Source organism: Arcticibacter pallidicorallinus (assembly GCF_003002875.1).
Taxonomy (GTDB): Bacteria; Bacteroidota; Bacteroidia; order Sphingobacteriales; family Sphingobacteriaceae; genus Arcticibacter; species Arcticibacter pallidicorallinus.
Genome location: NZ_PVTH01000005.1, coordinates 1 through 57671, shown reverse-complemented (window position 1 = coordinate 57671; position 57671 = coordinate 1). Strand labels below are relative to the sequence as shown.

The following is a 57671-nucleotide window of genomic DNA, read 5'->3' as shown; positions in this document are numbered from 1 at the left end:
TTAGCAGCCGGCAGCATCAATGCACAACAAGTTTCAAATAACCAGACCTCGGCCACATCGTCGAACGGAAAGGAATTTCTTCTTAATTATTACCAAGAAACCTTTGAGGCGCTAAAGAAAAGTACGGAAGGCCTAAGTTCGGCTCAGCTTCATTTCAAGCCCGCGGCCGACAGATGGTCTGTGGCGCAGTGCATGGAGCACATTCTTGCGACTGAAAAAACGCTATTTGATTATGCTAAGCAGACAATGGAGAAGCCCGCTACGCCAGAGCGCCGGTCTGAAGTCAAATCGAAAGATGAGGAAATCGTGAGGGGAATCACTGACAGGTCCTTCAAAGCCAAAGCCACTGATGACATAACCGGAAAAAACCAGCTCAATAATGTCTCAGACGCACTGACTGATTTGCAAAATAATAGGAAAGTGATTCTAGGGTATCTGGATGCTGTGAAAGAGAGTGACCTTCGTGATCACATCACTGACTCGCCATTTGGACCGATCGACGCTTATCAATCATTCCTGTTTATCGCCGGACATACCTCCCGGCATACACTTCAAATAGAAGAGGTCAAAGCAGACAAGAACTTTCCCAAGAAATAGATGAAAAAGCCCGTTTATCCCTGCCTTTGGTTTGATGGAAGGGCAGAAGAAGCCGCAAGACTTTACTGTTCAGCTTTCAACGGTAGCAAACTTGAAGAGTGTACGCCTTTCGTGTGCAGTTTTTCCATCAAGAATAAACCCTTTATGGGTCTTAACGGAGGACCGCACTTCAAACCCAATCCTTCAATATCTTTCTTTACCATCTGCGAATCGGGAGAGGAAGTCGATCGGGCCTGGAACTTACTAAGTGATGCCGGCAAGGTTCTAATGCCCTTAGACAGCTATCCCTGGAGCGATAGATACGGGTGGGTAGAAGACCGGTACGGGGTTTCATGGCAGCTGTCGCTTGCTAAGAAGGGGCTTGAGGATCCTGACATCTTCCCTGCATTGATGTTTGTCGGTAAGCAGAACGGAAATGCGGAGAAAGCCATTAATTTTTACACCTCCCTATTTAAAAACTCTAACGTAGAACTGATTGCCCGATATGAAGCGGGTGATCACGACACAGCGGGAAACGTCAAATATTCCCAGTTCTATATTGACGGATGCCGTTTCGGCGCAATGGACAGTTCAATGTCGCATGCCTTTGCTTTTAATGAGGGTATAAGTTTAGTATTGACCTGTGATACGCAGGAAGAAATCGACTTTTACTGGCTAAACCTCACTGAAGGAGGTAAGGAAAGCCAATGCGGTTGGTGTCAGGATTCCTTTGGCGTCTGGTGGCAGATTATCCCTTCCACGTTAAGCACCCTCATGACGGATCCCGACACAGCTCCTCAAGTAACGCCGCCTTAATGAAAATGCGTAAAATTAATATTGACGAACTAAAGGAAGCCTCAGGACAGATTGGCTCCTAAAGCAACTTAAAGATAGTTTTCTAAGGCAAGCTGTCGAATCCTTTTACCAGTTCTTCTACATGAACGCTGATCTCTTCGCCTGTTTGACCCCAATCAACCGATGTTACCTTCCTGGTAGCATTGGTTACTTTTCTGAGAAGCGCGATGTGTTTAGCTTGCCACTCCGGACTTTCAAATTTCCTTTGTAGTTTCTCGATTTGCTGATGTAGCTTTCCTTGTTCTTTAGGAAGTTCAGGCGGAGGAGGGGGAAGACGAAGCTCTTCAAGATGCTGTAAATCCAGCGCGGCCTCCGCTATAGCTGCGCTGTGTTTAGCCAGTTCCTGTTGCATATCTTTCAAATCCTGACCTTCAATATGCTTCTTCAACTCTTCGGCATGCTGACGGATACTCGCATGATGTTTGGCCCGAAGCAACGCATGTTCCCTGACTGCTTCAGCGTGCTTCCTTAGTTCATCCTGATGCAAACCAATAGTTGCGTCCTCCAGGCATATTGTATTCGCTTTTGTGGCAGCTCTTACCAGAAATTTATTAAGAACAGGCCGCCCTTCGTCATTATCTGCCGAAGATATACTTTCTTCTATGCTATGAACTGTCGTTTGTTGCTGCTTACCGGATAACTTTTCGTTCTTTACAATAACAATATCTTTCTCTTCCTGTGGTAATGCGACGGCAAGAGACAATCCCACACACAGAATAGTGGCCAGAACAATCAATCCTGTTTTTGGTGATGGATCCGGGTTAGTCATTCCTGAAACTCTCTTGATTCTATCCAGAAGCGGATATTTCTCATTACCATTGGCACACATGGCCAGTTCATTGCACTTTACTTCAACTTCCAGTTGAAGTAAAGCCTTTGCGTAGGTCAAGGGATCGGATGTCTTGCTGACGACGATTTCATCACAGCAATACTCACGTTCCTTATTTATTTCTTTCACGATCAGCCAGACAAAAGGATTAAAGAAAAGGATGCTTTCAATGACTTTCTGGATCATATTCCAAAGGTAGTCAAGCCTCTTGATGTGAGCTAACTCATGTAAAAGTATAGATTCAACCTGCTCAGGACTCAACCTGGAAACCATGGCCACCGGCAAAAGTATAACCGGCTTTATAAAGCCTGCTGTTAAAGGAACCTTAATCCTTTCTGATACATGCAGCGTGACATGTTTCACAACGCCGAGCTTCTTACTCAATGCGTTTAACTTCGCTAGCCAGACAGGATCCTGCAAAAGGGGATCGCCCTTACCCAAAGAGCGGGTTCTGAACCATGCAAGAGCCAAAGAAAGTAATTGTATAACTACACCCGTAAAATACAGCAATGCAATAGGCTTGGCGTATTCCCGCTTCCAGGCCTCCACCTTTTCCAGCCATGAGATCTGCTGTGTATCTGCCTGAGTTGCCTGAATCGCACTAATCACAGTGTCCATCTCCAGCTTTCGGTGATAAAGCGAGAACAAGGTATATATGAAAAGTCCGAAGATCAGAACGAGCGACGAATACCATAGTCTGTATTTAATTGCAGACGGAATATCGGGCACTGCGCCAAACATTACTCTGAAAAAAAGCACAATCGCAAAAGCCTGCGCCGTAGATATAAGCAGCGTTTCGGTCAGGGCTTCAATGAATGCAGAGGTTCCCATAATTTTATCGTTTTTGGATCTGTTCTAAGTATTCGCGTATAAGCTCTATTTCTTTGGGAGACGATTTTTTGCTGTCCAGCGCCTGCATGACCAGCTGAGCGGGTGAGCCGTTAAACACTGTGTCGATAATCTTACTCAGGAGGTTCACCTGAGTGTCTTTCTGACTGATCAGCGGCCTGTATATATGCGTGCGGGAGCTAACGTCCCGAGCAACCAATTCCTTCTCATGCATGATTTGCATCAGCTTAAGGGTTGTAGTATAACCAACTTCCTTGTCTTTGTTTTTCGACAACACTTCATTCACTTCCCTCACTGTGGCGCTTTTAAGCTCCCAAAGTATCTGCAGGATTTCTAGTTCACTATCTGTTAGTTTGCTGGTCATTATGATGTACGAATGATTTCGTATGTAATTATACGAATGATTTCGTAAATAAAAAAGCGATCCTTACAATTATTTATTTTTTGTGTACATTGCTGTAACATCTGTACACTATTCACTAATCAATTTTATTCCATGGCATCTTTGAAAAAATCTTTTCCGGAGTTGGTGTATCTCAACGGTGATTGGCTGGCCCACGACAAAGCGTTTGTTTCTGTTTTCGACCGCGGATACATGCTCGGTGACGGAATTTATGAAGTGATCCCTGTTTATAACGGACAGCCGTTTGCCGTCGAGGGGCATATGCTCCGCTTTCAGGCAGGACTGGACGCTGTCGGGATTGGATTTGACGTAGACGACTTGCGCCCGCTGTTGCGCCAGTGCCTGGAACGCTCCTCTCTGCATGGCTCTGATGCTGCAATTTATATACAGGTGACAAGGGGGGTGGCACCTCGTACACATTTTTTTCCTGAGGATGTAAAGCCCAGTGTTCTGCTTTATGCGTACCCAATCACATTGAGGGGGTTCGAGAATAAGCTCGCCAGTGTGATGATTTCCGAAGATATACGTTGGCACAGGTGTGATATCAAATCCATTTCTTTGATGGCGAACGTCAGAGCAAACAACGAAGCGCACAGGCAGAGCCTGGCAGAGAATCTTTTATCAAGGGAAGGCTATATCACCGAGGGATCACACACATCCGTCTTCTTCGTTAAAAACAATACGGTGTACACGCATCCTGAAGGCCATCATATATTGCCGGGTATCACCAGGAGAGTGGTCATTGACCTTTGTGGAGATTTGGGTTTAAAGCTTAAAGAAGAGGCTGTCCAAAGTGATGAAGTTAGAAACGTGGATGAAATTTTTCTTACCGGGACCACCGTTCAGATCACCGCTGTTACCTCTGTCCACTTAGACGGGAATGAAGTGTTCCGGACCCAGGATGCAGGTCCCATCACTAAAATGCTTCAAACTGCATTTATCGGGAAAGTTGCGGCTGAGACTTAGGCAACGCATTAAGGACTCTTATCGCTACCACCCATCTTTACCACTAAAGGATTACTGTAATCACGCCACATGCGTTCTATAAAGCTCGTATCCGCTTCACCGTCGTAAACGATAAACCGATATCGGGCGATGTATGGTTTTCCCGGTTCTATGCTAAATTCTCCGGCTTGAGAAGGTGCGAAACTGATATAAGGTTCTTTCGGGTGTATCCTTAGCGGTTGCGGAGCCCTGAAATTATCAGGGTGAGACAGAATGGTGATCCCCGTCTCCTGACCGCCTGCATGTCCGCTGACGCGTATCCAGTCCGCAGCCGTGGCATTCCCTGCTTCCCGGTTTTTTCCTGCTGACGTAAGGAAGTTTGCATTACCGGGTCCGTTCCATTCCCCATTACCTCGGAAGGCAATACCACCATATATATGATAAAGTAGCTTGAGCGGATCCGCCGTCGCACATTGTTGCCTCAACTCTACGTCAAACAGATAATAGGGCTTTTCCGTACCAACGAGATTAAAGACGCGGACAACGAAGTCTTCATCCAAGACCTTCGTATTGGGTATTGCAGTCTTATCTATATAGCTGTTCTTCGCTGAAATCAACGCTAATACGGAGCCCGATTGAATTCCGGTAATTCCCTCGAAAAGTACCGCACCAGTATTATCGTCTACATTCCAGAAATCTGGCTTGTTTCCGCGGAACGAAGTTTTCGTCCAGGCTGCCCATATTCCATGATGATGCTTGTGATCTGAGGGATAATCATCCGTAATTTGCAGGCCGCCGGGCGAAAGTACAGGATGCACATATCCGCCTCTTCTGTAGATCGGGGCAACGCCATCTGGCAAAGGTGCCTGGCCAGTCTGAAAGCCGAGAACTTGTTTCCCCGCAAGCATCACTTTATGATCCGTTGCCGACTTAACCACTGTTATATCGGACTGTCTTTTTTTTACTTTCGTCAGTGTAAGATCCTTCTTCTCGCCTGCATTAATGTCAATGATACTGATGGCTTCGCCGCCAGGCAGGATCTGAACAGGGTATCTGGTATTACTCTCGCGGTCAACCAGCTCGAACTGTGCCTTATCGGTTGAGTGCTTGTATGGGAAGCTTACTATACTGTTTTTCCTGGCGTCTCCGTTGTTGGATACAGTGATACGGAAGGCCTTTTGTGCGAAGCTCTGCGCCGATGAAAACAGGAAAAATAGTGTAACAAATCTTTTAAACATCTTAGGAATCGGTCTTAATAAAGGAACTTTCTTAATTTATCCCTTAATTTGTTAAATATAAATAACATTATGAACAATCTAAGAAGAGTTATCGTGATGGCCGTCGCGGGCGTAATGCTGTCTGCTAACCTGCAAGCCCAGGATGTGAAGCTACCTGCTCCGAGCCCTGCTCAAACAGTTACCCAGGAGTTTGCACTTTCGAATATTTCGTTAAGTTATTCCAGACCGGCAGTGAAAGGAAGGACGATCTTTGGAGATCTGGTTCCTTACGGACAAGTTTGGCGTACAGGGGCTAATTCACCTACAAAGATTAAATTCGCTGAGCCAGTATCCATCAATGGTCAGGCTGTACCTGCAGGAGAATACGCACTATACACGATACCGTCAGAAAACCAGTGGACATTTATCTTAAGCAAAAAGCTTTCTCTATGGGGAGCTTCAGGTTATCAGCAGTCTGACGATCTGATGAGGTTTACCGCTACGCCACAGCGACTGCCTATGAACGTGGAGAATTTTACCATTCTTTTCTCCAATCAGACGGCAAACACAGTAGAGATCCAGCTACTATGGGCAAATGTTGCAGTAGGTTTTACGGTAAAGGCTGATATAGATGACCGGATCCTTGCATCCATTGATCAGGCCATGAAGGGTGAGAAGAAACCATATTTTCAGGCGGCAAGCTACTACTTTGAGAAGGGGCTTGATATCAACAAGGCCGCGACCTGGGCTACTGAAGCTGTAAAGGCACAGCCAGACGCGTTTTGGGTGGAGCATCTTCAAGCCAGGATCTTACTCAAAAAAGGAGATAAGAAGGGTGCGATAGCTGCTGCTCAGCGCTCTATGAAGAAGGCCGAGGCTCAGCAGAACCCTGACTATGTCGCTTTAAATAAGAAACTGATTACCGAAGCAGGCAAATAAAAAACTTCAGCTGCGTCAGACTAGTGCTGGCGCAGTTGATCTTAATATTCCCCTTTTGTCCGGCAATCGACGTATTCCGGGTGATTAATTTAATTTTTGTTACCTGCTTCTGAAACCGGCACTCTGGTCATTTGCTTGGGAAGCAGTATTTCGGCGAGAATACCCAATACGACCACCAGCACACAGCCTAGTACGTTCAGCCAGAGATAAGCCATTATTTCGTAGTAATAGGCCAAACATACCAACACCTCAGCGAATACCGCTGCCACGAAAACGGCATTCCCTTTGACCCGTTTCACATAGAAGGCTACAACAAAGATTCCCAGAATGGTCCCATAGAAGAGTGAACCCAGTATGTTCACTGCCTCAATCAGATTTCCCATTTTTCCGGCATATAGCGCCATGCCGATACTGACCAGTCCCCAGCCAACTGTACTGGCTCTGGAGAACCGGAGATAGTTCTCTTCACTGGCGTTAGGGTTGATCAAACGCTTATAAATATCTACCGAAGTGGTAGAGGCCAGGGAATTAAATGCGCTGGCTATAGAACCCATAGAGGCCAGGAAGATGATCGCAATTAGCAGTCCGACCAGCCCCTTCGGAAGATGCTGTGTAACGAAAGTCAGAAAAACATAATTCGAATCGTTGGTATCGGCTTCCTTATTGTTCTTCTTCATCAAAGCAGTGGCCTCCTCCTTGGTTTTTTCCATCGCCTGGTTCGACTCTTTGATCTGTTCCCTCAGTTGCGGATTCCCGCTATTTTCAGCGAGAAGCGTAGCATATTTCCGCCGTTCCTGAAACTGCGCCTGATATCGCTCATCCAGTTGACTGTATTCTTCACCGAGCGGAGATTCAGCAATGCGCTTTACCTCATAACTATTAAAGAACAGGGGAGGCTGATTGTACTGATAGAAAGCAAACACCAGCACACCGATCAGGAGGATAGAAAACTGCATAGGGATCTTCACCACGGCATTCATGATGAGTCCCAGCCTGCTCTGGTTGACAGATTTCCCGGTAAGGTACCGGCCTACCTGGGACTGGTCAGTACCAAAGTAGGAAAGCTGCAGAAAGAAGCCTCCAAGAATACCGGTCCACACCGTGTATCGGTTGTCCCAGTCAAAATTCCAGTCGATAACGTTCATCCGGTCCATGCTCCCAGCGATATGCAAGGCTTTGTTCATGCCTACATTCTCTGGTAAGAGCATAACGACGACGATCCCCGCTAAAAAGAGTCCCGAAAAGATGATGCTCATCTGCAGAAGTTGGGTATAAGATACCGCCTTAGTGCCGCCGTAAACGGTGTATATGATCACCAGGCCTCCGGTAAACAGGGTTGTATAGAGTGTATCAATCTGCAGTATGGTCGACAGAATAATAGCGGGAGCATAGATAGAGATGCCCGTAGATAATCCCCTTTGTATCAGGAATAAAAAAGCAGTAAAGGCCCTTGTCTTAAGGTCGAAGCGCTGTTCTAAATATTCGTAGGCGGTATATACCTTCAGCCTGTGAAATATCGGCACAAACGTAATACAGAGAACAATCATCGCAAGGGGTAACCCGAAATAGAACTGCACAAATCTCATCCCGTCGGAGAAGGCCTGTCCTGGTGCAGACAAAAACGTAATAGCGCTTGCCTGAGTCGCCATCACCGACAGCCCTACGTGATACCATGGCAACGACTGATCTCCCAGAAAGTAATGGTCCATATTCTTGCTGCCACTGCTCTTCCATACCCCATAGATAACGATGGAAGCCAATGTTATTCCAAGAACAACCCAATCAATTAAGCTCATGAGTAAATGTTAGTTATCACTGAAAATGCGGCTATAAGAAAAATGAGCCAAAAAACTATGATCAGGTAGAACTGCTTCCACGATCGTATGAAAGGTGGAAGGCCTTCATTATTCTCTTTCATTTCAGTGGGAAATAAGGTTTACAAACAAACGGTAGGCACCAGGTACCCCTGCAGGCAGCTGTCTGAAGAAAGACAGACCGGTATAAACAAACCTCCCTTTCCCATAATCTGCCACAAATAGAGCTCCCGTATTTTCAGCTTCGCCCGTATCACGCATCGAAAGCAGCGATTGGTATCTCGGGTCTATTGATCCACCAAAGTATAAGCCTCGTTCCTGCACCCAACCGTCGAAGTCCCGAGCGGTGATCTTATTGGGATAATTGAAGATACGGTGTGCCGGATTAAGGATGTTAACAGTTGCATCTTCCTCGGTTACCCGGTTACGTGTAATGGAAAAAGGGTAGGGACCGATATCATTCAGCATCAATGGCTGACTCACGTTATATTGAACAAGCAGTACGCCACCGTTCTCTACATATTTTAACAGCTTGTCATTGATATATTTGATAGCAGGCGAAACATTGTAAAGGCGAATACCTGCAACAATGGCATCAAAAGAGCTTAAGTCGACGTTATCCAGCGATCCTGCGTTCAACATCACCACCTCATATCCCAATTGCTTGAGCGACTCAGGGATGAGATCCCCGGCTCCGGGGATATATCCGATTTTATTGCCTGCTTTCTTAGCTTGTAGCCGTACCAGATTCATTGCCGCTTCAGGGAACCAGGTTGTGGTCGGAATATGATCATACTGGATGCTGCTCATCGCCTTACTCCATGTGCTTCCTCCGGCGTTTAGTTCGGCAGTTAGCTGTCCCGACAAGGCCGACTGACCGGGTTTTACCGTAAATCTGAACATTCGCTCTTCACCTTTGCTCGTCATCTCATAGGGAAGGGATTTCGGACTTGAGGTCCAGCCAGAGGGCAATTTGAGTCGTAAATCCCCTTTGGCGGCTCTGCTGAATGACTTCAGCTTAACTTCCAGGGGCCGGGCCTCATCACCGGTATAAAGTAAACGGGAGCTTTGAAGCGCGACAACCACGGGTGGAGTAACCTCCAGCTTGCGGTAAACCTCGCCCCGTACAGGATCCGTGAATTTATAAACGGCAGGCCTGCTGTATGAAATCTTCTGTCCTTGAATGTGAAGGTCAATTCTGATCACAAGCGGCGCGGCGCTTTCCGCCATGCCAATATCTTTTCTGTTACTGATTTTATATTCGCCTATCGGATGTGCATGCTCCAGCCAATAAGGCTGACTCAAGCGCGATGCTTTCACACTCCCTTCCAGAGACTCCATCCGGTTATACGACAGGGAAAGCTTTTGTTCTGATTTCCCGCTAATGAACGGAACGACCGCTGCGCCATCTTGATATCTGGAGATTGCCTGAACTCTTAGCGGGATGCTGTCTGTGATCGAATAGGCCGGTTCAGATGCATACACTTCGAACCATGTACCGCTCGTCGCCAGTATAAGATCGGCTACTTCGGCCATTTTTAGCTTCTTTAGCATCTCATCCTGAACGCCCGATATCAGTTCGTAGAGCCTGAGCAGTGCAGGTACCGATTTTTCCGGTGCCTCGATCCGGTATTCACGGTTGATCTCCGTAACGAGCTTAGCTATTGCAGCACCGTTGGGCCCAGCGACCCAATTGGCCTCCCTGCCATCCAGCAGGTCCTTCTTTGCAGGCTGCCCAGCTAACAATTCGAAGTATTCAAACGATTCACCTCGTTGTTTGGCCACACCAAATCCCTGTGATTTATGCTGTGATCGGCTCTCTGAAGCAATTTCGCCATAAGACTGCCCCAGGAGGGTATTGTATTGTCCCACATTGATCTTCAGCTGATCTTCGCTTGTCGTATTATTTCCACCAAAATTGAAGGTGTTCCATAAGATTCGGTGTGACTTCCAGGGCTTCACATAAGAAAGCTGCTCTGGGAAAGCTGCAGGATCCGCTGCTGCTTTAAATGCTTCAATCGCCAAAATTGCCGAGGCGGAATGATGCCCGTGTCCAGCTCTGGCATCCGGTGGAAAGCGTGTTATAATAACGTCAGGCCTGAAATTGCGAATAACCCATACCACGTCTGACAGGATGCTGTCTCTATTCCAGATCTTGAACGTCTCTTCCGACGTCTTCGAGAAGCCAAAATCATTAGCACGGGTGAAAAACTGCTCGGCTCCATCTATGCTTCTTGCCGCCAGGAGTTCCTGCGTGCGAATCAGTCCGAGCTCTTCCGCTTGTTCTGTACCGATCAGATTTTGCCCTCCGTCTCCTCTAGTCAGGGAGAGATAACCAGTTCGCACCTTGCGCTCCGTTGCCAGATAAGACAACAGGCGTGTGTTTTCGTCATCCGGATGAGCGGCGATATAAAGCACGCTGCCGGTAACAGCGAGCTTCTCGATGCCCAGTTTAATTTCTGATGAAGAGAGCTGCACGGAGGTCTGACCTAGGGCGAGGGACGAACAAAGCAGAAAATTGCAGACAAGAAAAATAAGTTTCATTTTATGGTGTAGTAGGGGGGTAAATTTAATGCCTTCGATTATACCTAACCATGCAATGTCTGTAAAAAAGATGATTGATATACCCATATTTCATTAAATATCTCTTTTTTGAAGAATTACGTTAGATAAATTTTTAGTTTTATGGAAACGATTAACTAATATAACCTAAAATACCAACGTTGGCGTAAGCCCAAAAACTAAATTCTTTCATGAAAAATCCATTAAACCTACTGATCGTATTGATTCTGGTGGCAACCGCGTCCTGTAAGTCCCCGAAAAAAACTGACTATACTTATGTCTTTCAGGATCCGGAAAAAAGCATCGAAGTCCGGGTGGATGATCTTGTTTCAAAGCTAACCTTGGAAGAGAAGGTAGCACAGATGCTGAATGCGGCGCCTGCTATTGAACGCCTTGGTATACCGGCATACGACTGGTGGAACGAAGTGCTTCATGGCGTTGCGCGTACGCCTTACAAGGTGACCGTGTTTCCACAGGCAATCGGTATGGCCGCGACATTCGACACCTTGTCTTTGTTTCATATGGCCGACTATTCTGCTCTTGAAGGCAGGGCTATATACAATAAGGCGATCGCTGATGGAAAAGAGGGCCAGCGCTATGTCGGTCTTACCTATTGGACACCGAACATCAACATTTTCAGGGATCCACGCTGGGGCAGAGGACAGGAGACTTACGGAGAGGATCCTTATCTGACGGCTATGTTGGGTAAAGCTTTCGTCCATGGTCTGCAGGGCGACGATCCTAAGTATCTGAAGGCCGCCGCCTGCGCCAAACACTATGCTGTACACAGCGGTCCGGAGCCATTGAGACATGTTTTTGATGTCACAGTAAGCAAGTATGATCTGTGGGACACCTATTTGCCCGCATTTGAAGAGTTAGTTGTCCGCGGGAAAGTTGCAGGTGTCATGTGCGCTTACAATGCCTACCAGGGTCAGCCATGTTGTGGAAGTGATTTGTTGATGACGGATATCCTCCGGAACCAATGGAAATTTGATGGTTATGTAACATCAGACTGCTGGGCGATTGACGACTTTTATAAAAATCACAAAACTCACCCTGACGCAGTAAGTGCATCAGCAGATGCCGTGATGCATGGAACAGATCTCGACTGCGGAGAGGAAGCCTATAAAGGGCTGGTGCAGGCAGTAAAAGAAGGTAAGATAACCGAAAAACAAATCGACGTTTCCGTGAAGCGCTTGTTTACCATCCGTTTCAAGCTCGGTATGTTCGACCCGGTTTCCATGGTTAAATACGCACAAACTCCGGTTTCAGTATTGGAAAGCGAACCTCACCGCGCTCATGCGCTAAAAATGGCTCAACAATCGATTGTACTATTGAAAAATCAGAATAACGTTCTTCCTTTAAGCAAAAAGTTGAAGAAGATCGCTGTACTCGGACCAAATGCCGATAATGAGATCTCGGTTCTTGGAAACTACAATGGAACTCCCTCAGAAGTGGTAACCGCCCTGAAAGGTATAAAGAGCAAGCTGGGATCAGGTACCGAAGTGGTTTACGAACGCGCGACTACATTTACGAAAGACACGTTACTTGTTTACAGGGATGTAACTGCGCAATACAGCCTTGATGGAAAGAAAGGTGTGAAAGCGGAATATTTCAGCAATAAAGAGCTGAGTGGCACGCCTGTCGTCAGCCGTATGGAGCAGGATATTAACCACAGTTGGCAGGAGGGTGAAACGGTAGTAAACCAGATGAAAGCCTACAGCTTCTCAGCACGTTACACCACAGACTACAAAGCAACAGAGACCGGAATCATCACTTTTGAAGTTGAAGGTGATGACGGCTACCGCTTCACTATCGATGGAAAAGAGGTGCTGAATGCCTGGACAAGAAACCGCTGGGGAGCGAAAAGCTTTAAGCTCCAGACAGAAAAAGGCAAGAGCTATCGTTTAGTTATCGAATATTACCAGGATGGCGGTAAAGCTTCTATAAAGCTTCGTGCCGGCGATTTTAAGAAAACAAACTTTCAGCAATTGGCAAACCGTCTGAAAGACGCAGATGCCATCATCTACGTGGGAGGTATTTCGCCGCAGCTTGAAGGTGAAGAAATGAAAGTGAACGAGGTAGGCTTCGATGGAGGAGACCGTACTTCCATTTTGTTGCCTGGTGTGCAGACCGAAATAATGAAAGCGCTTCAATCTACCGGCAAACCTCTTGTGTTTGTAATGATGACAGGCAGTGCCATTGCTACCCCTTGGGAAGCTGAAAACGTTCCGGCAATTGTTAATGCCTGGTATGGCGGACAGTCTGCCGGTACCGCAATAGCAGACGTGCTTTTTGGCGACTACAATCCGGCAGGCCGCTTACCTGTAACATTCTATGGAAAAGATTCAGATTTGCCTCCTTTTAACGATTATTCTATGACTAATCGTACTTACAGGTATTTTACCGGAAAGCCTCTGTTTGAGTTCGGTCATGGCTTAAGCTACACAAACTTCACTTACGATCAGTTGAGTATTCCGGCTAATGTGAAATCAGGAAACAACGTTTCTGTCAAAGTTCGCGTTACGAATTCAGGAAGCCGCGATGGCGACGAAGTCGTTCAGTTGTATCTTTCGCATGACAGCAAAGATAAAACCGCTTTAAGATCACTAAAGGGATTTAAACGGGTATCTCTTAAAAAAGGAGAGAGCCAGGTTATATCCTTCACCCTCAATCCTCAGGATCTGGCTATTGTTGGTGAAGATGGAACTGCCCGCCAGCCTAAAGGAAAGGTGTTGATCACTGCAGGAGGAAGCCAGCCAAACCAAAGTGCAATCAGCCAGAAGAAGGTGGCTCAAAAAGTGTTAACAGTTCTCTAGTTTAAATGACGAACAAGAAGGGTCTGTGATGTAAATCGCAGGCCCTTTTTCTATTTAGTGGCGTCTGCTTCCGAAGCTTTCGCGGAGAAGCCCAAGACTGCTCAGAGCTTATTACTTCGGAATGTCTCCGGAAGAGTGTAATGCCGAACCTGTCCAATTCCTCTTTCGTCGTAAGGGTTAGACCGTTTACGGTCCGATATTAAAAAGGTGTTTTTCGTATAAGATATGCTCTTCTCCGCTTAGGATGCGTTTATATGCAGCCGATAACGTGTGGCCTCTATTGCTCCCTCATACAAAGGCGATGGAAGCCGAGTATGACGGAGCTATGATTTCAGCACCTGGTTTACTTCATGCGACATCCTAATTAATTTGTCATAAAATAGAGCTGTAGATTGAGTTTACAATTTAGTATTTAGGTTTGTATAGTAAAATCGCGTTTATATGGAATCTATAAAAGGAAAAATAGCACTGGTCACCGGAGCTGGTAAGGGTATCGGCAAAGCAATAGCTTTAGCCCTGGCCACAGAGGGTGTAGATGTAGGCTTAATAGCAAGGACGGAAAGTGACCTTCAAAGCCTTGCCAAGGAAATCGAGGGGAAAGGAGTAAAGGCTGCCATCGCAGTAGCGGATGTTAGCAGTATCGAGTCGGTTAATACCGCTGTTACAGCCATTCAAGAGGCTCTTGGAAATGTTGATATATTGATAAACAATGCCGGCATCGCTAAGTTCGGGAAGTTTCTGGATCTGGAACCAGAGGAGTGGGAAGCACAGGTAAAAGTGAACCTATTCGGGGTTTATTATGTAACCCGCTCTGTCATACCGCAGATGATCGAAAGAAAAACAGGTGATATTATAAATATTTCATCTACTGCAGGTTTAAAAGGTGCAGCCACGACGAGTGCTTATAGTGCTTCCAAGTTTGCCCTCTTAGGTTTGACAGACTCGCTGATGCAGGAGATGCGCAAGCATAACATTCGCGTAACGGCACTTACCCCGAGCACAGTTGTAACCGATCTTGCGAAAAGTTCAAACCTGATTAATAATAACGAGGAGCGCGTGATGCATCCGGAAGATATCGCGGAGCTCATCATATCTCAGCTAAAGCTGAACCGACGGGTGTTTGTAAAAGACTCATCAATGTGGTCGACGAATCCTTAGAATATCTGAGCATTTAATAGAAAAAGGAGCTGCCCCGGGCAACTCCTTCTCTATTAAATTAACTATACAGTACCTCTCGTGGGGTGAGGCTTGAGTTTAGTCAGATCTTTTATCTTGACTACCTTGCCCTTGTCTATACTTTGCCTGGCGGCAATACCTACCAGAATGGACATGGCACCATCACGGCTACCGGCCCCTTGCTTGTAAGGATCGGGTCCGGGATTAAACAGTTGTTTTCTCAGACGCTTATCCCCTCCGCCGTGGCCTTCCTCCGTATTGTCGATGCGGATAAATTCGGTGCCGCCGAAGTTGCGGGTAACCTGTATCTCATCATACTTTTGCATTTCCCAGGGCTGTCTTTCATGAATCCAGGCATCCAGCTTGCCCTTGGTGCCATTAAATGAAATCCGGTAACCCTCATAAGGGGAATAGGTAGTCAGTGAATAGCTTACCTGAACATTGTTAGCATATTTAATCTGAACGGCCATTTTGTCGAAAATATCGATATCTTCTTTCCATACACAACCATCGCGGTGATAGCCATCGTATTTTTCATTGTCAACGTAAAGCTGCACGAGGCGTGGACTCTTCGTTACGTCAAAATAGAATTTACACTTGTCTTTATGCGGACAAGGGCGGCAGTGTGTATGGCGAAACGAATTGTTTTTGCCATAGAACTCCAAAGAACCGTTTGCATAAACTTCTTCCGGATCAGAATTCAGCCACCAGTTTAACAGGTCGAAATGATGTGTTGATTTATGGACGAGCAAGGAACCCCCAAATTCTCTTTTTCTATGCCATCTTCTGAAATAGTCGGCACCGTGAGAGGTATCCAGATACCAATGAAAATCTACCGATGTTACTTTTCCTATCGTGTCATTGTTAAGGAGTTCATATATTTTTTGACGGTGCGGAGAGTATCGATAATTGAAAGTAACGTAAACTTTTTTACCGGTCCTGGCCTCGGCGTCTAGAATCATCTGACATTTCTTTTCATCCGTTGTCATGGGTTTTTCGGTAATGACATCGGCTCCTGATTCGAGTCCCTTAACGATCTGCTCGTGATGGGTGCTATCAACGGTTGTAACGATCAGTATTTCCGGCTTGGTCTCCTTGAGCATCTTGTCCAGATCTACATAAGTGGGACAGCTCAAATTCATCATTTTCTTTGCTGTGGCGACCCTTCCTGAATTTTTATCGCAGAGGCCGACAAACTCGACAGTATCTGCATATTCCTCGAGAACTTCCGTTCCCCACATTCCGGTTCCCCTATGGCCGGTTCCGACCATAGCGATCTTTTTCTTGGGTGCATTTAAAGTGGAAGCAAAAAGAGAGTCTGAAAGGAGGGCAGCTGCCATTACAGTGCCGGTCTGTTGTATGAATTTTCTCCGAAGCATAATTTTATGGTTAGTAAGACGAATCTAAAAAAATGCGCGCTTAAAACAGCTTCAGGGGAATAAGAAAACTATGCAATCGATCCCGTAATAAATATATTACACCGGTACAGTTCCAGGAATCAGCGTTATGGTGCCTGTCCAATCCTGGCGCGGATTTTTTCGGCGCATTTGAGGACTTCAGCAAGGATTTCTACGTTTTCAATACCTTTATTCATATTAAACGTGGTCAAACGGGAAACGGTCAGACATGCGGTAACGCCCTGAGCGGTAATTGACACGGGAACCGCAATGTCAACAACGCCTTCGGCAAGCTCACTTCGTTTAATATAGTAACCATCCGATTTGATCTTCTTCAGCGTATCGAAAAAAGTCTTTCGCTGGCTCGCATTCAGATCATCCACGTTGTTTTCTTGTAGGCTTTCCCTTAGGACAGAATCAGACATATAAGCCAGAAATACCTTTCCCGAGGCGGTAAGAGAAAGAGGGAATGTATTTCCTTCTTCAACGGATAAGGCTATTGGCTCCGGACTCTTTGCGTGCATGATGACAAGCACTTTTCGCATGTATAGAATGCTCATATGACAGGATTGACGAATCTGATAAGCTAATTCTTCAACGGGATACTGGGCGGCCCTGCGCAGTTCATCAATTGGTGAGTGGCGATGAGAGAGATGATAAAGCTTTAGAGAAAGGCGGTACTTTCCCGAGATCTCGTCTCTTAGAATGTATCCTCTGCTTTCCAGGGTGGTTAACATTCTGTAGATCTCGTTTGGCGTTTTATCTATTCCGGCGGCAATATCCGTCTGCGACTGAGGCGTCGACTGCGATGACAAGTACTCTAGTATGTCGAGCCCTTTGTCTAATGCCGGCGCATTGTACTTACTTTCTTTTTCTTTCATCGGGAGCGGTTTAGGATTACAAACATACAAATAGGCGCATTATGTTTTAAAAAACTCCGGCTGAAGATTATTAAAAATCTATTTTTATATATGAAATAACTATTTATATTTGAATATACATCAACTAACTATTTCATTACATCTAATAACGGGGAATAATTATGAGAAAAAACTAGTGTAGATCTTCCAAAGAGACTACCGGACTCTACCGGGTTATTATTAACTAACCAACAATCATTTTAATCATGCAAACTTTCAAACTAACTCTAACTAGTTGGGGAAGGCTATGTTTAGCGGTATCGTATCTGCTTATCCATGTCTGTTATTCTAGTGCTGGCTATGCACAGACCCCTGGTTCATCACTCATTTCAGGAAAAGTAACCGCTGAAGACGGCGAGGAATTGCCTGGCGTAAGTGTCAAAGTGAAGGGAACGGCCCTCTCAACCGTATCCGATGCCAACGGTAATTTTAAAATCTCCTCATCGGGAAATGCAACACTTGTCTTTACCTATATTGGTTTTATTACACAGGAAGTACCCATCCAAAGTCGTACTTCGATTAACGTTCGGCTACAGACGGATAGCAAAGCTTTGGATGAGGTTATTGTGGTCGGTTACGGTACACAACGCAAGGTTAACCTTACCGGATCTGTAGCGTCTGTTACCGGTAATACCCTTACACAGAGAGCGGCACCAAATGCAGCTTCTCTTTTGCAGGGGCGCGTAACCGGACTTCAGGTCACCCAGAATTCATCAGAGCCAGGTCGCGACAATCCCAGCTTTCTGATAAGGGGTCGTGGATCGTTCAGCGGAGGAACAGCCAACGAACCTTTGGTACTGATTGATGGAGTGACAGGGTCTTTCGGTAATTTGTCTCCCGATGATATCGAATCGGTTACCGTTTTAAAAGACGCCGCATCTGCATCTATCTACGGAGCACGTGCAGCCAATGGTGTCATCTTGGTTACGACGAAACGAGGAAAGAAAGGGCAGACAGTTATCAGTTACCGGGGAAACGTGGCCAGGCATACGCCTACCGCTTTACCTGATCTGATCACAAATTCAGCGGAATATATGGAAATGTTCAATGCCGCCGCTATCAGACAGGGGCTTCCTGCAAGCAGCCAGTTTGCGCAAGCTGAAATAGAAAAATACCGGAATGCAACGGACAGAAACCTGTATCCGAACTTCGACAACGTCGACTATTACATTAATCCTGCGACAGTAACCAACCATAGTGTTTCTGCTTCAGGCGGATCAGAAAAGAGTACGTTCAATTTATCATTGGGATATCTCGACCAAAACGCAATGATAAAAGGTTATAAGTTCAAAAGATACAATGGCTTGCTTAGTTATACCAACGATATAAGCAAAGTTGTTACGATCGGGACCTCGGTCAATGCCACCTATAAAGACAGAAATGAACCTCCCTTCACCGGAGAAAACATCACACTGGCCATTTACGCAGCAGGACCATTATATGGCCCATTCCTGCCTGACGGCAGTGGCAGGATTGCTTCAAAAGCATACGCTTTTGAAGGCAGGAACCGTAATCCACAAGAATACTATGCCATGGGAAACCAGAGCACTAAAGAGTACAATCTTAACGGACAGGCATTTATTGACGTAAAGCCATTTAAAGGTTTGACCTGGACTACAAAGGTTGCGATGAACTATGTTGATGAGTACTATAAAATGTACCAGAAAAATTATGACGCTTACCTCTTTCAAAAGGAATCAGGGAATGCCGACTATACCCGTAATACCTTTGGCCCCGATATTCTTGGTGTAACCGATCAATATTCTAAAGTACTGAATCCAACAATTTATTCTACCGCGACATATAATACTACTATAGCGAAGGATCACAATGTTCGCTTTCTGGCAGGTTATGAGCAGTTATTTTACAAAAATCAGAACCTTAGAGGCCGTAGGATAAATACTGTCGCTCCGGCGCTGACAGACCTTACCGGATATCTGCCGGGTCAGGAACAGCTCTACTTTAGCCATCCAAGACTTCCGTCGCTGCAAGCGCCTTCAGAATGGGCTATGCGGTCTTTCTTTGGAAGTGCCAACTATAACTTTAAAGGGAAATACTTATTGGAAGTAAACGCACGATACGACGGAACATCGAAAGTGTCGCCTGATTACCGCTGGGGTTTCTATCCATCAGTTTCAGGGGGTTGGATAGTTTCTGAAGAAAGCTTCGTTAAGGACCGTTTTAGCTGGTTGAGTAACTTCAAATTGAGAGCATCGTATGGAATACTCGGTAATCAGGACGTAGGAACCTATTTATACCAGGACAATCTGGTGATCAACGATATATTCTATCCATTCGATAATAACACCCTTCAGCAGGGTGCTGTGAACAATGTGTTTCGCGATCAGAGCCTGAGATGGGAGTCGACTAAAATGCTTGACCTGGGTCTTGATCTGGACATTAAGAACGGTCTGTTGGGACTTACATTCGATTGGTTTGATAAGACCACGTATGACATTCTGGCGATGCAGCCTATTCCGGCAAGTCTCGGTTTAACCGCGCCTACGCTTAATGACGGGAGGATGCGTAACCGGGGTATCGAGCTGGGCCTTACTCATCAAAACAGAATTGGTGAAGTTAGCTACGGCGTAAACGGACTTATATCTACGGCAAGAAATCAGGTGCTGGACATACGGATTCCGGCGGAGTCAGGGGCAAACATCAGAAGAATCGGATTACCTTATGACGCACATTACCTCTATGTATGGGACGGCATCTTCCAGGTAGAAGACATCGGCAATCCGAACGTTCCGAAACATGCGTTGAACATGAACCCTAAGGCCGGCGATCTTAAGATGAAGGATCTGAACGGCGACGGCGTGGTAGACGTAAATGACAGGCAGGTGGTCGACGGATATTATCCGGATTTCTCGTATTCATTCGGTTTTAATGTAGGTTATAAGGGTTTCCAGTTGAATGGTTTCTTTCAGGGCGTAGAAGGTATTAAGAGCCGCGTGAACAATTGGGGCATCGATCCATTTATGCAAGGTACTGCACCGACTACAAAGTGGAGGGATGCATGGACACCCGAAAACAGGAGCAACGAACTTCCTGGTATCTACATCGCCGGTTACTCCGGTGTAGCAAGCTACGGCAGCTCCACCTATTACCTGCAGGACGCATCATACCTGAGACTGAAAAATATCATGCTGTCTTATGAGGTGCCAGTTTCTTTTGCGAAAAAAGTAGGAGCTAAAAATCTGGGGGTTTATGTATCTGCAGACAACCTTTTCACCATTACCAAATACGAAGGTGGTGATCCGGAACGCGCCAGCCCAACTGGGAATTACGCCCAATATCCTCAGGCGAAGATTTATAACGTAGGACTTAATGTAAAATTTTAAAAGACTGCCATGCGACATACATTTAAAATAGCCTGTGTGCTTACTGCCAGTATTTTACTGGGAAGCACCGCATGTAATGATGATTTTTTAGACCGGAACCCATTAAACAGCGTTTCGAGCCAGATATTCTGGGCTTCGGAAGCTGACGTTCAAACAGGTCTTGCCGGAGTATATTCACGGCTTCAGCAGAACTTCCTCGGATACGAACGCGTGTACCTGGATGGTCTTAGTGACAATGCTTATCTGGATCCTGGGAACGGAAACCAGGCTAATATGCAAATTTTAACGACAGGCGGCATTAACGCCGGTGTTACGGGTGCCATTGCAAACATGTATAGTAGCCCGTACCGTGCCATATCATCCTGTAATTATTTTCTGGATAATATCGATAAGGCTCCGGTATCGGAGGAGAACAAAAACAAATACAAAGCTGAAGCACGCTTTATTCGCGCACTGTCTTATTTCGACCTGGTTCAGTTGTTTGGTGGAGTTCCTATTTATAAGAACTACTTTAAATCGCTCGAGGAATATAAAATAGCCAAGAGCAGTCAGGAAGAGGTTTACGCCTTCATTGAGGAAGATCTGGACTTTGCGATCCAGTATCTGCCTAATACTAAATACAATGGCCATGCGGTAAAGGGAAGTGCGCAGGGGATTAAAGCCAGAGTGCTGGTTACTCAGCAGAAATGGAGCCAGGCCGTTACCGTACTGGAAGATTTAATGAGCAACTCATCGGGACTTTTTGCGCTGTCGAATAACTATGCTGCGTTGTTTACTTCGGCCGGACAAGCGAATGCGGCCGTCAATTCGGAGATTATGTTTTCCACACAGTATCTTGGTCCAGTAAATCCGCAACGTATACGCCCCGGTGCTGCGGGTATGAACATCGAGCTTGGCTGGTGGTCATTGATGCAACCGTACAAGGATCTTGCCGACGATTATGAAATGAAAGATGGGCTTCCGGCAAATGAGTCGTCATTGTTTGATCCTGCCAACCCTTATGCAAACCGGGACCCACGTCTGGATCTAACCGTCAGGCTTCCCGGAGAAGTTTGGAGAAATGCCTCCGGCGCTGCATGGACAGACAGTTATACGACCGCTACCGGTTTCCTGGTTGAAAAGTACGTTGATCTGGCAAAAGCTCCCTTCACTTCGGCCACAGCAACGACTACGGATCAGGACTATATACATCTTCGATACGCAGATATTTTACTGATGTATGCTGAGGCAAAGAACGAGGTTTTAGCGGTGCCGGATCAGTCTGTGTACTCGGCGATCAATCAGGTTCGCTCGCGTCCCGGCATCAATATGCCACCGGTAGACCAGCAGAAATATAATACAAAGGAAAAGTTACGTGATTATATACGACATGAATTCAGGGTGGAATTTGCCCTTGAGGGACAGCGTTATAACGATCTGAAGAGGTGGAAAATCGCCCATATTAAACTTCCTTTATTGAAAACTCCAAGTAATACACCTCTTGTTTTCAATGAAAACAATTATCTTTTGCCATTTGCTTTATCTGAATTACTAAATAACCCGCAACTGAAGCAGAACCCGGGCTATAATTAACATAGAACACGAGAGGGTGGTAGGAACCATCCTCTCCATTTACTTATTTTAAACATGCCAGATACAATAACGCTAAAAGGAATTACATGGAACCACAGTAGGGGGCTTGTGCCAATGGTTGCTACAGCTCAGCGATTTTCGGAACTATATCCAGGAACTGAGATATCCTGGGAAAAGCGCAGCCTTCAGCAATTTGCAGACTTCTCGATTGAAGAGCTTGCGAAAAGGTTCGACCTCCTGGTAATCGATCATCCCTGGGCGGGGTTTGCTGCTAAAAAGCGGTCAATTATCCCATTGGATGAGGTGCTACCCGATGAATTTTTAAAAAACCAACAGCAAAATTCTGTTGGCCATTCTTACGAAAGCTACACATATGACAACCATCAATGGGCACTACCTATTGATGCTGCGACGCCCGTCGCTGCAAGCAGACCTGATCTTTTAGAGAAGGCTGACACCAAGCGTCCTGAGAATTTCGAGCAGCTGCTGTCCCTTGCTGACAAAGGACTTGTTGCGTTTGCGGGAATTCCGATCGATGTGCTGATGAGCTTTTACATGTTCTGTAGCTCTTTGGGCGAGGATCCTTGTCAGGAGGAAGATAAGATCGTCTCTGAGGCTGTTGGAATGAGGGCCCTGCAAATGTTCAGGGAGCTTACCTCGCGCATAGACGTTGCCAATTTTGAAAGAAATCCGATACAGGTTTATGAAGCAATGACTCAGACTGATGAAATTGCCTATTGTCCGTTTGCCTATGGGTACTCCAATTATGCCCGGGAGGGATATGCCAGAAAAGTGCTGCACTTTCATGATATGATCAGCCTGGACGGCAAATCCAATATGAGGAGCACGATCGGAGGTACCGGTCTGGCTATTTCAGCACATTGTGCTTATATTGATGTGGCGGCACAATACGCTCATTTTGTAGCATCAGAAGAATGCCAGAGTAAGCTTTACTTCAGTAATGGCGGTCAACCGGGACACCTGGGAGCCTGGCAAAATGCTGAAGCTAACCGCCAAACGAATAACTATTTTGCGGATACGCTTCCTGCGTTGCAAAGAGCCTTTCTACGTCCGCGTTATTACGGGCATATGTACTTCCAGGATCATGCGGGCGACATCGTGCGCAACTACCTGATGAACGGCGGAGAAGAAAAATCCGTTCTGGAAGAAATGAACAAACTTTACTTAAAATCAAGAAAACTTCAGATGATATGAGCAGGCCGCTGGAAGGGTTATTAGTGTTGGAGTTTTGCCAGTTTCTCGCCGGGCCGTCGGCTGGCCTTAAACTGGCAGATATGGGTGCCAGGGTGATAAAAATCGAACGTCCGCTGAAGGGCGAAGCGGGCAGACAGCTGGCCATTAAAAATATGTTTGTTGAGGGTGATAGCTTGTTGTTTCATACCATCAACCGAAACAAGGAGTCGTACGCAGCTGACCTTAAAAATCAGGACGACCTTAATGCGGTAAAAGAACTTATTGCGAAGGCTGATGTCATTACACATAATTTCAGGCCAGGTGTAATGGAAAAGATCGGACTTGACTACGCTTCTGTAAAGGCTTTGAATTCAAGAATTATTTATGCAACCGTTACCGGGTATGGCAACGCCGGCCCCTGGGCCACTAAGCCGGGGCAGGATCTGCTCGTGCAGTCTCTATCGGGACTAGCCTACCTTTCGGGCACAGCCGATCAGGGACCTGTTCCCTTTGGTCTGTCCGTTTCCGATATCATGTGCGGCAATCATTTAACGCAGGGTATCCTCGCCGCCTTAATCAAGCGGGCCAGGACAAAACAGAGTGTGCTCGTGGAAGTAAGCCTGCTGGAGTCTACGCTTGATATGCAGTTTGAGGTCCTCACAACCTATCTCAACGACGGTAAGAAGCTTCCGCAAAGAAGCTATGTAAAAGGTGCAGGACACGCCTATCTAAGCGCTCCCTATGGAATCTATGAAACTGCCGATGGCTATTTGGCGCTTGCTATGGGTGATCTCAATAAAATTGCAGCAGCAATCGGCTGTGATATTTCTTCACTATTCACCGGTGGCAATTCTTCTTTCGACAGAAGGGATGACATTCTTGAGGCATTTTCGGAGACATTTAAAGAGAAACACACGAAAGACTGGCTTGAAATTCTCGTGCCCCTCGATATATGGTGTGCTGATGTTTTAGACTATAAAAGAGCTGTTGAACATCCAGCCTTTGGGCAGCTTGGCATCAGCCAGTCTGTTCAGGTGAGTGACTCTTTGGAAATCCGGACGACAAGAAGCCCTATCCGGATCGACAATAGGAAGCTTTTATCCTCTAAACCAGCACCGAAGGTAGGAGCACATAATAGTACACTGAATCAGGAATTTAATATACAAAATGAGACCACTTGAAGGATATCTGATCATTGATTTCGGGCAGTTCCTCTCGGGACCCTCGGCAAGTTTACGACTGGCAGATCTTGGTGCCAGGGTGATCAAAATTGAACGACCAGAGGGTGGTGATATATGCCGCTCGCTGTATACATCGAATGTGGTGATGAATGGAGATTCATCTGTATTCCATGCAATAAACCGAAATAAAGAGAGCTTTGCCGCGGACTTGAAAAATCCGCAGGACCGCGATACTATAAGAACACTCCTTTTGAAGGCGGATATTGTGATGCACAACTTCCGGCCGGGAGTAATGGAGCGTCTGGGTTTCGACTATAACAGCGTTAAAGCAATAAAGCCTGACGTTATCTATGGTGAGATCTCAGGATATGGAAGTGAGGGGGAATATAAAGACCGACCGGGTCAGGACCTCCTGCTCCAATCACTGACCGGCCTGACCTGGTTAACCGGGAACGCTGATAGTGGACCCGTAGCAATGGGGCTTTCTATTGTTGATATGCTGGCGGGAGCCCATCTGGCCGAGGGGATCCTGGCCTGCCTTTACCGTAAGGCAGTCTCCGGAGAAGGAGGTCTGGTACAGGTCAGCATGCTGGAATCAGCTTATGATTTTCAGTTTGAAACGATCACGACTTTTATGAATGACGGTGGTGAAAACCCCCAGAGATCCCTCACAAATAATGCAAATGCCTATTTGGGCGCACCTTACGGTATATACCAGACTGCTGATGGTTATCTGGCCCTTGCCATGGGATCGATTCCGGTTCTGGGGAAATTACTGGGATGTGATGCCCTGGCTAGCTACGCAGACGCTGCGGTTGCATTCGAAAAGAGAGATGAAGTTAAAAGCATCCTTGGCCAACATCTCCGAACGGATAGTACGCAAAAATGGCTTTCCATTTTGGAGCCTGCCGATATCTGGTGCGCTGACGTTCTCAACTGGAATCAGCTTTTTGAGCATGAGGGGTTCAAGGTATTGAATATGACGCAGAAGGTCAGCATGTCTGACGGCTATACCTACCAAACAACGCGTTGTCCTATCCGTATCGATGGAGAGCTGCTCACATCCGGTAAGGGGTCGCCAAAGCTAGGTCAGGATAACCAGACTATATTAACCGAATTCTCATTGTAATTACTAAACCATGCACGATACATCCAAAAAACTCAGAATAGCCGTACGTAAATTCGGTCCCTTCGAGAGGGCTATGGACATCATCTGGCAACGGTACTGCGAAAGTACAGGCTGCAACGTGGAGGTGGAAATGGTACCGATGGACTTGCATGAGCTTCACGAAACGACTATTCAGAACCGCGGACTGGAAACCGGAGAATGGGATATCGCACACATTAACACAGACTGGATATATGAGGCGTATTCTGCCGGACTCCTTGAAGACCTGAGTACGTATATAGGCAGGAAACCGCCAGTGGATTACCCCGGCGGCTGGAGTGAATCACTTCTTCAGCTACAGCAGTTCGGCGAGCATACAGCCGGCTTGCCCTTTCATGACGGTCCTGAATGCCTGGTCTACAGAAAAGACCTGTTTACAGATCCGAATGAAATGAGAAGCTATTTTGAACGTTTCGGTCAAGCACTCAAACCGCCGGTGTCCTGGGATGAATTCTATCAGATATCGCGGTTTTTTTACAGGCCGGAACAAAACCTATATGGAAGCGTGTTTGCTGCCAAGGCTGACGGTCATAACACGGTTTTTGACTTTTGTCTGCAATTATGGAGTCGTGGAGGATCGCTTACCGATCAGCATGGCAATATCCAGATTGACACACCTCAGGCTGCTGAAGGCTTAGACTTTTATAGAAAGATGCTGGGAGATAAGACGGCTGTTCATCCCCATTCGCCTGAATATGAATCTGTGAAAACAGGCATGGCCTTCGCCCGTGGCGAAGCGGCAATGATGGTTAACTGGTTCGGTTTCGCATCTGTTTGTGAGGTGTCGGACGATTCTAAGGTTAAGGGAAAAGTGGATGTAAGTAATATTCCGTGTATCAGCGGCAGTCAGCCAGCATCCCTCAATGTTTACTGGTTGTATACTGTCGGTGCAGGAAGCCGTTACAAAGAGCTTGCCTACGACTTTCTACGTTTCGCTGTAAACGCCGAAAACGATAAGAAACTGACTCTGGAAGGCGGAATTGGCTGCCGTAAGTCTACATGGTACGACGAAGAAGTGAATGAAACTATTCCTTACTACCATAAGCTTGCCGGTCTGCATCAGCACGCAAAGTCGCTGCCTCAACAAGGGGATTGGGTCCAGATTGCCAAGATCATTGATCAGACTATCTCAGACGCTTTAACGACTACAAGACTTTCGTCAGCCCTCCTCCGGGATGCGCAGGCGAAAATCGATCAACTAAAAAAACAAGAACTATGATAATACCCTATAAGCCTGATTTACCCAAAACCGTTCAGCCGATAATAATCATTGGAGCCGGAGGTATCGTAAGTGACGCCCACCTTCCGGCGTATAAAAAGGCCGGATTCTTCGTTCATGGTATTACGAACAGAACAAGAGCACGCGCCGAGAAGGTTGCCCGGGAGTTTGATATTCCAAATGTATATGATACTGTCGCCGATGCAGTGGCTCACGCACCGGCAAACGCAGTTTACGACATAACAATTATGCCCGACCAGTATGTTGAGGTTCTTACCCAGCTTCCTGACGGTACAGCAGTCCTGATCCAGAAGCCTATGGGGGATTACTTCTGGCAGGCTAAAGAGATCCTGGAGGTCTGCAGGCGGAAAAACCTTGTTGCCGCTATAAATTTCCAGTTGCGTTTCGCTCCCTTTGTTGCAGCGGCGCGATATATGATCGACCAGGGAATGATCGGAGAGCTGTATGATATGGAAGTGCGCGTTACGCTGAAAACTCCCTGGGAGCTGTTTCCTCTGGTAAAAATTCATCCGCGCCTGGAGATCCAGTATCACAGCATTCATTATATCGACCTGATCAGATCATTCATCGGAAACCCTGATACAGTATATGCCAAGACTCTGAAGCATCCGGCTAAAAGCCTTTCTTCTTCGCGGTCAACCGTTTTGATGGACTACGGAGATACCATGCATGCCGTCATCAATACAAACCATGATCATGATTTTGGTCCGCACAATCAGGAAAGTTTCATCAAGTGGGAGGGGACGAAAGGAGTTATTAAGGCGAAAATGGGGTTGCTGATGAACTACCCGGACGGTGTTCCTGACCTGTTTGAATACTGCATTCCCGAAGAAGGAACGCCACCACAATGGAAAACGATCGCGCTTGAAGGTTCCTGGTTTCCGGAGGCTTTCATAGGTACAATGGCGAGCCTGATGCGGTTTAAGGAGGGTTCTTCAGATATTCTTCACACGGGTGTAGAGGATGTCATCCAGACGATGGCTGTTGTGGAGAGTGCCTACATTTCGAGTGACCAGGGCGGTGTCAGGGTTTCAGACCAATTAAAAGATTAAGAGCAAAGACGATCAACATGTATTTTAAATCAACATTTTTCGAAGGATATACACTGGGAGATAAGCGGGTAACGCTTGGGCGAACAATTACAGAAACAGACTTTGTGGTGCACGCAGGGCACACCGGCGACTTCTTTCCGCATCATATGGACGCTGAATGGTGTAAGACCCAGCCGTTCAAGCAGCGGATAGCACATGGCACGATGATATTCAGCATCGGCATTGGGTTGACCGCTTCAGAAATCAACCCCGAAGCGATGTCAAAAGGATATGACAGGCTTCGATTCATCAAACCCGTTTTTATAGGAGATACGATTCATTCTGTGGTTACTATTTCTGACAAAGGGGATGCTAAGAAGCCAGAATTCGGGACAGTAACCGAGCACGTAGAAATTATCAATCAGCATGGCGAAGTAGTTCTCGTCTGCGATCACTTGCTGATGGTTAAAAGAAGTAACTAACAGCATAAAACATTAAACCATGTCTTTACATCATCAGCATGAGATACCCAGGGGGGCCAATTCCACTTCAGGGGGGCCCAACCTGTATCTGGTCCCTTTTATCTTGATATCCTGCCTGTTCTTCCTGTGGGGAATGGCGCATAATCTGGATTCTATCTTGATTCCGCACCTCAAAAAGGCATGCCAGCTGGACAACAGGCAATCCACTCTGATAGATACCGCGGTGTTTATGGCCTACTTTCTCATGGCGATCCCAGCGGGAGCGATCCTGAATAAATGGGGCTATAAAAACAGCATCATCATGGGCCTGCTGGTTTTCTCTGTTGGTGCTTTTCTGTTCGTTCCGGCAGCAGATACGCGTATGTACGAGCTTTTTCTCGTGGCGCTCTTCATTATTGGGTGCGGACTCACCATTTTGGAAACAGCAGCTAACCCATATGCCGCAGTTTTAGGAAAACCTGAAACCGCCTCCAACCGCTTGAATCTGGCAGCATCATTCAATGGGCTTGCCGCCATGGTAGCACCGATCATAGGATCACTGTTTATTCTTTCGGGCAAGGAATACTCAGCCGAAGAACTTGCTGCTATGCCCGATGCCAGCCGGCTTTCCTATCTTATGGAAGAAGCTGCATCTGTTAAGTTACCCTATATTATTCTTGGTAGTGTCCTCTTGCTGGTTGCAGTGCTATTTTATTTTATCAAGTTTCCGGAGGTTAAACCGCCCGCGGAAGTCATACAAAAAGAAAGAAGCTTTCTTTCGGTATTGAAGCACCGTCATCTTTCATGGGCCGTAGCGGCTCAATTCTTTTACGTAGGCGCCCAGGTTTGTGTCACCAGCTTCTTCATTCGCATGGCTCAACAAGGAGGTGGTCTGGACGAGAAAACTGCTGCGTATTATCTTGGAGTGTACGGTTTCCTGTTTATGTTTGGACGCTTCGCAGGTACGTTCTTTCTGAAATTTATCAGCTCGCAAAAGCTGCTGTCTATTTATGCGGCGGCCAGCGTGGCGCTCTGTGTAGTAGCCATCACCGGAGACGGTGCTTACGTGATCTACGCGTTGGGAGGTTTGGGATTCTTTATGTCTATCATGTTCCCCACCATTTTTGCTCTCGGCATAGCAGGATTAGGCGAGGGTACAAAAACAGGTTCATCCTGGATTATTATGGCCATTGTAGGGGGTGCGATTCTTCCATATGTGATGGGGACGATAATCGACCTCAACCATGACGACATTCAGATCGGTTATGTTGTTCCGCTCATCTGTTATATCATTATTCTCCTATTTGGAATGAGGGGTTATAAACCCTCTACTCATTAAGATCTAAATATTCGTATCATGCAAAGAGTAACAGCTAAATACTATATCGAGACACCTCTCGACCTAAACCATGCAGCGACAGTGCTCGCAGGGGAGCAATCGTCCGGAACATTCGTTGCTGTGCCGGGCGAAACGGAGGAGCTTAAACATCGCTTCGCTGCCAGAGTGGAGTCTGTCACAGTCTTAGACTCCTCAACTACACCTGCGATTCCGGGTGTAGAAGTCAAGGCCGGGGTTTATCAACGGGCGATGATCGAGGTGTCCTGGTCGGTAGAGAACTTCGGTTACAATCTCCCGGTTCTTATTTCCACCTTGCAGGGCAATCTTTACGAACTGACACAGTTCACAGGTCTTAAATTGATGGACATTGAGTTTCCGCATTCTTATTCGCAGGTTTTTGAAGGCCCTAAGTTTGGTGTCGATGGCTGCAGGAAGCTGACAAATGTCTATGACAGACCACTGATCGGTACCATCATCAAACCCAGTGTGGGTCTCAGTCCCCAGCAAACAGCAGAGTTGGTGCGAACCTTAGCCGGGGCAGACATAGATTTCATAAAAGATGATGAGCTGCTGTCGTCATCCGCAAACTCTCCATTCGAGGATAGGGTGGATGCCGTCATGCGTGTGATCAATGATCACGCAGATAAAACCGGGAAAAAGGTGATGTATGCCTTTAACATCAGCGACGATATGGACGAGATGCAGCGTAACTATGAGAAAGTGATTAGTGCCGGCGGTACTTGCGCAATGATCAGTTTAAATAGTGTGGGTATATCGGCCGCAAAGAAGATTTGTGATATCGGTGAATTGGCTATCCATGGCCATCGGAATGGCTGGGGGATGATGAACAGGCATCCTCTTCTGGGAATTGAATTTCCGGCGTATCAGAAGTTATGGCGGTTGGCAGGTGTGGATCAGATCCATGTCAATGGCATTCAAAATAAATTCTGGGAATCTGACGATTCGGTGGTTAGGTCAATTGAGGCATGTCAAAAACCTTTATTCGGAGGATATTCTGTTCTCCCGGTGGTTTCTTCGGGTCAATGGGGTGGACAAGCTCCTGAAACTTATAAGCGCACGCAGACACTTGATCTCCTATACATGGCAGGCGGAGGAATCATTGCCCATCCGGGCGGACCTGGTGCCGGAGTAACGGCTCTTCATCAGGCATGGCATGGTGCCGTTCAAGGGCTGACCGTGGCGGAAACCGCTTCTAAATATCCGGAGTTTGCTTTGTCAGTTGAGAAATTTGGGAAGAAATGATAGACTCTGAAAATAGCTTGCTGATAGCATTTTATGGTGATGACTTTACCGGCTCAACAGACGCCCTGGAATCGTTAAGTCTTGCAGGGATACAGACAGTTTTGTTCATTGACCCACCTACTAAAAGCCAGCTGGCGAAGTATGATGGACTTCAAGCAATTGGAGTGGCGGGTATGACGCGATCTATGCGGCCGGAACAGATGGAGGAGACCTTACGCAAGGCTTACTCCGAATTGCTGGAACTCAATCCGCGGCATGTGCATTACAAGGTTTGTTCCACTTTTGATTCCTCTCCGTTTATTGGAAGTATCGGCAAAGCACTTGAAACAGGGGCTAGGATTTTCGAATCAACATTTGTTCCTGTTCTCGTAGCTGCTCCAACCCTCGGCCGTTATTGTGTTTTTGGGAACCTGTTTGCGAGAATGGGGATAGGTAGCGATGGAACAATACATCGTCTGGACAGGCATCCTTCTATGATCAACCACCCGACGACGCCCTCTGAAGAGAGTGATCTTCGCCTGCATCTTCAGAAGCAAACGGATAAAGCCATCGCTCTTGTGGATATCCTGCAGATCGAACGTCCTGCTGAAGAAACCGAATTACTTGTCGAGAGGCTTGTTGAAAACGGAGCTGAGATAGTGTTCTTCGATGCAATTTACGATTCTCAAATCGAACGAATAGGTGGAATTCTTGATGCGCAAGCGACAAAAAAAACTCCACTATTTTCTGTGGGATCGTCTGGAGTGGGATCAGCCCTGGCTTCTTTCTGGAAAGAGAAAGGGCTCACTACCGCTCGGAAAGCACAGGCGCTTAGACCTTCTGACTCGCCAATCCTGGTGATTTCAGGTAGCTGCTCGCCAGTGACGGGAGGTCAGATCAAGGCGGCGCTGGCTGCCGGCTTCGCGGAAATACCTGTTGATCCGGAAGTATTCGAATCGTCAGAAAAGTACACCTCTCAAAAACAAGATTACGTAAATATGGGACGTAAATACTTAAACGAGGGCAAAAACATTCTTATACATACAAGTTGTGGTACTGGAGATGAACGGCTGCGGAGAGCAAGAAAGGCTTTCGAAATCGGCGGCTATAAGCAGTCAGACAGCGCATACTTATATGGCACCTTATTGGGGCAGATAGTCAGAGAGCTGACGGCGGCAGCTAATGTTAAAAGGATAATTATCGCGGGAGGTGATACCTCGAGCTATGCAGCCAGAGCGATGGGTATTGAGTCCGTCGAAATGATTTCAGCTTTCGCTCCAGGCGCCCCGCTCTGCCGGGCCCGAGCTCCGGGTTCGCCCCTTGACGGTCTGGAGCTAAATTTCAAGGGAGGCCAGGTCGGTAAGCCTGACTATTTTATAAAAGCATCTACAGGAGAACAAAAATAACTAACCAATTAAAACAACCAATATGAAACTTAAAACTTTAGGGCTTATTCATACATCTGCAACACTTGTACCTATTTTTCAAAAGCTATGTAGTGACCTGCTGCCGGATGTGAGTGTATTTAATATCGTTGACGACAGCCTGATCAAGGATGTCATCGCAAAAAATCAGCTGACTAACCATACAGCACGACGGGTTGTAAATCATGTTGGTTCAGCAGAAGATGCAGGTGCAGATTTGATAATGGTTACTTGTTCATCCATTGGTGCAGCAGTGGAAGCTTCTGCTAAGTTGACGAATGTACCTGTATTAAGGGTAGATCAGGCAATGGCGGAACAGGCTGTCCAAACCGGAAGCAGAATAGGAGTGATAGCTACACTTCCGACAACATTGGAGCCAACAAGTGACCTTGTTAGAAGGATGGCCCTTAGAGCAGGAAAGGAAATCGATCTGACGGCAAAGCTCTGCGAAGGAGCGTTTGATGCCCTGATGACCGGCGATCCGGAGAAGCACGACGAGATGGTATCCAAGGCATTGATCGAGTTATCGAAGAATGTAGACGTCATTGTTTTAGCTCAGGCATCTATGTCGCGGGTAGTGGAAACACTTGCACCTGAAGACAAAATTGTTCCCATCCTCGCCAGCCCCGGTATTGCTGTAGCACACATCGCAGAACTTCGAAAAGCATCGATTTATGAATAGTTTTCGAAGAATATGTCTTGCAGTCTCTCTGGTTGCGCTGATATGTCTCCTTGCAGGGTTGTTCACGGAGAATGCATCCTTGTGGCAGGCTTCAGCGGTGACACTTTCTGTGTGTCTGGCAATTGGAATCGGAGCGATATCAGCTCTGCGTAACTACCAGTATACTGCCTGGATTATTACGGCAGTCGTCGCCGGGATGATTTATCCCTCTGCCTTTTTGCAATGGGGTAATTTTGATCTGCGTAACAAGTGGGTCATTCTGATCATCATCCAGTTTGTTATGTTCGGCATGGGTATTCAGATGAGTATCCGCGACTTCGCCGGTATCGCAAGTACCGGGAAAGGAGTTTTGATCGGTCTTCTTTGCCATTTTTCCATAATGCCGCTTATGGCCGTTTTGCTTACGCAAGTTTTTAATTTCGAGACCGAAATCGCAGCGGGTATTATACTTATCGGGTCTTGTTCGAGCGGACTGGCTTCCAACGTGATGGTTTATATCGCCAGAGCTAACCTAGTTTTGTCTGTGACAGTGACGGCTTTAGCTACCTTTGTAGCGCCTTTCATGACGCCCTTATTGATGAAACTTTTTGCGGGCACAATGATTGAGGTGAAATTCGTGGAGATGATGATGGAAATTATCAAAATAATGATCGTTCCTATTGGTGCTGCTTTGGTTCATGATTACTTGAAAAACGCTGGTTTCAGTGGTCGGACATTTGTCCATAGGGCCGCACTTGTTTCAGCAGCCCTCCTTTGCATGATGCCCTTAGGACTATGGCAAATTTTAGCTAATCACTTATCTCCGGAATTTATGCAACTGATCGAAACGCTTAACTTCTTTGCGGGAGCTATAATTGTGGGCCTGCTTTATCACTATGCGACCCTGCGATTTAAAAACCTCGATGAGCTGATGCCCTATATTTCAATGTTTGGTATCGTTTATTTTACTACAGTTACGACCGCTGCAGGAAGAGACAACCTATTAAAGATCGGATTTCTGTTATTTATATCTTCAGTGATCCATAACGCAGCGGGCTATATTTTTGGCTATTACCTGAGTCGTTGGTTTGGCTTGGACAAATCTTCTTCTCGGACCGTAGCCTTTGAAGTTGGACTGCAAAATGGTGGAATGGCTTCAGGAATCGCTGGCTCAATGGGCAAGCTGGGAACCGTCGGTCTTGCCGCGGCGGTCTTCAGTCCGTGGATGAACATCTCCGGGTCAATTCTCGCTAATTATTGGAAAAGAAAGTCTTTACAGGAGGAGGAAGAGTCGCGCAAACAAGAGCTCTTTACTTCTGAAACTCGTCCGGAGTAATTTCGGGGGCAATACAATTTGAACCGGGAAGATCTGCTAAGCAAATCCTCCCGGTTTTTACATCTCTTTCCTCTGGGTCAAGAGGCCTCCTATGACGATCCCGGAAAGACCGATCACCAGGAATGTATTCCTCGCAGCCGCGTTGTCCGAAAATTTACCGAACCAGGGAGCAAGTAATGATACAGCGCCCAAGGCGATGTCAGCACCCAGGTGTGCTTTGAACGGCATGTATTTGAAAAGTCCCCATTCAGACCTCGTTACTAATGCGGAACCCAGCATAGCAGCAGCCATCAACCGTGCGAGCGTAGCTGGTTTCTTGTCGTTTTTAAAATGCAAAAGCTCAGGAGCCAGTGCCGTTAAGGGAATATACGTCCAATCCGCAATCCCGTGCGCTTTTCTTGAAATAGGTCGTTTCATAACAGATGTTTTAGATAGATAAATAGAAAACATGAGAATCGGGGGATTTGATTTTTTTCTTTTAAAATAGTGCCAGAGTATTATTAAGTGTCAATACATTTCAGATATTTGGCTGACAGTATACTCATGAACCAAAACTCAGAATCTACATTGCACCTTTATATGCTATTACTTGGTGGTAAACCAAAGGGCAGACATACAGAACAACACGATATTTTCTTTGCGATAGGAGATAGTTTGAAAGCTCTTGTCCCGGATATTAATCTTTTTTGGCCCGAGGCAAAGGGGGAACTTCATATAGATGCCTGGCGGGAGGTAAAACAGGTTGGTGCGTATAGCATTGAAGTTGTACCACGCGCTGCCATAAGCAGGGGGCAGGACACAGACCATTTGTTTTTTGTTAACCTTGGAGGCTATCAGAAAGGCCTTTTTGACGAGCCGCACTTCAAGGTGTTAACGGTACAAAAAAATATGGCCGCGGCAACAAAAGAAGCAAAGAACACTTCCTTTTACAGGGAAACTCAGTTCCCGGGAGCAAACTCGCATATCGACGATAAATACGGGCTCGACGTAGACGATATCTATGATGTTGAGGAAATACTCCCTTTATACCAAAGAGAGAAGTATGCATTGAAAATCACAGAAAGGAATTCAGAAATTCAGGATGAATACCATCTTGGATATTTTAAACTAAATAAACTACCTTGAATCACTCATTGGGTAAATTTGATCCGGGTCACTTAGTTTTTCCCGGATAACTTGTATGTTTATCTAAAATCACATGAAGATATGAAGTTTGCGAAATTACATTTGCTCCCAGCAATTATTTCTGTTATGGCCTTGACAACTTTTCAGGCTTGTAAGACTAAGAAGGCGGGGATAGGGACCAATCCTTATGGTACCGTACAGAAAGAGCCGGTAACCGAGAAACCAGAAACCGCACCTGCTCCCGAGCCGAAAAAGGCTGAACCAGTTGCTGAGCCTGTTAAAGAAACTCCGGACTTCAACTTCCGAAATATCCAGTTCGAATTTAACTCTGTAGTATTGAAAACGGTATCCTATCCGATTCTCGACAAAGCTGCGGGAGAAATGAAAAAAGACGCAAACGTCAGCTTCATCATAAACGGACACTCATCAACAGAGGGGTCTGCGGAACACAATATGTCTTTATCAAGAGATCGCGCCAATGCCGTTAAGACTTATCTGGTAAACGCGGGAGTAGGCGAGTCGAGGTTGACTACAAAGGGTTACGGAGAGACCAAACCGCTGACAAATAATGACACAGAACAGTCCCGGGCAATAAATCGCCGTGTGGAAATAGAACTGGCAAAGTAGCTCGTTAATCATTGGGTATCTCAAGAGGGTACCCAATGATTAAAGCTTGCGTTCGTTGATGTCTTTCAAGCCAAGAGGCACAAGTACTTTAGTCTTAAGATAAGTGACGCCCACAACCAGTAGTGTCATTGTCCCACCAAAAAGGACCGCCGGGACTGTTCCCATAAGTTTAGCTGTCAAGCCCGATTCGAAAGCACCAATCTCATTTGATGATCCTATAAACATGGAATTTACAGAAGAGACACGTCCCCTCATATCGTCCGGAGTCAGTAATTGCATAATAGTCGACCTTATCACAACACTGACACTGTCAAATACTCCCTCAAAAAAGAGAAATACGAGCGTTAGATAAAAATTTGTAGATAGCCCGTAACAGATAATAGAGATCCCGAAACCGCTGACAGCGAATAATAGATTTCTCCAGGGTTTGTTCATGGGTGAATGTCGTGCCATAAAGAGCATGGTTAGTACTGCTCCTAACGCAGGTGCAGCACGCATCATCCCGAACTGTTCGGCGCCCACCTGTAGCACCTCACTGGCGATCACCGGAATCAGCGCAACTGCGCCCCCAAAAAAACACGGAAAACATATCGAGGCTCATTGCTCCCAGCATCATCTTGTTTCCCAGAACGAACTTAATTCCCACAGTCAGGCTCTGGAAAATATTTTCTTTAGGCATAAATAGCGGTGGCCTCTTCCTGATAAAAAGGATGCAGCAGAAGGAAATTGTGATGAACGCCAAAATCAAGAGAAAGGTCGTCGATACTCCTGCATATGCATAAATCAAACCACCGAATGCCGGTCCTGCAATAGAAGCAACCTGAAATCCTGTACTGTTCCACGTTGAGGAGTTTGGATAGAGAGGCCGGGGGATTATCATCGACATCAGAGAGAAAGTTGCCGGTCCCATAAATCCCCTGCATATACCGATACAAAAGATCATCACATAGATGATTCCAACAATATGGCTGGTTATCATGGTCGACGCCAAACTGGGTAAGGTAATGAGATACAATACCAGAGAACACATGAACATCCCGGTCATGATGAGCTTTAGCAGTTTGGTTTTCTCCGATTTATCTGCAACATATCCGCCGTACAGCGCAATGCTGATGGCGGGAATCGCTTCAGAAAGTCCTATCATCCCCAGCGAAAGCGGGTCTTTTGTGAGATGATAGATATACCAGCCAATAACAACCGCCTGTATCTGATAGCCGAACGTAAGGAAAAAGCGCATCAGCAGGTAGGCTCTGAACTCAGGAAAACGCAAGGCGGCGTATGGGTCATTTTTTTCGGTGACACCCGTTTCTGTCTCATACCCAGGTTGCTTCAGTATTTTGCGCTGTATGCCAGCTTTCTGATCCTGAATTTCAAGTTGGTGCCTAAGCTGTTTTCCAAAACCGGGGCTCTGAAAAGCGCCCTTCTGGTTGCATTATTGCTAACTATCTTATTTCTTACACTCGGTACGATAAATACCTATTTGAAAAGCTATCTATTCTTAAGGCATACTACAGACGGCGAAGCCTATGGTGTAATCTTCACCAGCAGCTTTTTTCATACCGCGTGGTTGGCCTTTCTTTTTGGTTTTTATACTTTGATCAAGTATGCCTCAATATATCTCTGCAGCAATATTGATGAAATAGAATCCAAATACAAGATCGTCACAAGAAACGGAATTGCAGCTTTTGTCATCTGGCTTGTGAGCATTCTCTTTCTATTAGTAGCTGATGCAGAAACGGGGCCGTTTGCCATTTGGCTAGTAACCATCCCTTTTGCTATCTGCCTTTATTGGTATTCGTGTTACGACCTGATCCCAGCATCGATGAAAGATAAGAAAGCCTGGTCTTCATATTATGTTAAAGTATTGATCCTGGTACTCCTTTCTGCGATACCGCTGTTCCTCATAATAAAGGGAATTACAGAGCGCAGTAGTATCGTTTTCATGGTCCTCATATTTCATGTTCCCTTCCAGCTTATCGTTACAACACCTCTTTCCTGGTATCTATATCGCCAGCAACAGAGGAAGCAGCAGGAGATAGCAGACTTGAAATCCGCACTTGGACAGTCGAACGCTAATTATGACTTTCTACGTTCACAGATTAATCCCCACTTCCTTTTTAATGCTTTAAATACCATTTACGGCACAGCTCTGCAGGAGAAGGCAGAACGGACAAGCTTGGGAGTAGAACGCCTCGGAGACATGATGAGGTTTATGCTTCAGGAAAATATGCAGGAAAAAATTCCTCTTTCACGGGAAATTGAATATTTGATCAACTACATAGAGCTTCAGAAATTACGTACGGATGCCAGCCCGTACATACGCATAAACTCTCAGATAGACGAGCCGGTATCATCAGGCGAGATAGCTCCCATGCTTCTTATTCCTTTTGTAGAAAATGCCTTTAAACACGGCATCAGTCTGCGTGAACCCTCGCACATTATAACTAGGTTGCAGTTTAAGAGAGATACACTGTATTTTGATGTGACCAATAGTATTCACCAGAGGACGGACATTGACCCAGAAAAATACAATAATAGCGTGGGACTTAGCAATGTCAGGCAACGCCTGCAATTGCTGTACGCGGGGCGGTACGAGCTGCAGATCAGGGAGTCTCCTGCTGAGTTTTTTGTACACCTTACAATCCATCTTAAGCAAACATGATATGAAAGCAATTGCCATTGACGATGAGCCCATAGCACTTGATGTGGTCCGCAATCACTCAGCGAAGGTGCCTTTCCTGAATCTCGCGGAGACATTCACGGATGCATTCGAAGCGCTCGATTATCTGCATAAGCAACCGGTGGATCTCATTTTTCTCGACATCAAAATGCCCGACATCTCCGGTATTGAATTCCTCAATAGCCTGAGTAAAAAGCCCCTTGTTATCTTCACTACCGCATATTCGGATCATGCCGTGACTAGCTTCGAACTTGATGCAGTGGATTATCTGTTAAAGCCTTTCTCTCTCCCAAGATTTCTAAAAGGATGCAATAAGGCACACGAGCTGTTTAAAAGTCGTAACTCGACAGAGGCGCCTGGATATATTTTCGTTAAAACCGGATTTGAGCAACTGAGAATTCTCTTTAACGATATTTTATTTATTGAAGCCTCCGGGAACTATGTCTCATTTGTACTAGAAGGCAAAAGGATTCTCTCAAGAGCAACATTCAGCGAAACCCTGGAATATCTTCCCGCCGATAGATTTGTTCGTGTTCATCGCTCTTTCATGGTAAATATTACGAAGGTTGAGAAGATTGAAAGGCATCAGATCACGATAAAGGAGAATAAGATACCCGTGAGTGAAGCTTTTAGTAGCAACATGTCTTCCGTCTTCTGGAATAAGCGACGATGAAAAGCCGAAGACTAAGTTCTCGCTTTCAAAAAAGCCGCGTGCCGCTCCCGGTAGGCCATCAGGATATTACCCGAGTCGAAGCGGGGAAGACGGGCCGACAGCTTCAGGAACGCAGGCGCGTACTCAAGTCCTGCGACGGGTGGTACTGCCAGAATATCCGCCACCTCATCTCCCAAAAGAAACCGGACGATCTGATGGGTTTCCTGAGACGACAGGGGAATTGATGAATCCTCTGAAATATGATCAAGTAATGCTTTGGTGAGCGCTTTTCCCTGTATTGATGATTTGAAATTTCGCTTACGAATGGCGCTTTCAAGAAGCGTTGCGGACTTTCCGTCCTGCGGGATCAGTTCTTCATCCAGACCAAGCAAGTAACCAATTACATTCCAGAGATGCATAAACGACTGCTGTTCCTCATAGCTCAGGGCTAGTCCAAGCTTCCTTAAACCACGAATGACCATAAGAGAGAAGGCAAGATTTGTTCCTGCAATATCTTCCTGGTTAACTGGTGTTTTTAGATCTTCATTCCAATAATCGCTTCGCCATACATAATGCCTCGCCAGCGCATGTGTCAATCGGATTTTCAGGCAGCTGGCAAAACCTTTTCCGTCATTACTGAAAGCATTGGGTGCCATGACATCCCAGATGAAATCGGCAGTATCTGAAAGCCGTTTAGCGGGACGGTCCCTTAAGCGCTCAGTCAGGTAAAGCACCATCGCCCCGTCAGCCGCCGCATAACAATAGGGAAGAGACAACAGACCCAGCAAGGACATGATCGTATCTGAATGCCGGATAAAAAACCTGGAGCCTTCTACCATCTTCTCGCTGTCTGCCCAGTCAGGCAGTGTCCTGCTTTTAGCTACAAACTCCGCTCTCCCAAACTCATCTAGTACGACATCCAGATCTGCATTTGATTTCATCGATCCTAGCCAGGTGTAGAACTTCTTTCCCGACATATCATCCGAAAGCCACTCAGTAATAAACGGCTGAACGTGCACATCTCCTTTTAGCCGTTTCGCACGAAGAAAATTGTCATAACCCCTACTCTCATGCATACCCTGTTCTTCTAAATTTCCAGGTTTACCTGGGGTACATAGGTGTCTGTTCGAACCGTCGCCTTAAGCTCATGGAGTATATTATACAAACCAAAGTTTGTGCGGTTGATATAAATAAAATGCTTTACTCCCCGAGCCTGTTTAAACTCAGGCATTTTCGCAATCATCTCACCATAATTATAGATATGCTCAAAAAACTCCGTTCCGCTAAAGTCAAACCTGTCCGACGAATATGGCTTCGCAAACAGTCCGATCATTTGACGGTACATATCATAATAAAATTCAACTTCAGCAGGTGAATCCTTCTCGTGTATCATCTCCAGTTCTCTGAACGCCTGTAGAGTCTTAGGCTTATCGTTGAAAAAACCTTCGGAAGTAAGAGAGAAAAACGGATAGTAGAAATCGTCAGGCAGCTCTTTGATACATCCAAAATCAATGATACCCAGTTTGCCGTCGTGAGTGATAATGAAATTTCCCGGGTGAGGGTCAGCGTGCACTGCCCGCAACTCGTGTTGCTGGAAATTATAGAAGTCCCACAGCGCCTGTCCAATGACGTTTCTCTCCTCCTGAGAGGGATTGGTTTCCAAATATTCTTTTAGATGAAGTCCCTCAATCCAGTCCATAGTAATAGTTCTTTTGCTGGACAGCTCCGGATAGTAAGTTGGAAAAACAATATTTTCCAGGTGCGCACAGGCTTTCGAGATCTCCACAGAACGACGTACCTCCAGCTCATAATCTGTTTCCTCCAGCAGACGTTCCTCCACTTCCTTCATATAAACGTCGAGCTCTTTCTCACTCATACCGATCAAGCGGAAAGCAAAAGGCTTCACTAATTTCAAGTCTGACGATATGGAATCACCGACGCCCGGATACTGAATCTTAACTGCCAGCTTCTTGCCGTCCAGTTCAGCCTGATGGACCTGACCGATCGACGCTGCATTGCTAGACCTAAGATCAAACTTGTCAAAGATTTTCTCAGGCGTCTTTCCGTGAAGTTTTCTAAACGTTTGTACAATCAAGGGTCCTGAAAGAGGAGGTGCATTATATTGTGATTGAGAGAATTGATTAACATACGCCTTCGGCAAGATGTTCTTGTCCATACTCAGCATCTGCGCCACTTTTAAAGCGCTACCTTTCAGCTTGCTCAGTGAGCTGTAGATGTCTGCTGCATTGTCTTCATTCAACTCATCCCTGCTGATATTGGAGTTAAACAGCTTCTTCGAGTAATGCTTTACATAATTCCCGCCGATCTTGAACCCCGTCTTTACAAACTGAGTAGAGCGTTCCACCTTGCTGGTCGGAATGCTCTTCTGCTCATCATCATTTTTTCTTATCATATCAGAACGGCATTTTTATGCCTGCATTTTTTGCAAGGAACTTGCCATATTCAAACAGCTCATCGATAGGTGAACGCTCGAAAAGATTATAGGTAACATTAACGCCTTTTTCTATTGCCTCATCAGTTTTGTCGAAACCTGCTGATGTATCTTTTAACCAGAAGTTGATCACAAAGCCCAGCTGAATCCACAGCGCGTCTTTGTACTTCGCGGCAAAGAATGGCCTGTCAGTTAGTTCTCCCGACTCCAGTCCTTCCTGAATTACGTCAGCACTGAATAGCTCAAACTCTTGCTTCATTCCTTCAAACAAGTTGCTGAGGCCAATCTTAGCCTTTGCATTTCTAAGGCTGAAGGTGATAAAGCTACGCTTGCTTTTTAGCAGTTCCATGAAGCCGTAGAACAGACTTAGTGCCTTCTCTCTGGAGGAATACTCCGTCCAAACTTCCTGAGATCTCACTTCGCTGATCGCGTCGGTCATAAGTCCCTTCCATATCCGGATATCTATGCTCTCAAAGGAGCCAAAATAGCCGTAAAACTCTTCTTCGGTAATCCCATTGTCTCTGGCAAAAAGAAAAACAGTCTTAGGTTGTTCGCCATGATGAAGGATATGCTCAATATATGATTGCTGAAGCTGATCTTTTATTTCCATAATGACTATAAACGTTTAACGGAGAAGGAAATTGCTGATTACTCTTTGGATTCCTCCGTCCGCATGACATTGTAGACAGGAGATAGTATTTCTATTCCGGCTGCACCGAACACGTCCTGAATATTTTCCAGCAGGCTGCTGTAGATTACGGCTTGTTTATTTGCCTCTCTGGTATATGCGTTGATCTGGTAGGAGACATAATAGTCGTCCAAACTGATCTGGAGAACAAATGGTTTAGGCTCCTCGAGGATGTGTGCCGCTTTCAATGCCGCCTCAATCAGCAAATCATAAACCTGCTTCCAGGGAACGTCATAACCGACCGTTACGGTATAATGGACGATGAGACCTTGTCTTTCAGCTCGGGTATGGTTGGAGTAATTCACTGTGCTGCTTGTCAGAACCATCGAATTGGGAACAGTGATGTCTTCATTCTTGATAGTCCTGATCCGGGTCACCAGCATCGACTTTTCCACGATGTCGCCCGTTACTTCACCAATTTTGACCCTGTCGCCGATTTTAAACGGTCGCATGTACGTAATCACCAAACCTGCGACGATATTATTTATGGCGCTGGATGAACCCAGGGAAAAAAGTATACCCAGAAATACGGATACACCCTGAAAGGCAGGAGAATCTGAACCTGGAAGATAGGGGAATATCAGAACCAGCATAAATGCATAAAGCATAAAGCGGAGAATGTTAAATGTTGGGACCGCCCAATCTGTATGAAAACCTCTGATACGAATGTTCTCCCTTTTGATTTCAAAAAACAAGTATTTGATGCCTTTCAAAATGTACTTGAAAATATAATAGATAACCGCAATCGTGAAGAGATTGGGTAAATATTGCACCACGGCATTTAATGCAGCTTTAATGGGCGCCAGTACCCAGCCTAAAAGTGTGCCGGTCCATGCTTCCGTTTCCGGGAAGATACTGAAGAGAACAGGAAGCGACAAGTAGATCGCCAGCAGTATAGTCAAGATGCGGGCAATATTATTTATTCTCAGTAGCAGATACTCCACATGTTCAGGGCTGAATATCTTGACATTACGAATACTGAGACTCGAAATGTACTTCTCCCTTGCCGCTGACATAAATAGGGCGCTACGGGCAAACAAGCGGTTAATTCCCGCAACGATGAAGCTCAGCACAAGGATAATCAAGAGCACTAATCCTATCCGTTTCAGCCAGTTTATCAGACTGTGAGCATCCCGTTCGCGCACGATGACCTCCCGTACGATCTGAAGATACTCCCCGGCCAGCTCCTGATTGCTTTTCCCGAACCACAATCCATCTATCGGAGTAACAGTGAGCAGTATCTGCCTGTCTTTATATATCACATCAAAATTATCTTCATTTTGAACAAGCACTAACGAATCAGGGGAGAAAAACGGATCCTTGTATAGATTTTCAATTTTAAGGGATATAGCCGATGCGCGATCTTTCGCCTGGAAAGAACCTGTTCGCGTGAAGACATGAAAGAGCGTGTCAGTATTCAGGACTACCGGATAACCGACGGTTGTTTTCTTCAAGCTCTTTATCTTCTCCATCTGTTGGATGGTTCTTAAAGAATCGTTTATCTTGATTTGACGGAGTTTTTGCTCCAGTTCTTCCGTTCGGCGGGCATTACCTGATGCCAGCTGCAACTCTCTTTGCAGTTGGATCTTCACCAATGAATCGATTTGCTTCTGCTGCTGGTCCTTGAGGATGATCGCCTCGTTGAGCATCAGCGTTTGTTGCTGAGCAGCTGTGTCGGTTTGTTCCTGTGCAATACCAAAAGAAAGTGCTGTAAAGAAGAGAAAGATGTAAGTAAGAAGGTACGCTCTGATCATAACCCGATTTGCTGTAATAATGCTGGATTCTCTGAAATTAAAGATAAGAATTTATGTTGTACCGCTTAATGTATAATTTAGCCATGAAATTACCTGCAATGACAGACCAGCCGAACAGAAATACCGATCAGAAAGAAATGCTGCATCCAAGGAATAAGCACCGTGACAGGTACGACTTTCCCTCGCTGATCAAGGCGAACCCTCAGCTTAGCGATTATGTTTCTGTCAATCCCTATGGCGATCTTTCTGTTGACTTCAAGGATCCGGATGCTGTAAAAGCGCTGAACCAATCACTCCTTAAATATTTTTACGGGATTGAGCTTTGGGATATTCCCAAAGGATACCTCTGTCCTCCTATACCTGGCAGGGCAGACTATTTGCATTACCTCGCTGATCTGCTCGCTGAGCCCGCTGAAGCTGAAATTCCTACAGGGAAACACATCAAAATTCTGGACATTGGTGTCGGAGCTAATTGTATCTATCCATTGATAGGGCACAGTGAATACGGCTGGACATTTGTAGGCTCCGAAACAGACTCCCTGGCATTGAAAAATGCGAAGGGAATCGTAGATGCTAACCTGCTGTCTAAAGTGATCTCTATCCGAAAACAAAGCTCGTCTTCAAATATCTTCAGCGGTGTCATCAGACCGGGCGAAAAGTTTGACGCTACAATTTGCAATCCGCCGTTTCATGCGTCGCGACAGGCGGCTATGGAAGGCTCGGGAAGAAAATGGAAGAATCTAAGAGGCCAAAACCACGACAAAGACTTGCTAAACTTCGGCGGTCAGAACACGGAGCTCTGGTGCGAAGGAGGAGAGGAGCGATTCGTTCGACAGATGATCAAAGAAAGCCTGCAGTTCTCCAGCAACTGTAGATGGTTTACTTCCCTGATTTCCAAAAAAGAAACCCTACCTGCCTGCTATCGTGATTTAAGCTATCATGGAGCCACAGCCGTCAAAACCATAAACATGTCTCAGGGACAAAAAAAGAGCCGCATATTGGCCTGGACCTTCCAACACAGGGATACTCAAGCTGGTTAAACGGTAAATAGTCGATCAATCATCTTCAATATGCCCGTACTGGCAGGCTCCTGAATACGCACGAATTCGCTATCACGCACATTCGGAATTTCCGGGTCAATAACGAACTTGGGGATTCCCCGAGGGACATAGTCAACCAGGCCGGCTGCGGGGTAAACGAGCAGTGTCGTACCAATAACAGCAAAGAAGTCGGCACCCTGACAGATTTCGGCCGCCTCCTCGAGCATGGGTACGGGCTCGCCAAAAAAGACCACATGAGGCCTTAACTGAGAGCCGCGTTCGCACAGTTCACCCATCTTGATTTCAGCCCCTTCCAGCGGATAGGTTAACCAGGGAAATCTGCTTGACTGAGACCTGGTGATCAGGCCGTGAAGATGCAATACGGATTGGCTTCCCGCCCGCTCATGAAGATCATCGATATTCTGGGTAATGATCTGCACGTCGAATGCAGACTGCAATTCAGCTAAAGCCAGATGCGCAGCGTTCGGCTGCGCATCTAGAACCGACTGTCTTCTTTCGTTATAAAATTGCTGAACCAATACAGGATTACGCTCCCAGGCTTCAGGAGTGGCAACGTCTTCAATCGCATGCCCTTCCCAGAGTCCGTCCGAGCCGCGAAACGTTTGCAAACCGCTTTCGGCACTAATACCCGCACCCGTTAATACAACCAACCTCTTCATTTACTCCAGATTATCTACTCCCTCACCAGCGTCTGGCGACACCAGGTCATCGCTTCCGTCTTCGAGCTCCACATTATTTTCCTCGTAATCCCCCTCGGGATTTTCGGTGCTTTTATTCTGTGAATCATCTTTTTCCCGATCTTTTCCGAGCGGATCATATTCGTACATCATTATTACATGTTTAAGTTCGTGTTATATTTAGTTTGTCAGGAGTAACCGGCAATTCCCTTATACGTTTACCCGTCGCGTTAAATATCGCATTAGTGATCGCGGGAGCCACTCCAATGATCGCAATTTCCCCGATTCCCTTGGTTCCCATAGGATCTACGATGTAATCGGGTTTATCGGCAAAGAAGACTTCAATATCCGGCACATCAGCATGTACAGGTACATGATAATCAGCCAGATCCTTCGTGATATATCTACCAAAGCGATGATCCATCACAGCGTCTTCCTGCAAAGCCATGCCAATCCCGCCCGTCACGCCTCCGATCATCTGATTTCCAGCAGTCTTCTTATTGAGAATCACGCCCGCATCTGCACAGGTCACCACTTTTTTAACTTTTACCCTCCCGGTTATCGAGTGCACATGCACCTCCGCAAAGTGTACCGAGTATGAATACATCGAGTAGGCTTTTCGCTCTTCTCCCGGTTTGGCTTCTTCAATAACATCCAGGTCTGCCGTGCCGCTTTTCTTCATCAGCTCAGAAAGACTCATACTAACGTCTTTGTCTTTGAGCCGGATGCTGTCTTTCTCAAAGACCACCTGCTCCAGACTTTTGCCCTTAAACTCCGGAATATGCTTGTCAGCCAGCGCCAGCAGATCTGTTTTAAGGGCCATACAAGCCGCGATCACCGCAGAGCCGACACTGTTGACCGTGGATGAGCCGCCCTGATTTCCTGCCTGAGGAAATTCGGAATTGCCCAGCTGGAACGTAATGCTCTTCGCTGAAATTCCGATATGATCAACCGCTACCTGTGTCATCGCGGTGCCGGTACCCGGACCTATATCTGTTACCGCACTCTGTAGCACCAGCGATCCGTTGGCATACAGCTTCCCACGAACCTTGGCACCTCCACGATTGGCACCAAAAGTTCCTACTCCCATTCCGTAGCCGATCTGCCAATGCCCATCGCTCAACATACCGGGCTCCAGCTTCCTTTTCTCCCAGCCAATAGCCTTGCTACCCATCTCGAAGCATTCTTTCAGAAACTTGGTCGACCAGGGTAGCTTCTTTTCCGGATCAGAGTCGGTGTAATTCGCTAGCCGAAATGTCAGTGGATCCATCTTCAGCAGATAGGCTAACTCATCCATCGCGCTTTCCAGGGCGAATGCACCGGTGGCTTCTCCCGGACCGCGCATCCAGATGGGTGTGCTGAGGTCAAGGGGAAGGATCCTATAGCGCGTACTCACATTTGGCGCCGTATACATCATTTTTGACTGTTGCAGAGTGCTTTCCGTAAACTGCTCGTAAGATGATGTCTGACCTATTGATGAGTGTGAGATCCCGACGATCTTTCCATCGGCAGAAGCGCCAATGCCTATTTTCTGCCAGGTTCTCGGCCTGTAGCCCACCATGAAAAACATTTGCTCGCGCGTCAGCATCAGCTTAACCGGCCGGTTGACCATTTTCGATGCAATAATGGCCGCGGTTTCATGCGGCCAGTTATGGAGACCGTTCCCGAATGCCCCGCCTACGAAAGGAGCGATAACCTTTACATTCTCGACAGGAAGTTTCCATTCTCTGGCGAAGTTTTGCTGTGTAGGCTGCGTTCCCTGCACTTTATCATAGAGTGTGAGCTTATTATGCGCTTCCCAATGTACAGTGATGGCCTGTAACTCCATGGGATTATGCATCTCTGCCGGATGCTCATATTCTGCCTCCAGCTTAACTGCGGCCTTCTTATATCCATCGACCTCGCCGCGGTCATAGTCGGCCAATCCGGACCTGGGATTTCTTTTGGCCGATTCCGGCAAAACCGCCTTATCCCTATGCGCGTGAAAATCGGTGCGGTGTTCTTCTTTTGAATAGCTAATCTTTAACAATGAAGCTGCGTACGTCGCGCGTTCGAACGTGTCAGCAACCACTACAGCGATAGGTTGACCGTTAAAATAGACTTTGTTGTTATAGAAAACCCTTAAAGGCTGGCCGCGTGTTGACGGCTCTGTAGGATGCTCATTATCCGCAGGGTACCCTGGAGGTCTAATGGCATTGACGTGTGAAATGACCGCGAGTACTCCGGGAGCATTGCCCGCTGCCTTGCTGTCAATCGACTTGATGCTTCCCTTAGCAATCGTACTGGTCACCAGCACCGCATATACCAAGCCGGGGAGGGGATACTCTGCTGAATATTTTGCTGCTCCGGTTACTTTTAACCTGCTGTCTACCCTATGCAGGGGTTCTCTTACTGACTGAGATATCTTTTCCATCTGCTGAGGTTTATGCTTTTACCAGTCCGGAAGCGATACTGAGTGCGTGTCCGATACTGAGAGGTGCCAGCTTTAGTTTGAATTCATTGTGCTCGTATGCTTTGGCGCCACGCATGGCCAGTGTTCCCGCCTCCTGAAACAGGCCAGCAGATATCTGCTGGCCCGCAAGGAAGGTTTCCACTTCTGTAAGCCGCCAGGGTTTATGTGCAACCCCACCCATAGCCAGACTTGCCCAACGGATTGTAGTTCCCTCAAGATCGAGTGCCGCCGCTACCGAAACAAGCGCGAAAGCGTAAGAACTCCTATCACGTATCTTAAGATAATGAACGTGCTTTAAAGCTGATGTGGGGATGCTGATCCCTGTTATCAGTTCGTTCTTGCCAATAACGGAGTCCAGTTCAGGCCGGTCGCCTGGTAGACGGTGGAAGTCCTGAATAGGAATGTTCCTCTTTCCCTTAGGGCCCGACAGCTGAACGATGGCATCCAGAGCGGACAGGGCAACATTCATATCGCTGGGATTCACCGCAATGCAATGCTCACTTGCACCAAAGATCGCGTGCATTCTGTTGAAGCCTTTCAGCGCGCCACATCCGCTACCCGGTAAGCGTTTATTACAAGGCATGGAAGTATCGTAGAAATACGGACAGCGTGTACGTTGCAGCAAGTTACCGCCAACTGTTGCCATATTTCTAAGCTGGGCGGAGGCACCTGCAAGCAGTGCCTGCGACAGCAGAGGCAAGTCTTTACGAATATCTTTGTGCTCCGCCAGACTGCTGTTCAAAGTCAAGGCACCAATGTTAAATCCCTGGTCGTTCTTCGTTATTTCCTTAAGAGGAAGTCGATTGATGTCAACAAGCCGTTCCGGCGCTTCAATTCCCCGCTTCATAAGATCAAGGAGATTTGTTCCGCCGGCTACAAATTTTGCTCCGGAATCCTTTAACAGCGCGTTGATTGCCAAACCGGCTTCCGTTGGCCGTACGTACTGAAACTGCTTCATACTTTTGACCCTCCTTTCACCTCTCTGATGGCTGCTACTATATTGGGGTAGGCGCCACAGCGACAAATATTTCCACTCATAAATTCACGTATTTCCTCATCACTATCTGCATGACCTTCCCTAATGCAGGCGACTGCCGACATAATTTGCCCCGGGGTGCAATAACCGCATTGCAAACCATCATGCTTGATAAATGCGGCCTGCATCGGATGCAGCTCAGCGCCGTCAGCCAGTCCCTCAATCGTTGTAACCTTGCGACCGTCGTTCATCACCGCAAGGCTCAGGCAAGAGTTGATGCGCTGCCCGTCAACATGCACCGTGCAGGCACCGCACTGTCCATAGTCACAGCCCTTCTTTGTGCCCGTTAGCTGCAGATGTTCACGAAGAAAATCGAGAAGCGTTACACGAGGATCAATTTTCGCCTGATGCACACTTCCGTTTACTTCGATGTTTAACGGAACGTTCTCGATAGCAGATGCCAGTCGCTCGTCCCACTGCTCCTCGGCCGCTTTGAGGGCAACAGGAGGTGCCATAGCGGCGACCGTTATTAGCGTAGATTGTTTCAGGAAATTGCGCCTGGAGGCTTTGCTCGTTTTTTCTTTAGCCATTGGTCAGGAATTACATTAGGTAATTACTAATCAATGAGCATATTGTTTTATGTCTTTCCAGAAAAATACTCGTCTATTTCCCCTTCAGCCTGGTTGAGCTTTCTGATTACGCGGGCTGGGTTACCCACTGCAAGGGAATCATTCGGAATATCTTTAACCACTACGGATCCGGCGCCGATTACGCAACGGTCGCCGATGGTTACACCCGGACAAATGGTAACATGCCCTCCGATCCAGCAACGCTCTCCAATGGTGACCGGTCTGCAGCTTTCCCATTGATCGCGTTCATCAGCATCCAGTGGATGCTCTGCGGTATAGATATGCACCCCAGGGGCAATCAGTGTACGGGCACCGATTGTAACTTTCGCCCCATCGAGGATTACCGCCCCAAAGTTGATGAATACTTTATCCCCCGCGTAAATATGATCTCCGTAATCGCAGTAAAAGGGAGGTTCCAGATGAATATTACTGGCTGAATTGGGACACAATTCGTTCATTATTCCCTGAAACTTGTCTGTATAATACTCTGTTACATTCAATTTGTGCAGAAGACCCTTCACCCTCATTCGAATGTTGATCATCTCCTCACAATGAGCATCGTAAGGCTCACCATTAAACATTTTTTCCTTTTGTGTCTTCATGAAATTCAGCTGTAAGCGATGTCATAGAATGGATCCGGTCGAGATCCCGAGCTCAAAGATATTAATAAACACGGCTAAATAAATTCAGGCTATTATGTCCCATGTGCATTTTTTTTCTCATCTGGGGCATTCACAATTTATCGCAATAGTTAAAATTGCCACACAATGTGTGAAATAATGTTAACCAAAGTGTGTACTAATTCTTATCAGATGAACTGGTATAAAAAATGCACACAGCACAGCATGAAAATGACGTTTCTCAAATTGTGTGTGGTTATGCTTGCTTTGTCGGCGCTATCCTGTCAAAAAAATCAGTTAACCGAATCAAGTGGAGAACTTCCCGGCGATAAGGTATCGCCTGAAGGATTCAATTACAGCACCACAAAGAAAGTGGCACTAAACATCCGGCTTCTGACACGGACAGACCAGCCGCTAAAGAATGTCCTTGTTTCCGTATATGATCCCTTATCTATGGAGCCTGGCGAAGAACTCACCAAAGTACTTAGTGACGCAGACGGGTATGTGAAGGCAACATTAAACCTCCCGGCTTATCTGGAAAGCATCGTCATAGATCCGGCTTACATCGGTCTCGCGAGAAAGGTGAATGCCTACATAGCCGGAAGCTCTGTCACCGCCGTTATCGGCGGAGCCAATGGCATCAGCGGAAACATTATGATTCAAAAAGGGACCCGTTCGACAATGAATTTAAAATCTTCCCGCTTCAATACCTCTTCACAAAACACTGCCTACATCTATGATCCCGCATCCTTTGATGAACTTGGCAGGCCTCTCGACCGGGAACCGGTCGATCAGCGGGTTGATATGGCTGCCCTGATTCAACATCTGGGAAATACCATTCCTGAGGGAAGCTCGGTTCCGGACAGGCATCCGGAGTTTTTGAATACAGAAGCACCGACAAATCTTACCATCACCAGGACTTCTGACGTCTGGATCACTTTCGTGCATGAAGGAGCGGAATTCCTGAATTCATTGGGATATTATACATATCCAACCGGACAAAAACCAACATCCGCGGACCAGATCGACACCATCAGAATGATCCTCCCCAACGCATCAATGAAAGGAAGCCAGGGGCTGGGAAATCTGCTCATGGGTGATAAAGTAAAGATCGGAAGATTTAAACCCGGAACCTCGGTCGGCTTTGTGCTCATCCAAAACGCCTACCAAACCACCGATAAATCTGTGAACTACAATGCAACGAAATTTTACACAGACGAACACCTCAATCCTGAAACCAACAACAGCCTTAAGAGACATAACGTACTTCTAAACGACGCTAGTCAGCGTGTCTTCCTGGTAGCTTTCGAGGATATTAACCGGACGCCGGGTGCTCATAGTGACCAGGACTTCAACGATCTGGTTTTCTATGCTCAATCCAATCCGGTAGATGCCATTTCGCCAACAGGCATTCCTTTCGTAGATGAGAAGGTAGTAGATACGGATGGCGACGGAGTTCCTGATCTCTATGATGAATATCCTGAAGACCCCAAACTGGCTTATAACCGATATTACCCGAGCAAATCGGTATGGGGAACTCTGACCTTTGAAGATATGTGGCCTGCTGAAGGAGATTATGACCTGAACGATCTGGTTATCAGCTACCAATACAAGTTTGCGATGAACGCTAACAATAATGTTGTCCATCTAAATGGCTCCTATAAACCTCTGGCCGCCGGTGCCAGTTTCAGCAACGGTTTTGGCGTGCAGCTTCCTCTCACAGCAGGCACAGTAAAAAGCGTGAGCGGTCAGAGGCTCAGTAACAACTATATCCGATTGTCAGGAAATGGAACCGAGGCAAATCAGTCGACTGCTGTGATCATACCGTTCGACTCCCATAAAGAGCTGTTCGCTTCGAATCCTGGCTTCATAAACACCGTCCAGAACAGTGGCCTGGTAAACAGCACGACGGTGGATATCAGCATAACGTTCCATTCACCTCTGCAGGAAGACTTTACAGCACGCGCTCCTTTCAACCCCTTCCTGATCAGCAACCAGACCCGGGGCAGGGAAGTACACCTCGTTAATCATCTGCCTACAGATCTTGCAGATAAGAGTCTGCTATCAACTCAGTTTGATAACTCCAACGAACAGAAGAGCAGGTACTACCTTACGAAAGAAAACAAGCCGTTCGCACTCGATATTTTCGGTTCGTTCGACTACCCGGTTGAGAAAAAGGCAATTTATGATGTTTACGCCTACTTCTCACAATGGGCATTATCAGGCGGCGTCAGATACGCCGATTGGTACGCTGACAAGCCCGGTTACAGAAACAAGGCATTTATTTTTTTCAAGTAGAATTACATTGTTTATTCAGCGCGAAGGTACTCCGCTTTATCCCATTTCCTAAAACAAAATATTGACTTGGGTCTTACTAATACCAGTGATTGACCTCATATTATTCGTGAAAAGATGAAGAAGACAACAATAGGTATCATAGGGCTAGGTAAAATGGGAGGCAACATGGCTCTACAGGCTATTGATAAAGGGTATCAGGTTATTGGGTATGACCTGAACAACTACCAGGAGCTTCAGGACTATGGTGTGCTTCAAGTGTCTGATATGGATGCGTTTGTCGCGGAACTGGCTTCTCCGAAGATAGTATTTATATACGTGCCCGCCGGAGCGGTAATTGACCGGATAATTGAACAGCTGTCCACCAGGCTTCAGGAAAATGATATTATCGTTGATGGTGGCAATTCTTATTGGGGAGATTCTGTTCGCAGGGCCCAGGAACTGAAAGAACACGGTATTGCGTTCGTAGACTGCGGCACCAGCGGAGGCGTTGACGGAGCGAGAAACGGTGCGTGTTTCATGGCAGGAGGCGAACCCGAAGCAATGGTTCATGTGTCACCGATTTTGAAGGATCTGGCGGTCGAAAATGGATATGTGCATACCGGTGGTCCCGGCTCGGGACATTATGTCAAGCTCGTTCACAACGGAATAGAGTTCGGTATGCTGCAGGCGATCGCCGAAGGGATGGACCTTTTGTCCAATTACCGAGAGGATCTTAACTTTCCGGAAATTTTAAAGACCTGGAACCATGGCTCCGTTATTCGTTCCTGGCTGATCGAACTGATGGCGAAATCTTATAACGAGCAACAGGGCTTCGAAAGCGTACCATCCTATATCGAAGACACCGGAGAGGTTAACTGGCTCGTTGCCGATGCCATGCGCATGGAGGTACCGGTTCCGGTGATTGCGCAGTCGGTCATGCAGCTTTTCGCCTCCCGAAACTCAGATAGGGTAGCAGATAAGGCGATAGCTATGATGCGTAATGGCTTTGGCGGTCATCCTTTTGGTCCGGATGAAGGTATTCGCTACGAACGTAAGTACGGTAAGCTGGAGAATATCGAAAGCAGTTATCTCTATAAGAAAAAGTCAGAGCAGTAAGCTCTGACCACCTCGGGGAGCTTCTGCATTTAGCCATTTTCCAGGAATCCCGGATATAGCGTCATACCTCCATCAACATAAATCGTGGTACCGGTGATGTAATCACTTTCATCGGATGCCAGCCAAACTGCAGTCTTCGCTATGTCTTCCGGCTGCCCGATCCGCTTATACGGGATGAGTTTCAGAAGTTCCGCTTTCTTTTGCTCGTCCTTCCATACATCATCATTGATATCAGTAGCAATTGCTCCAGGGGAAATACAATTTACGCGGATCTTTTTTTGTGCTACTTCCAGAGCAAGCGATTTCATCAGCATAGAGATGCCCCCCTTGGAAGAGGCATAGTTCACATGTCCCGCCCAGGGAATGATGTCATGCACAGAACTGATAAAAATGATGTTTCCTTTAGCCTTCGCCTCGTTACCAACGTCCGGCTTTTGTACAAAGAGCCTGATAGCTTCCCGTGCACACAGGAATTGTCCCGTTAGATTTGTCTTGATTACGCCGTTCCATTCGTCCAAAGTCATTTCCGAAAAGGAGCTATCCTTCTGGATTCCGGCGTTGTTGATTAAAACATCGATCGACCCATACTTCTTAACCGCCTCTTCATACATGCCCTTCACTTCCTCTTCACTGCTCACATCCGCCTGGTATATAAAACCATCGCCACCAGCTGCGTTAATCTTGTCAAGCGTCGATTTTGCTCCCTCTTCATCGCTGTGATAGTTAACGACCACATTTGCGCCCTGTTGACCGAATCGAATAGCGATCCCCTGACCGATACCCGAGCTGGCCCCGGTAACAAGTATGGTCTTCTTCTGTAGGTTATTCTTCATTATTCTGCTTCTCTGGTTAGGAGAGTAAACAGACGCTAGCGCTGAATGTTCATTCGCATATTCATTCCCAGAATTCAAATGGGCGCTTTGGGCATCAGATCAACTCTCAAAGACAGCTCTATCTCAATCTAAACATCCGTCTAGTCTTCGCAATGATTTCTCGTACTTTTTCCTCTTTGCCCTCTTCATAGAAATAATGTATAAAGCAGTCTAGTTTGTTTTCCCTATGTAAGAAAACAACCTTGCTTTTATAGAACTTATCTTTGTAAATCAGTTTACATTCCCTGTCATATTCTCCGGCAACATTGACATTAAACGTTTTTTTAGCGTATGACTTTGGATAGTATACAATCCGGTTTGCTGTATCACCTTCCAACTGCAAATAAATAGTTCTGAGGTAATTGTCATTCGGAAGAGTCACGTATTTGAGATTAAATAGCCTTCTCGTTCGCTCTAGTTGCTCAGCGGTTTGTGGAAGTATTTGGATCATTAAAAACCGAATTGCTATGTCTTCCTCTTTATTTATTAAGCTATATTGAAAAAGCTCTGAACGATTACTCAGACAATATGAACTCGTCATTGAATCCAGATGCGAAAATCCTTCTGGAGCAGAATATTTAATATTATAATATTTGAGATTTAACTTAAAAGCCCAGTCCATCGGACGTTGAGCTTTTAAGTGTGTACATATTAATACAAGTGCCGAGATTAAAAGAATCTTTTTCATGTCACGCAACTACCTAGATCCACAGACAAGTCCCCAAGATTGAATTTGCCCGGTTCCAATTTGATTGGTCTGCCCCGAAGAGGGATCATAGACTAGGTATGACCCATCAGGAAGTTGATTTTGGATTGTAACGGCATGTGTGATGCCGCCCATATAAATATTAGCAATCACGGTTGCACTATCATACCCATGTAATGCATTGTATACCTCCAGAGAACTCGGCGTTGGATCGTAGTCAAAGTTTTGAGACAGGTAACCTTGTGCACTGGTGCTGCTAATTCCTATAGTGTTTCCCGACGAATCATACTGCCAACCACCACTATAATTACTATAGTAATAGCTTGATGAGTTTGATCCACCATACTGGCTACTTAAGTACCCCATCAAGTTAAAAACACAGTCGTAACCCCCACTAATTAGTCTCATGGCATCATTGTCGATGGTTTCGAATTCTGTTTTGAGTTCCTGAAAGTTGAGCTTTAATTTTTTCATGATTTCATCCAATTTAGAATAGGTAACCTTTAAAACATTGGATTGTCAATATGAATTGAGGGTTAGAGCTAATGAGTACCTGGAACATTTCAAAGAAAGCTCTATCTCAACCTAAACATTCCCCTGGTCTTCGCAATCGTTTCTCGTACTTTTTCCTCTTTGCCCTCTTCATAAAAATAATGTATAAAGCAGTCCATTCGGTCCTCTTTATGTAAGAACACGACCTTACTTTTATAGAACTTACCTTTGTAGACTATCTTACATTCTCTGTCATATTCTCCTGCAACATCTACATTAAATGTCTTCTTAGCGTAAGCCTTAGGATAGTATGCAATCCGGTTTGTTGTATCAGCTTCCAGTTGAAAATAAATCGTCCTAAGGTAATTTTGATTAGGCGGAAAGAGCTCCGAAAGGTTGAAAAGTCTTTTTCTATACTCCAGTTGCTCCGCTGTTTTCGGTGTTATTGGAATCATTAGAAACCGGATAGCTATGTCTCCTTCAGTATTAATCAAGCTATATTGAAAAAGTTCCGACCAGTCGCTCCGACAGTATGAACTTATCATAGAATCGAGGTGTGAAAACCCTTTTGGCAAAGAATACTTTACATTATAATCCTTAAGGTTTAACTTAAAAGCCCAGTCCATCGGACGTTGAGCCTTTATTTGTGTACATATCAACACAAGTACCAAGATAATGAGAATTCTTTTCATAGATGGGCAACTATTTAGTTCCACAGACGAGTCCCCAAGATTGAATTTGCCCCGACCCAATCTGGGAGGTTCTCCCGGAAGATGGATCGAAAATTATATATGATCCATCAGAAAGTTGACTTTCAATCGTAACGGCATGTGTGATGCCGCCCATATAAATATTAGCAATTACTTGTGCACTATCATAACCATTTAATGCATTATATACCTCAAGTGAGCTCGGCGTTGGATCGTAGTCAAAATTTTGAGACAGGTAACCTTGAGCACTGGTGCTGCTAATTCCTATTGTGTTGCCCGAGGAGTCATACTGCCAACCACCACTATAATTACTATAGTAATAGCTGGATGAGTTTGATCCACCATACTGGCTACTTAAGTACCCCATCAAGTTAAAAACACAGTCGTAACCCCCACTAATTAGTCTCATGGCATCATTGTCGATGGTTTCGAATTCTGTTTTGAGTTCCTCAAAGTTCAGCTTTAATTTTTTCATGATTTCATACAATTTAGAATAGGTAACCTTTAAAACATTGGATTGTCAATATGAATCGTTGAAGGGTTAGAGCTAATGAGTACCTGGAACATTTCAAAGAAAGCTCTATCTCAACCTAAACATTCCCCTGGTCTTC

The 57671-nt window shown here is 46.1% G+C and carries 51 protein-coding genes (1 of these 51 running past the window's edge); 26 read left to right on the top strand and 25 right to left on the bottom strand.

Going from position 1 to position 57671, the window contains the following annotated elements:
• Together B0I27_RS09495 and B0I27_RS09490 are read left to right on the top strand one after the other, a co-directional pair.
• Positions 1-597: the 3' portion of a DinB family protein gene (locus tag B0I27_RS09495; protein ID WP_106293011.1), read on the top strand. Its footprint begins 36 nt before the window's first position; the window shows 597 of its 633 coding nt (coding positions 37-633); the start codon falls outside the window, past its left edge; it ends in the stop codon at positions 595-597.
• On the top strand, positions 598-1392 hold the full coding sequence (locus B0I27_RS09490) for a VOC family protein (protein ID WP_219905003.1): 795 nt from the start codon (positions 598-600) through the stop codon (positions 1390-1392).
• 82 nt (positions 1393-1474) lie between these two features.
• On the opposite strand, the gene B0I27_RS09485 is transcribed toward B0I27_RS09490, so the two are convergent.
• Both B0I27_RS09485 and B0I27_RS09480 read right to left on the bottom strand, forming a co-directional pair.
• Entirely contained in the window at positions 1475-3091 is a 1617-nt protein-coding gene (locus tag B0I27_RS09485; RefSeq protein WP_106293010.1) for a M56 family metallopeptidase, read from the bottom strand.
• Positions 3092-3095: 4 nt separating this feature from the next.
• Positions 3096-3473 carry a BlaI/MecI/CopY family transcriptional regulator gene (locus B0I27_RS09480; protein ID WP_106293009.1) on the bottom strand — a complete coding sequence of 126 codons (378 nt, stop codon included), beginning with the start codon at positions 3471-3473 and terminating at the stop codon, positions 3096-3098.
• 132 nt (positions 3474-3605) lie between these two features.
• On the opposite strand from B0I27_RS09480, the gene B0I27_RS09475 reads away from it, so the two are divergent.
• Positions 3606-4478, top strand: coding sequence for an aminotransferase class IV (locus B0I27_RS09475; RefSeq protein ID WP_106293008.1), 873 nt, complete (start codon positions 3606-3608; stop codon positions 4476-4478).
• A gap of 8 nt (positions 4479-4486) precedes the next feature.
• Here the strand turns inward: B0I27_RS09475 and B0I27_RS09470 are convergent, their stop codons facing one another.
• Positions 4487-5695: a DUF6807 domain-containing protein gene (locus B0I27_RS09470; RefSeq protein WP_106293007.1), complete on the bottom strand. Its 1209-nt coding sequence runs from the start codon at positions 5693-5695 to the stop codon at positions 4487-4489.
• A 69-nt stretch (positions 5696-5764) separates the two neighbouring features.
• Between B0I27_RS09470 and B0I27_RS09465 the strand changes: the two genes are divergently transcribed.
• A complete protein-coding gene (locus tag B0I27_RS09465; protein WP_181276733.1) occupies positions 5765-6613 on the top strand; it encodes a DUF2911 domain-containing protein in 849 nt (282 codons plus the stop codon).
• An 89-nt stretch (positions 6614-6702) separates the two neighbouring features.
• Here B0I27_RS09465 and B0I27_RS09460 read toward each other — a convergent pair whose 3' ends face one another.
• Positions 6703-8409, bottom strand: a complete 1707-nt coding sequence (locus tag B0I27_RS09460; RefSeq protein ID WP_106293006.1) for a sodium:solute symporter family protein — start codon at positions 8407-8409, stop codon at positions 6703-6705.
• A gap of 123 nt (positions 8410-8532) precedes the next feature.
• Complete coding sequence (locus B0I27_RS09455) at positions 8533-10971, bottom strand: PIG-L family deacetylase (RefSeq protein WP_106293260.1); 2439 nt, start codon at positions 10969-10971, stop codon at positions 8533-8535.
• A gap of 209 nt (positions 10972-11180) precedes the next feature.
• Between B0I27_RS09455 and B0I27_RS09450 the strand changes: the two genes are divergently transcribed.
• Together B0I27_RS09450 and B0I27_RS09445 are read left to right on the top strand one after the other, a co-directional pair.
• Positions 11181-13808, top strand: coding sequence for a glycoside hydrolase family 3 C-terminal domain-containing protein (locus tag B0I27_RS09450; protein ID WP_106293005.1), 2628 nt, complete (start codon positions 11181-11183; stop codon positions 13806-13808).
• A gap of 441 nt (positions 13809-14249) precedes the next feature.
• On the top strand, positions 14250-14966 hold the full coding sequence (locus tag B0I27_RS09445) for a 3-ketoacyl-ACP reductase (protein WP_106293004.1): 717 nt from the start codon (positions 14250-14252) through the stop codon (positions 14964-14966).
• 62 nt (positions 14967-15028) lie between these two features.
• On the opposite strand, the gene B0I27_RS09440 is transcribed toward B0I27_RS09445, so the two are convergent.
• Positions 15029-16363: a Gfo/Idh/MocA family protein gene (locus B0I27_RS09440; RefSeq protein WP_106293003.1), complete on the bottom strand. Its 1335-nt coding sequence runs from the start codon at positions 16361-16363 to the stop codon at positions 15029-15031.
• 125 nt (positions 16364-16488) lie between these two features.
• Positions 16489-17262: an IclR family transcriptional regulator gene (locus B0I27_RS09435; protein WP_106293002.1), complete on the bottom strand. Its 774-nt coding sequence runs from the start codon at positions 17260-17262 to the stop codon at positions 16489-16491.
• Between the two features lie 245 nt (positions 17263-17507).
• Here B0I27_RS09435 and B0I27_RS09430 point away from each other — a divergent pair, with 245 nt between their 5' ends.
• Genes B0I27_RS09430 through B0I27_RS09370 form a run of 13 tightly spaced genes read left to right on the top strand, consistent with a single transcriptional unit; the run spans position 17508 to position 34494 of the window.
• The gene (locus tag B0I27_RS09430; protein ID WP_106293001.1) at positions 17508-20645 is read left to right on the top strand and encodes a SusC/RagA family TonB-linked outer membrane protein; all 3138 of its coding nucleotides are present in this window, start codon (positions 17508-17510) and stop codon (positions 20643-20645) included.
• A gap of 9 nt (positions 20646-20654) precedes the next feature.
• Positions 20655-22217, top strand: a complete 1563-nt coding sequence (locus B0I27_RS09425) for a RagB/SusD family nutrient uptake outer membrane protein (protein WP_106293000.1) — start codon at positions 20655-20657, stop codon at positions 22215-22217.
• 54 nt (positions 22218-22271) lie between these two features.
• Complete coding sequence (locus tag B0I27_RS09420; RefSeq protein ID WP_106292999.1) at positions 22272-23432, top strand: ABC transporter substrate-binding protein; 1161 nt, start codon at positions 22272-22274, stop codon at positions 23430-23432.
• Positions 23429-24592 carry a CaiB/BaiF CoA transferase family protein gene (locus B0I27_RS09415; protein WP_106292998.1) on the top strand — a complete coding sequence of 388 codons (1164 nt, stop codon included), beginning with the start codon at positions 23429-23431 and terminating at the stop codon, positions 24590-24592. The genes B0I27_RS09420 and B0I27_RS09415 overlap by 4 nt, the downstream gene beginning before the upstream one ends.
• The gene (locus tag B0I27_RS09410) at positions 24579-25721 is read left to right on the top strand and encodes a CaiB/BaiF CoA transferase family protein (RefSeq protein ID WP_106292997.1); all 1143 of its coding nucleotides are present in this window, start codon (positions 24579-24581) and stop codon (positions 25719-25721) included. The genes B0I27_RS09415 and B0I27_RS09410 overlap by 14 nt, the downstream gene beginning before the upstream one ends.
• A gap of 10 nt (positions 25722-25731) precedes the next feature.
• Positions 25732-26979, top strand: coding sequence for an extracellular solute-binding protein (locus tag B0I27_RS09405; RefSeq protein ID WP_106292996.1), 1248 nt, complete (start codon positions 25732-25734; stop codon positions 26977-26979).
• On the top strand, positions 26976-28052 hold the full coding sequence (locus tag B0I27_RS09400; protein ID WP_106292995.1) for a Gfo/Idh/MocA family protein: 1077 nt from the start codon (positions 26976-26978) through the stop codon (positions 28050-28052). Before B0I27_RS09405 ends, B0I27_RS09400 begins: the two co-directional genes overlap by 4 nt.
• A 17-nt stretch (positions 28053-28069) precedes the next feature.
• Positions 28070-28513, top strand: a complete 444-nt coding sequence (locus B0I27_RS09395; RefSeq protein WP_106292994.1) for a MaoC family dehydratase — start codon at positions 28070-28072, stop codon at positions 28511-28513.
• Between the two features lie 19 nt (positions 28514-28532).
• Positions 28533-29831: an L-fucose:H+ symporter permease gene (gene fucP, locus B0I27_RS09390; protein WP_106292993.1), complete on the top strand. Its 1299-nt coding sequence runs from the start codon at positions 28533-28535 to the stop codon at positions 29829-29831.
• 18 nt (positions 29832-29849) lie between these two features.
• Positions 29850-31094: a ribulose-bisphosphate carboxylase large subunit family protein gene (locus B0I27_RS09385; protein WP_106292992.1), complete on the top strand. Its 1245-nt coding sequence runs from the start codon at positions 29850-29852 to the stop codon at positions 31092-31094.
• Entirely contained in the window at positions 31091-32479 is a 1389-nt protein-coding gene (locus B0I27_RS09380; RefSeq protein ID WP_106292991.1) for a four-carbon acid sugar kinase family protein, read from the top strand. The genes B0I27_RS09385 and B0I27_RS09380 overlap by 4 nt, the downstream gene beginning before the upstream one ends.
• A gap of 22 nt (positions 32480-32501) precedes the next feature.
• Positions 32502-33179: an aspartate/glutamate racemase family protein gene (locus B0I27_RS09375; RefSeq protein WP_106292990.1), complete on the top strand. Its 678-nt coding sequence runs from the start codon at positions 32502-32504 to the stop codon at positions 33177-33179.
• Positions 33172-34494, top strand: coding sequence for a bile acid:sodium symporter family protein (locus B0I27_RS09370; protein WP_106292989.1), 1323 nt, complete (start codon positions 33172-33174; stop codon positions 34492-34494). The genes B0I27_RS09375 and B0I27_RS09370 overlap by 8 nt, the downstream gene beginning before the upstream one ends.
• A gap of 57 nt (positions 34495-34551) precedes the next feature.
• Here the strand turns inward: B0I27_RS09370 and B0I27_RS09365 are convergent, their stop codons facing one another.
• Positions 34552-34911 carry a hypothetical protein gene (locus B0I27_RS09365; RefSeq protein WP_106292988.1) on the bottom strand — a complete coding sequence of 120 codons (360 nt, stop codon included), beginning with the start codon at positions 34909-34911 and terminating at the stop codon, positions 34552-34554.
• 126 nt (positions 34912-35037) lie between these two features.
• Between B0I27_RS09365 and B0I27_RS09360 the strand changes: the two genes are divergently transcribed.
• Both B0I27_RS09360 and B0I27_RS09355 read left to right on the top strand, forming a co-directional pair.
• Positions 35038-35619, top strand: a complete 582-nt coding sequence (locus B0I27_RS09360; protein ID WP_106292987.1) for a DUF1543 domain-containing protein — start codon at positions 35038-35040, stop codon at positions 35617-35619.
• 126 nt (positions 35620-35745) lie between these two features.
• Entirely contained in the window at positions 35746-36246 is a 501-nt protein-coding gene (locus tag B0I27_RS09355) for an OmpA family protein (RefSeq protein ID WP_245925476.1), read from the top strand.
• Between the two features lie 39 nt (positions 36247-36285).
• Here the strand turns inward: B0I27_RS09355 and B0I27_RS17820 are convergent, their stop codons facing one another.
• Positions 36286-36792, bottom strand: a complete 507-nt coding sequence (locus tag B0I27_RS17820; RefSeq protein WP_281260340.1) for an MFS transporter — start codon at positions 36790-36792, stop codon at positions 36286-36288.
• Positions 36779-37483: an MFS transporter gene (locus B0I27_RS17815; RefSeq protein WP_281260339.1), complete on the bottom strand. Its 705-nt coding sequence runs from the start codon at positions 37481-37483 to the stop codon at positions 36779-36781. Before B0I27_RS17815 ends, B0I27_RS17820 begins: the two co-directional genes overlap by 14 nt.
• Here B0I27_RS17815 and B0I27_RS17735 point away from each other — a divergent pair.
• Positions 37418-38908: a sensor histidine kinase gene (locus tag B0I27_RS17735; RefSeq protein ID WP_245925475.1), complete on the top strand. Its 1491-nt coding sequence runs from the start codon at positions 37418-37420 to the stop codon at positions 38906-38908. The genes B0I27_RS17815 and B0I27_RS17735 overlap by 66 nt on opposite strands.
• Before the next feature lies 1 nt (position 38909).
• Positions 38910-39599 (top strand): LytR/AlgR family response regulator transcription factor, encoded by a 690-nt coding sequence (locus B0I27_RS09340; RefSeq protein ID WP_106292985.1) that lies wholly within the window; start codon positions 38910-38912, stop codon positions 39597-39599.
• A gap of 11 nt (positions 39600-39610) precedes the next feature.
• Here the strand turns inward: B0I27_RS09340 and B0I27_RS09335 are convergent, their stop codons facing one another.
• The 4 genes from B0I27_RS09335 to B0I27_RS09320 are packed head-to-tail and all read right to left on the bottom strand — an operon-like array spanning position 39611 to position 44472.
• The gene (locus B0I27_RS09335) at positions 39611-40654 is read right to left on the bottom strand and encodes an oxygenase MpaB family protein (RefSeq protein ID WP_106292984.1); all 1044 of its coding nucleotides are present in this window, start codon (positions 40652-40654) and stop codon (positions 39611-39613) included.
• An 11-nt stretch (positions 40655-40665) separates the two neighbouring features.
• Positions 40666-41991, bottom strand: coding sequence for an ABC1 kinase family protein (locus tag B0I27_RS09330; RefSeq protein ID WP_106292983.1), 1326 nt, complete (start codon positions 41989-41991; stop codon positions 40666-40668).
• 1 nt (position 41992) lies between these two features.
• The gene (locus B0I27_RS09325) at positions 41993-42640 is read right to left on the bottom strand and encodes a TetR family transcriptional regulator C-terminal domain-containing protein (protein WP_106292982.1); all 648 of its coding nucleotides are present in this window, start codon (positions 42638-42640) and stop codon (positions 41993-41995) included.
• A 38-nt stretch (positions 42641-42678) separates the two neighbouring features.
• On the bottom strand, positions 42679-44472 hold the full coding sequence (locus B0I27_RS09320; protein WP_106292981.1) for a mechanosensitive ion channel family protein: 1794 nt from the start codon (positions 44470-44472) through the stop codon (positions 42679-42681).
• Positions 44473-44555: 83 nt separating this feature from the next.
• Between B0I27_RS09320 and rlmF the strand changes: the two genes are divergently transcribed.
• Positions 44556-45512, top strand: a complete 957-nt coding sequence (gene rlmF, locus B0I27_RS09315) for a 23S rRNA (adenine(1618)-N(6))-methyltransferase RlmF (RefSeq protein ID WP_245925474.1) — start codon at positions 44556-44558, stop codon at positions 45510-45512.
• Here rlmF and B0I27_RS09310 read toward each other — a convergent pair.
• The 6 genes from B0I27_RS09310 to B0I27_RS09290 are packed head-to-tail and all read right to left on the bottom strand — an operon-like array spanning position 45509 to position 50869.
• Positions 45509-46192 carry an SIR2 family NAD-dependent protein deacylase gene (locus B0I27_RS09310; RefSeq protein WP_106292980.1) on the bottom strand — a complete coding sequence of 228 codons (684 nt, stop codon included), beginning with the start codon at positions 46190-46192 and terminating at the stop codon, positions 45509-45511. The genes rlmF and B0I27_RS09310 overlap by 4 nt on opposite strands.
• Positions 46193-46363: a hypothetical protein gene (locus tag B0I27_RS17470; RefSeq protein ID WP_181276732.1), complete on the bottom strand. Its 171-nt coding sequence runs from the start codon at positions 46361-46363 to the stop codon at positions 46193-46195.
• A 10-nt stretch (positions 46364-46373) separates the two neighbouring features.
• Complete coding sequence (locus tag B0I27_RS09305; protein ID WP_106292979.1) at positions 46374-48623, bottom strand: xanthine dehydrogenase family protein molybdopterin-binding subunit; 2250 nt, start codon at positions 48621-48623, stop codon at positions 46374-46376.
• A 10-nt stretch (positions 48624-48633) separates the two neighbouring features.
• Positions 48634-49620, bottom strand: coding sequence for an FAD binding domain-containing protein (locus B0I27_RS09300; protein ID WP_106292978.1), 987 nt, complete (start codon positions 49618-49620; stop codon positions 48634-48636).
• Positions 49617-50228 (bottom strand): (2Fe-2S)-binding protein, encoded by a 612-nt coding sequence (locus tag B0I27_RS09295; RefSeq protein WP_106292977.1) that lies wholly within the window; start codon positions 50226-50228, stop codon positions 49617-49619. Before B0I27_RS09295 ends, B0I27_RS09300 begins: the two co-directional genes overlap by 4 nt.
• Positions 50229-50275: 47 nt before the next feature.
• Positions 50276-50869: a sugar O-acetyltransferase gene (locus tag B0I27_RS09290; RefSeq protein ID WP_106292976.1), complete on the bottom strand. Its 594-nt coding sequence runs from the start codon at positions 50867-50869 to the stop codon at positions 50276-50278.
• Between the two features lie 210 nt (positions 50870-51079).
• Here B0I27_RS09290 and B0I27_RS09285 point away from each other — a divergent pair, with 210 nt between their 5' ends.
• Both B0I27_RS09285 and gnd read left to right on the top strand, forming a co-directional pair.
• Positions 51080-53185 (top strand): LruC domain-containing protein, encoded by a 2106-nt coding sequence (locus B0I27_RS09285; protein WP_181276731.1) that lies wholly within the window; start codon positions 51080-51082, stop codon positions 53183-53185.
• 114 nt (positions 53186-53299) lie between these two features.
• The gene (gene gnd, locus B0I27_RS09280; RefSeq protein ID WP_106292974.1) at positions 53300-54280 is read left to right on the top strand and encodes a phosphogluconate dehydrogenase (NAD(+)-dependent, decarboxylating); all 981 of its coding nucleotides are present in this window, start codon (positions 53300-53302) and stop codon (positions 54278-54280) included.
• A 29-nt stretch (positions 54281-54309) separates the two neighbouring features.
• Here gnd and B0I27_RS09275 read toward each other — a convergent pair whose 3' ends face one another.
• The 5 genes from B0I27_RS09275 to B0I27_RS09255 all read right to left on the bottom strand — a co-directional run bounded on the left by B0I27_RS09275 (position 54310) and on the right by B0I27_RS09255 (position 57535).
• A complete protein-coding gene (locus tag B0I27_RS09275) occupies positions 54310-55113 on the bottom strand; it encodes an SDR family oxidoreductase (RefSeq protein ID WP_181276730.1) in 804 nt (267 codons plus the stop codon).
• Between the two features lie 118 nt (positions 55114-55231).
• Entirely contained in the window at positions 55232-55840 is a 609-nt protein-coding gene (locus B0I27_RS09270) for a hypothetical protein (RefSeq protein WP_106292973.1), read from the bottom strand.
• A gap of 9 nt (positions 55841-55849) precedes the next feature.
• Positions 55850-56224 (bottom strand): hypothetical protein, encoded by a 375-nt coding sequence (locus B0I27_RS09265; protein ID WP_181276729.1) that lies wholly within the window; start codon positions 56222-56224, stop codon positions 55850-55852.
• A 209-nt stretch (positions 56225-56433) separates the two neighbouring features.
• On the bottom strand, positions 56434-56805 hold the full coding sequence (locus tag B0I27_RS09260) for a hypothetical protein (protein WP_146133110.1): 372 nt from the start codon (positions 56803-56805) through the stop codon (positions 56434-56436).
• A 247-nt stretch (positions 56806-57052) separates the two neighbouring features.
• Positions 57053-57535, bottom strand: coding sequence for a hypothetical protein (locus tag B0I27_RS09255; RefSeq protein ID WP_106292970.1), 483 nt, complete (start codon positions 57533-57535; stop codon positions 57053-57055).
• Between the last annotated feature and the right edge of the window lie 136 nt (positions 57536-57671).

What these genes read in the sequence shown, in the direction of transcription:
- B0I27_RS09490 (WP_219905003.1), top strand. Translation starts at nt 598, where the DNA reads ATGAAAAAGCCCGTTTATCCCTGCCTTTGGTTTGATGGAAGGGCAGAA.
- B0I27_RS09485 (WP_106293010.1), bottom strand. Translation starts at nt 3,091, where the DNA reads ATGGGAACCTCTGCATTCATTGAAGCCCTGACCGAAACGCTGCTTATA.
- B0I27_RS09480 (WP_106293009.1), bottom strand. Translation starts at nt 3,473, where the DNA reads ATGACCAGCAAACTAACAGATAGTGAACTAGAAATCCTGCAGATACTT.
- B0I27_RS09475 (WP_106293008.1), top strand. Translation starts at nt 3,606, where the DNA reads ATGGCATCTTTGAAAAAATCTTTTCCGGAGTTGGTGTATCTCAACGGT.
- B0I27_RS09470 (WP_106293007.1), bottom strand. Translation starts at nt 5,695, where the DNA reads ATGTTTAAAAGATTTGTTACACTATTTTTCCTGTTTTCATCGGCGCAG.
- B0I27_RS09465 (WP_181276733.1), top strand. Translation starts at nt 5,765, where the DNA reads ATGAACAATCTAAGAAGAGTTATCGTGATGGCCGTCGCGGGCGTAATG.
- B0I27_RS09460 (WP_106293006.1), bottom strand. Translation starts at nt 8,409, where the DNA reads ATGAGCTTAATTGATTGGGTTGTTCTTGGAATAACATTGGCTTCCATC.
- B0I27_RS09455 (WP_106293260.1), bottom strand. Translation starts at nt 10,971, where the DNA reads ATGAAACTTATTTTTCTTGTCTGCAATTTTCTGCTTTGTTCGTCCCTC.
- B0I27_RS09450 (WP_106293005.1), top strand. Translation starts at nt 11,181, where the DNA reads ATGAAAAATCCATTAAACCTACTGATCGTATTGATTCTGGTGGCAACC.
- B0I27_RS09445 (WP_106293004.1), top strand. Translation starts at nt 14,250, where the DNA reads ATGGAATCTATAAAAGGAAAAATAGCACTGGTCACCGGAGCTGGTAAG.
- B0I27_RS09440 (WP_106293003.1), bottom strand. Translation starts at nt 16,363, where the DNA reads ATGCTTCGGAGAAAATTCATACAACAGACCGGCACTGTAATGGCAGCT.
- B0I27_RS09435 (WP_106293002.1), bottom strand. Translation starts at nt 17,262, where the DNA reads ATGAAAGAAAAAGAAAGTAAGTACAATGCGCCGGCATTAGACAAAGGG.
- B0I27_RS09430 (WP_106293001.1), top strand. Translation starts at nt 17,508, where the DNA reads ATGCAAACTTTCAAACTAACTCTAACTAGTTGGGGAAGGCTATGTTTA.
- B0I27_RS09425 (WP_106293000.1), top strand. Translation starts at nt 20,655, where the DNA reads ATGCGACATACATTTAAAATAGCCTGTGTGCTTACTGCCAGTATTTTA.
- B0I27_RS09420 (WP_106292999.1), top strand. Translation starts at nt 22,272, where the DNA reads ATGCCAGATACAATAACGCTAAAAGGAATTACATGGAACCACAGTAGG.
- B0I27_RS09415 (WP_106292998.1), top strand. Translation starts at nt 23,429, where the DNA reads ATGAGCAGGCCGCTGGAAGGGTTATTAGTGTTGGAGTTTTGCCAGTTT.
- B0I27_RS09410 (WP_106292997.1), top strand. Translation starts at nt 24,579, where the DNA reads ATGAGACCACTTGAAGGATATCTGATCATTGATTTCGGGCAGTTCCTC.
- B0I27_RS09405 (WP_106292996.1), top strand. Translation starts at nt 25,732, where the DNA reads ATGCACGATACATCCAAAAAACTCAGAATAGCCGTACGTAAATTCGGT.
- B0I27_RS09400 (WP_106292995.1), top strand. Translation starts at nt 26,976, where the DNA reads ATGATAATACCCTATAAGCCTGATTTACCCAAAACCGTTCAGCCGATA.
- B0I27_RS09395 (WP_106292994.1), top strand. Translation starts at nt 28,070, where the DNA reads ATGTATTTTAAATCAACATTTTTCGAAGGATATACACTGGGAGATAAG.
- fucP (WP_106292993.1), top strand. Translation starts at nt 28,533, where the DNA reads ATGTCTTTACATCATCAGCATGAGATACCCAGGGGGGCCAATTCCACT.
- B0I27_RS09385 (WP_106292992.1), top strand. Translation starts at nt 29,850, where the DNA reads ATGCAAAGAGTAACAGCTAAATACTATATCGAGACACCTCTCGACCTA.
- B0I27_RS09380 (WP_106292991.1), top strand. Translation starts at nt 31,091, where the DNA reads ATGATAGACTCTGAAAATAGCTTGCTGATAGCATTTTATGGTGATGAC.
- B0I27_RS09375 (WP_106292990.1), top strand. Translation starts at nt 32,502, where the DNA reads ATGAAACTTAAAACTTTAGGGCTTATTCATACATCTGCAACACTTGTA.
- B0I27_RS09370 (WP_106292989.1), top strand. Translation starts at nt 33,172, where the DNA reads ATGAATAGTTTTCGAAGAATATGTCTTGCAGTCTCTCTGGTTGCGCTG.
- B0I27_RS09365 (WP_106292988.1), bottom strand. Translation starts at nt 34,911, where the DNA reads ATGAAACGACCTATTTCAAGAAAAGCGCACGGGATTGCGGATTGGACG.
- B0I27_RS09360 (WP_106292987.1), top strand. Translation starts at nt 35,038, where the DNA reads ATGAACCAAAACTCAGAATCTACATTGCACCTTTATATGCTATTACTT.
- B0I27_RS09355 (WP_245925476.1), top strand. Translation starts at nt 35,746, where the DNA reads ATGGCCTTGACAACTTTTCAGGCTTGTAAGACTAAGAAGGCGGGGATA.
- B0I27_RS17735 (WP_245925475.1), top strand. Translation starts at nt 37,418, where the DNA reads ATGATAGATATACCAGCCAATAACAACCGCCTGTATCTGATAGCCGAA.
- B0I27_RS17815 (WP_281260339.1), bottom strand. Translation starts at nt 37,483, where the DNA reads ATGCGCTTTTTCCTTACGTTCGGCTATCAGATACAGGCGGTTGTTATT.
- B0I27_RS09340 (WP_106292985.1), top strand. Translation starts at nt 38,910, where the DNA reads ATGAAAGCAATTGCCATTGACGATGAGCCCATAGCACTTGATGTGGTC.
- B0I27_RS09335 (WP_106292984.1), bottom strand. Translation starts at nt 40,654, where the DNA reads ATGCATGAGAGTAGGGGTTATGACAATTTTCTTCGTGCGAAACGGCTA.
- B0I27_RS09330 (WP_106292983.1), bottom strand. Translation starts at nt 41,991, where the DNA reads ATGATAAGAAAAAATGATGATGAGCAGAAGAGCATTCCGACCAGCAAG.
- B0I27_RS09325 (WP_106292982.1), bottom strand. Translation starts at nt 42,640, where the DNA reads ATGGAAATAAAAGATCAGCTTCAGCAATCATATATTGAGCATATCCTT.
- B0I27_RS09320 (WP_106292981.1), bottom strand. Translation starts at nt 44,472, where the DNA reads ATGATCAGAGCGTACCTTCTTACTTACATCTTTCTCTTCTTTACAGCA.
- rlmF (WP_245925474.1), top strand. Translation starts at nt 44,556, where the DNA reads ATGAAATTACCTGCAATGACAGACCAGCCGAACAGAAATACCGATCAG.
- B0I27_RS09310 (WP_106292980.1), bottom strand. Translation starts at nt 46,192, where the DNA reads ATGAAGAGGTTGGTTGTATTAACGGGTGCGGGTATTAGTGCCGAAAGC.
- B0I27_RS17470 (WP_181276732.1), bottom strand. Translation starts at nt 46,363, where the DNA reads ATGATGTACGAATATGATCCGCTCGGAAAAGATCGGGAAAAAGATGAT.
- B0I27_RS09305 (WP_106292979.1), bottom strand. Translation starts at nt 48,623, where the DNA reads ATGGAAAAGATATCTCAGTCAGTAAGAGAACCCCTGCATAGGGTAGAC.
- B0I27_RS09300 (WP_106292978.1), bottom strand. Translation starts at nt 49,620, where the DNA reads ATGAAGCAGTTTCAGTACGTACGGCCAACGGAAGCCGGTTTGGCAATC.
- B0I27_RS09295 (WP_106292977.1), bottom strand. Translation starts at nt 50,228, where the DNA reads ATGGCTAAAGAAAAAACGAGCAAAGCCTCCAGGCGCAATTTCCTGAAA.
- B0I27_RS09290 (WP_106292976.1), bottom strand. Translation starts at nt 50,869, where the DNA reads ATGAAGACACAAAAGGAAAAAATGTTTAATGGTGAGCCTTACGATGCT.
- B0I27_RS09285 (WP_181276731.1), top strand. Translation starts at nt 51,080, where the DNA reads ATGAACTGGTATAAAAAATGCACACAGCACAGCATGAAAATGACGTTT.
- gnd (WP_106292974.1), top strand. Translation starts at nt 53,300, where the DNA reads ATGAAGAAGACAACAATAGGTATCATAGGGCTAGGTAAAATGGGAGGC.
- B0I27_RS09275 (WP_181276730.1), bottom strand. Translation starts at nt 55,113, where the DNA reads ATGAAGAATAACCTACAGAAGAAGACCATACTTGTTACCGGGGCCAGC.
- B0I27_RS09270 (WP_106292973.1), bottom strand. Translation starts at nt 55,840, where the DNA reads ATGAAAAAGATTCTTTTAATCTCGGCACTTGTATTAATATGTACACAC.
- B0I27_RS09265 (WP_181276729.1), bottom strand. Translation starts at nt 56,224, where the DNA reads ATGGGGTACTTAAGTAGCCAGTATGGTGGATCAAACTCATCAAGCTAT.
- B0I27_RS09260 (WP_146133110.1), bottom strand. Translation starts at nt 56,805, where the DNA reads ATGATTCCAATAACACCGAAAACAGCGGAGCAACTGGAGTATAGAAAA.
- B0I27_RS09255 (WP_106292970.1), bottom strand. Translation starts at nt 57,535, where the DNA reads ATGAAAAAATTAAAGCTGAACTTTGAGGAACTCAAAACAGAATTCGAA.